Source organism: Rhizobium sp. BK650, from assembly GCF_014195325.1.
Classification (GTDB): Bacteria; Pseudomonadota; Alphaproteobacteria; order Rhizobiales; family Rhizobiaceae; genus Rhizobium.
Window position 1 is genome coordinate 1 of the sequence record NZ_JACIBK010000017.1, and the last position, 57,504, is coordinate 57,504.

Annotated in this window: 53 protein-coding genes and 1 pseudogene (1 of these 54 only partly in view); 32 read left to right on the top strand and 22 right to left on the bottom strand. The window is 59.9% G+C overall.

Annotation, left to right across the window (positions count from 1 at the left end):
* Positions 1-218: 218 nt before the first annotated feature.
* Positions 219-1,166 (bottom strand): dihydrodipicolinate synthase family protein, encoded by a 948-nt coding sequence (locus FHX15_RS28235; protein ID WP_184401659.1) that lies wholly within the window; start codon positions 1,164-1,166, stop codon positions 219-221.
* Positions 1,167-1,328: 162 nt separating this feature from the next.
* On the opposite strand from FHX15_RS28235, the gene FHX15_RS28240 reads away from it, so the two are divergent.
* Positions 1,329-2,360, top strand: coding sequence for a LacI family DNA-binding transcriptional regulator (locus FHX15_RS28240; protein ID WP_184401660.1), 1,032 nt, complete (start codon positions 1,329-1,331; stop codon positions 2,358-2,360).
* 18 nt (positions 2,361-2,378) lie between these two features.
* On the opposite strand, the gene FHX15_RS28245 is transcribed toward FHX15_RS28240, so the two are convergent.
* The gene (locus FHX15_RS28245) at positions 2,379-3,476 is read right to left on the bottom strand and encodes a LacI family DNA-binding transcriptional regulator (RefSeq protein WP_184401661.1); all 1,098 of its coding nucleotides are present in this window, start codon (positions 3,474-3,476) and stop codon (positions 2,379-2,381) included.
* Positions 3,477-3,697: 221 nt separating this feature from the next.
* On the opposite strand from FHX15_RS28245, the gene FHX15_RS28250 reads away from it, so the two are divergent.
* The 9 genes from FHX15_RS28250 (at position 3,698) to FHX15_RS28290 (ending at position 14,384) form a co-directional block, all read left to right on the top strand.
* Positions 3,698-4,648 carry a sugar phosphate isomerase/epimerase family protein gene (locus FHX15_RS28250; RefSeq protein ID WP_184401662.1) on the top strand — a complete coding sequence of 317 codons (951 nt, stop codon included), beginning with the start codon at positions 3,698-3,700 and terminating at the stop codon, positions 4,646-4,648.
* A 60-nt stretch (positions 4,649-4,708) separates the two neighbouring features.
* Positions 4,709-5,938: an ABC transporter substrate-binding protein gene (locus tag FHX15_RS28255; RefSeq protein WP_184401663.1), complete on the top strand. Its 1,230-nt coding sequence runs from the start codon at positions 4,709-4,711 to the stop codon at positions 5,936-5,938.
* Between the two features lie 104 nt (positions 5,939-6,042).
* Entirely contained in the window at positions 6,043-6,930 is an 888-nt protein-coding gene (locus FHX15_RS28260) for a carbohydrate ABC transporter permease (protein ID WP_184401664.1), read from the top strand.
* Positions 6,930-7,814 (top strand): carbohydrate ABC transporter permease, encoded by an 885-nt coding sequence (locus FHX15_RS28265; RefSeq protein ID WP_184401665.1) that lies wholly within the window; start codon positions 6,930-6,932, stop codon positions 7,812-7,814. The genes FHX15_RS28260 and FHX15_RS28265 overlap by 1 nt, the downstream gene beginning before the upstream one ends.
* Positions 7,815-7,821: 7 nt before the next feature.
* Positions 7,822-8,904 carry an ABC transporter ATP-binding protein gene (locus FHX15_RS28270; RefSeq protein ID WP_184401666.1) on the top strand — a complete coding sequence of 361 codons (1,083 nt, stop codon included), beginning with the start codon at positions 7,822-7,824 and terminating at the stop codon, positions 8,902-8,904.
* Between the two features lie 84 nt (positions 8,905-8,988).
* Complete coding sequence (locus tag FHX15_RS28275) at positions 8,989-10,641, top strand: GMC oxidoreductase (RefSeq protein WP_184401667.1); 1,653 nt, start codon at positions 8,989-8,991, stop codon at positions 10,639-10,641.
* 404 nt (positions 10,642-11,045) lie between these two features.
* Positions 11,046-12,473 (top strand): basic amino acid/polyamine antiporter, encoded by a 1,428-nt coding sequence (locus FHX15_RS28280; protein ID WP_184401668.1) that lies wholly within the window; start codon positions 11,046-11,048, stop codon positions 12,471-12,473.
* Between the two features lie 557 nt (positions 12,474-13,030).
* Entirely contained in the window at positions 13,031-13,525 is a 495-nt protein-coding gene (locus tag FHX15_RS28285; RefSeq protein WP_184401762.1) for a DUF1269 domain-containing protein, read from the top strand.
* Positions 13,526-13,745: 220 nt separating this feature from the next.
* Positions 13,746-14,384: an HdeD family acid-resistance protein gene (locus FHX15_RS28290; RefSeq protein WP_312861934.1), complete on the top strand. Its 639-nt coding sequence runs from the start codon at positions 13,746-13,748 to the stop codon at positions 14,382-14,384.
* A 753-nt stretch (positions 14,385-15,137) separates the two neighbouring features.
* On the opposite strand, the gene FHX15_RS28295 is transcribed toward FHX15_RS28290, so the two are convergent.
* On the bottom strand, positions 15,138-16,856 hold the full coding sequence (locus tag FHX15_RS28295; protein ID WP_184401669.1) for an alpha/beta hydrolase: 1,719 nt from the start codon (positions 16,854-16,856) through the stop codon (positions 15,138-15,140).
* A gap of 290 nt (positions 16,857-17,146) precedes the next feature.
* On the opposite strand from FHX15_RS28295, the gene FHX15_RS28300 reads away from it, so the two are divergent.
* Complete coding sequence (locus FHX15_RS28300; RefSeq protein WP_184401670.1) at positions 17,147-17,740, top strand: DUF3611 family protein; 594 nt, start codon at positions 17,147-17,149, stop codon at positions 17,738-17,740.
* A 305-nt stretch (positions 17,741-18,045) separates the two neighbouring features.
* Here the strand turns inward: FHX15_RS28300 and FHX15_RS28305 are convergent, their stop codons facing one another.
* The 3 genes from FHX15_RS28305 to FHX15_RS28315 all read right to left on the bottom strand — a co-directional run bounded on the left by FHX15_RS28305 (position 18,046) and on the right by FHX15_RS28315 (position 22,462).
* Complete coding sequence (locus FHX15_RS28305) at positions 18,046-19,458, bottom strand: Do family serine endopeptidase (RefSeq protein WP_184401671.1); 1,413 nt, start codon at positions 19,456-19,458, stop codon at positions 18,046-18,048.
* Between the two features lie 496 nt (positions 19,459-19,954).
* Positions 19,955-20,941, bottom strand: a complete 987-nt coding sequence (locus FHX15_RS28310) for a YihY/virulence factor BrkB family protein (RefSeq protein WP_184401672.1) — start codon at positions 20,939-20,941, stop codon at positions 19,955-19,957.
* Between the two features lie 720 nt (positions 20,942-21,661).
* Positions 21,662-22,462 (bottom strand): TetR/AcrR family transcriptional regulator, encoded by an 801-nt coding sequence (locus tag FHX15_RS28315; protein WP_312861936.1) that lies wholly within the window; start codon positions 22,460-22,462, stop codon positions 21,662-21,664.
* 41 nt (positions 22,463-22,503) lie between these two features.
* Here FHX15_RS28315 and FHX15_RS28320 point away from each other — a divergent pair, with 41 nt between their 5' ends.
* A complete protein-coding gene (locus FHX15_RS28320) occupies positions 22,504-23,727 on the top strand; it encodes a multidrug effflux MFS transporter (protein ID WP_184401673.1) in 1,224 nt (407 codons plus the stop codon).
* A gap of 236 nt (positions 23,728-23,963) precedes the next feature.
* Here FHX15_RS28320 and aroQ read toward each other — a convergent pair whose 3' ends face one another.
* The 5 genes from aroQ to FHX15_RS28345 are packed head-to-tail and all read right to left on the bottom strand — an operon-like array spanning position 23,964 to position 26,669.
* Positions 23,964-24,413, bottom strand: coding sequence for a type II 3-dehydroquinate dehydratase (gene aroQ / locus FHX15_RS28325; RefSeq protein ID WP_184401674.1), 450 nt, complete (start codon positions 24,411-24,413; stop codon positions 23,964-23,966).
* Between the two features lie 30 nt (positions 24,414-24,443).
* On the bottom strand, positions 24,444-24,812 hold the full coding sequence (locus FHX15_RS28330; protein WP_184401675.1) for a 5-carboxymethyl-2-hydroxymuconate isomerase: 369 nt from the start codon (positions 24,810-24,812) through the stop codon (positions 24,444-24,446).
* A gap of 15 nt (positions 24,813-24,827) precedes the next feature.
* Positions 24,828-25,061, bottom strand: coding sequence for a hypothetical protein (locus tag FHX15_RS31865; protein WP_184401676.1), 234 nt, complete (start codon positions 25,059-25,061; stop codon positions 24,828-24,830).
* 49 nt (positions 25,062-25,110) lie between these two features.
* Positions 25,111-25,926 carry a sugar phosphate isomerase/epimerase family protein gene (locus FHX15_RS28340; RefSeq protein WP_409527042.1) on the bottom strand — a complete coding sequence of 272 codons (816 nt, stop codon included), beginning with the start codon at positions 25,924-25,926 and terminating at the stop codon, positions 25,111-25,113.
* A 5-nt stretch (positions 25,927-25,931) separates the two neighbouring features.
* Positions 25,932-26,669, bottom strand: coding sequence for a GntR family transcriptional regulator (locus tag FHX15_RS28345; RefSeq protein WP_184401677.1), 738 nt, complete (start codon positions 26,667-26,669; stop codon positions 25,932-25,934).
* A gap of 254 nt (positions 26,670-26,923) precedes the next feature.
* On the opposite strand from FHX15_RS28345, the gene FHX15_RS28350 reads away from it, so the two are divergent.
* The 7 genes from FHX15_RS28350 (at position 26,924) to FHX15_RS28380 (ending at position 31,639) form a co-directional block, all read left to right on the top strand.
* On the top strand, positions 26,924-27,817 hold the full coding sequence (locus FHX15_RS28350; RefSeq protein ID WP_184401678.1) for a dioxygenase: 894 nt from the start codon (positions 26,924-26,926) through the stop codon (positions 27,815-27,817).
* Between the two features lie 20 nt (positions 27,818-27,837).
* Positions 27,838-28,620, top strand: coding sequence for a 2-oxo-hept-4-ene-1,7-dioate hydratase (gene hpaH, locus FHX15_RS28355; RefSeq protein WP_184401679.1), 783 nt, complete (start codon positions 27,838-27,840; stop codon positions 28,618-28,620).
* A 7-nt stretch (positions 28,621-28,627) separates the two neighbouring features.
* On the top strand, positions 28,628-29,392 hold the full coding sequence (gene hpaI / locus FHX15_RS28360) for a 4-hydroxy-2-oxoheptanedioate aldolase (RefSeq protein ID WP_184401680.1): 765 nt from the start codon (positions 28,628-28,630) through the stop codon (positions 29,390-29,392).
* An 11-nt stretch (positions 29,393-29,403) separates the two neighbouring features.
* Positions 29,404-30,114 (top strand): transporter substrate-binding domain-containing protein, encoded by a 711-nt coding sequence (locus tag FHX15_RS28365; protein WP_184401681.1) that lies wholly within the window; start codon positions 29,404-29,406, stop codon positions 30,112-30,114.
* Positions 30,115-30,314: 200 nt separating this feature from the next.
* Positions 30,315-30,545: a hypothetical protein gene (locus FHX15_RS28370; RefSeq protein ID WP_184401682.1), complete on the top strand. Its 231-nt coding sequence runs from the start codon at positions 30,315-30,317 to the stop codon at positions 30,543-30,545.
* A gap of 2 nt (positions 30,546-30,547) precedes the next feature.
* On the top strand, positions 30,548-30,853 hold the full coding sequence (locus FHX15_RS28375; protein ID WP_246779124.1) for an ArsR/SmtB family transcription factor: 306 nt from the start codon (positions 30,548-30,550) through the stop codon (positions 30,851-30,853).
* Positions 30,854-31,063: 210 nt separating this feature from the next.
* Positions 31,064-31,639 carry a hypothetical protein gene (locus FHX15_RS28380; RefSeq protein WP_184401684.1) on the top strand — a complete coding sequence of 192 codons (576 nt, stop codon included), beginning with the start codon at positions 31,064-31,066 and terminating at the stop codon, positions 31,637-31,639.
* A gap of 302 nt (positions 31,640-31,941) precedes the next feature.
* Here FHX15_RS28380 and FHX15_RS28385 read toward each other — a convergent pair whose 3' ends face one another.
* Complete coding sequence (locus FHX15_RS28385) at positions 31,942-33,903, bottom strand: elongation factor G (protein ID WP_184401685.1); 1,962 nt, start codon at positions 33,901-33,903, stop codon at positions 31,942-31,944.
* Between the two features lie 449 nt (positions 33,904-34,352).
* Between FHX15_RS28385 and FHX15_RS28390 the strand changes: the two genes are divergently transcribed.
* Both FHX15_RS28390 and FHX15_RS28395 read left to right on the top strand, forming a co-directional pair.
* Positions 34,353-36,692 (top strand): methyl-accepting chemotaxis protein, encoded by a 2,340-nt coding sequence (locus FHX15_RS28390; RefSeq protein ID WP_184401686.1) that lies wholly within the window; start codon positions 34,353-34,355, stop codon positions 36,690-36,692.
* Between the two features lie 580 nt (positions 36,693-37,272).
* Entirely contained in the window at positions 37,273-37,881 is a 609-nt protein-coding gene (locus tag FHX15_RS28395; protein WP_184401687.1) for a nucleoside 2-deoxyribosyltransferase, read from the top strand.
* Here the strand turns inward: FHX15_RS28395 and FHX15_RS31870 are convergent.
* The 7 genes and pseudogenes from FHX15_RS31870 to FHX15_RS28420 all read right to left on the bottom strand — a co-directional run.
* Positions 37,861-37,955 (bottom strand): annotated as a pseudogene (locus FHX15_RS31870) (LysR family transcriptional regulator); the annotation flags it as partial. The gene FHX15_RS28395 and the pseudogene FHX15_RS31870 overlap by 21 nt on opposite strands.
* A gap of 620 nt (positions 37,956-38,575) precedes the next feature.
* Positions 38,576-38,815, bottom strand: a complete 240-nt coding sequence (locus FHX15_RS31215; RefSeq protein ID WP_246779120.1) for a hypothetical protein — start codon at positions 38,813-38,815, stop codon at positions 38,576-38,578.
* 22 nt (positions 38,816-38,837) lie between these two features.
* Positions 38,838-39,146 (bottom strand): hypothetical protein, encoded by a 309-nt coding sequence (locus tag FHX15_RS28400; RefSeq protein ID WP_184401688.1) that lies wholly within the window; start codon positions 39,144-39,146, stop codon positions 38,838-38,840.
* Between the two features lie 662 nt (positions 39,147-39,808).
* Complete coding sequence (locus FHX15_RS28405) at positions 39,809-41,248, bottom strand: coniferyl aldehyde dehydrogenase (protein ID WP_184401689.1); 1,440 nt, start codon at positions 41,246-41,248, stop codon at positions 39,809-39,811.
* A 21-nt stretch (positions 41,249-41,269) separates the two neighbouring features.
* The gene (locus FHX15_RS28410; protein WP_184401690.1) at positions 41,270-42,376 is read right to left on the bottom strand and encodes an NAD(P)-dependent alcohol dehydrogenase; all 1,107 of its coding nucleotides are present in this window, start codon (positions 42,374-42,376) and stop codon (positions 41,270-41,272) included.
* A gap of 28 nt (positions 42,377-42,404) precedes the next feature.
* Positions 42,405-43,229 (bottom strand): p-hydroxycinnamoyl CoA hydratase/lyase, encoded by an 825-nt coding sequence (locus FHX15_RS28415; protein WP_184401691.1) that lies wholly within the window; start codon positions 43,227-43,229, stop codon positions 42,405-42,407.
* A gap of 44 nt (positions 43,230-43,273) precedes the next feature.
* Positions 43,274-44,857: an AMP-binding protein gene (locus FHX15_RS28420; protein ID WP_184401692.1), complete on the bottom strand. Its 1,584-nt coding sequence runs from the start codon at positions 44,855-44,857 to the stop codon at positions 43,274-43,276.
* Positions 44,858-45,045: 188 nt separating this feature from the next.
* Between FHX15_RS28420 and FHX15_RS28425 the strand changes: the two genes are divergently transcribed.
* The gene (locus FHX15_RS28425) at positions 45,046-45,531 is read left to right on the top strand and encodes a MarR family winged helix-turn-helix transcriptional regulator (protein WP_184401693.1); all 486 of its coding nucleotides are present in this window, start codon (positions 45,046-45,048) and stop codon (positions 45,529-45,531) included.
* A 46-nt stretch (positions 45,532-45,577) separates the two neighbouring features.
* Here the strand turns inward: FHX15_RS28425 and FHX15_RS28430 are convergent, their stop codons facing one another.
* On the bottom strand, positions 45,578-46,477 hold the full coding sequence (locus tag FHX15_RS28430) for an AraC family transcriptional regulator (RefSeq protein ID WP_184401694.1): 900 nt from the start codon (positions 46,475-46,477) through the stop codon (positions 45,578-45,580).
* Between the two features lie 222 nt (positions 46,478-46,699).
* Between FHX15_RS28430 and FHX15_RS28435 the strand changes: the two genes are divergently transcribed.
* From FHX15_RS28435 to FHX15_RS28475, 9 genes are all read left to right on the top strand, one after another.
* Positions 46,700-48,163 (top strand): aldehyde dehydrogenase, encoded by a 1,464-nt coding sequence (locus FHX15_RS28435; RefSeq protein WP_184401695.1) that lies wholly within the window; start codon positions 46,700-46,702, stop codon positions 48,161-48,163.
* Between the two features lie 68 nt (positions 48,164-48,231).
* Positions 48,232-49,536, top strand: a complete 1,305-nt coding sequence (locus FHX15_RS28440) for an ABC transporter substrate-binding protein (RefSeq protein ID WP_184401696.1) — start codon at positions 48,232-48,234, stop codon at positions 49,534-49,536.
* Positions 49,537-49,542: 6 nt separating this feature from the next.
* Positions 49,543-50,295: an ABC transporter ATP-binding protein gene (locus FHX15_RS28445; protein ID WP_184401697.1), complete on the top strand. Its 753-nt coding sequence runs from the start codon at positions 49,543-49,545 to the stop codon at positions 50,293-50,295.
* Positions 50,292-51,020, top strand: coding sequence for an ABC transporter ATP-binding protein (locus FHX15_RS28450; RefSeq protein ID WP_184401698.1), 729 nt, complete (start codon positions 50,292-50,294; stop codon positions 51,018-51,020). Before FHX15_RS28445 ends, FHX15_RS28450 begins: the two co-directional genes overlap by 4 nt.
* Positions 51,017-51,931, top strand: coding sequence for a branched-chain amino acid ABC transporter permease (locus FHX15_RS28455; RefSeq protein ID WP_184401699.1), 915 nt, complete (start codon positions 51,017-51,019; stop codon positions 51,929-51,931). Before FHX15_RS28450 ends, FHX15_RS28455 begins: the two co-directional genes overlap by 4 nt.
* Complete coding sequence (locus tag FHX15_RS28460) at positions 51,928-52,965, top strand: branched-chain amino acid ABC transporter permease (RefSeq protein WP_184401700.1); 1,038 nt, start codon at positions 51,928-51,930, stop codon at positions 52,963-52,965. Before FHX15_RS28455 ends, FHX15_RS28460 begins: the two co-directional genes overlap by 4 nt.
* Positions 52,966-53,004: 39 nt before the next feature.
* On the top strand, positions 53,005-53,790 hold the full coding sequence (locus tag FHX15_RS28465; protein ID WP_184401701.1) for a coniferyl-alcohol dehydrogenase: 786 nt from the start codon (positions 53,005-53,007) through the stop codon (positions 53,788-53,790).
* 21 nt (positions 53,791-53,811) lie between these two features.
* Entirely contained in the window at positions 53,812-55,257 is a 1,446-nt protein-coding gene (locus tag FHX15_RS28470) for an aldehyde dehydrogenase (RefSeq protein WP_184401702.1), read from the top strand.
* A 12-nt stretch (positions 55,258-55,269) separates the two neighbouring features.
* Complete coding sequence (locus FHX15_RS28475; RefSeq protein ID WP_184401703.1) at positions 55,270-55,674, top strand: hypothetical protein; 405 nt, start codon at positions 55,270-55,272, stop codon at positions 55,672-55,674.
* On the opposite strand, the gene FHX15_RS28480 is transcribed toward FHX15_RS28475, so the two are convergent.
* The gene (locus tag FHX15_RS28480; protein ID WP_184401704.1) at positions 55,671-56,315 is read right to left on the bottom strand and encodes a TenA family protein; all 645 of its coding nucleotides are present in this window, start codon (positions 56,313-56,315) and stop codon (positions 55,671-55,673) included. The genes FHX15_RS28475 and FHX15_RS28480 overlap by 4 nt on opposite strands.
* A gap of 5 nt (positions 56,316-56,320) precedes the next feature.
* Positions 56,321-57,163, bottom strand: a complete 843-nt coding sequence (locus tag FHX15_RS28485; protein ID WP_184401705.1) for a BtpA/SgcQ family protein — start codon at positions 57,161-57,163, stop codon at positions 56,321-56,323.
* A gap of 25 nt (positions 57,164-57,188) precedes the next feature.
* Between FHX15_RS28485 and FHX15_RS28490 the strand changes: the two genes are divergently transcribed.
* Positions 57,189-57,504, top strand: partial view of a PfkB family carbohydrate kinase gene (locus tag FHX15_RS28490; RefSeq protein WP_184401706.1) — the beginning only. It continues 587 nt past the right edge of the window; 316 of the gene's 903 nt are visible here — the first part of the coding sequence; its start codon is at positions 57,189-57,191; its stop codon lies beyond the right edge, outside the window.

Below are 57,504 nucleotides of genomic sequence, written 5' to 3' on the forward strand. Positions count from 1 at the left end.
GTGGCGTTCCCTCCGGGGAATTGGTGACATTGAACATCACCAGTCTGCCATGGCCGCCTTCTTTAGGAAATTTGCAGAACCTTCAGCACTCTACCCGGAGGTGGCGACACAGCCTACCACATCTGGCACTTTTGCAGAGCATCGCTCCCTGATGCATCCGCCATCTCTCCTCCCACCGAACACGCCTCCGCCGGCTGGCGGCGAAGGCGCTTTTTGTCTTATTCAGCAGCTAGAAGCTGCTCGACACGGCCGATGCCCGCGGCATCGAAAGCGGCGAAGATTTCCGCTTCAGCCTTTTCACCAAGGTTTTTCAGCGGCTCCCGGATCGTGGCGTGATCGAGAACGCCGCGATGGACGAGGCCGAGCTTGAGGGCGACTGTGCCTTCCATGTGGGAGCCGCGGTGATAAACGGCGCGGGTCACCGGCAGCAGGCGTTCGAAGATCTTGCGGGCTTCCGGATAATTCTGTGCCTTGCCGGCCTTGATGAGATCAATCAACAGTTCCGGTGCGATGTTTCCATAGCCGACAAGCAGACCGTCGACATCAAACATCGTCGGAAGCAGCCATTCATCATGGCAGCTGAGTATCTGAAGGTTGGCGTTCGCCTTCTTGAGCTCGGGAATTTCCACATACCAGCGCTTCATGTTGCGAACACCGTTCTTGGTGGCGACAACGCCGTCCTGTGTGGCGATGGCAAGCTGAGTGTCCAGATCGTAGGAGGCCTTGGTGGCATCCGGATACTGGAACAGAATGCATTGCAGGCCTGACTCCTGCCAGATGGCTTTGTAGCGGTCCTGCGGCGCGCCCTTCTGGAAACCGAAGCGCAGCCAGCCGTGGTTCGGATAGACCAACGCGCCGGTAGCGCCCGCTGCCTTGCACTTTTTGGCCTCTTCAGCGGCAACCTTCGTGCCTTCGCCGGTAATGCCTGCGATAACAGGAATTTCGCCGTTCACGGCTTCAACATAGGTGCGGATCAGCTTCAGACGCTCCTCTTCGGTCAAAAAGGTGCCCTCGCCGGCATGTCCGAGAATAACGAGGCTCTTTACGCCCTCCATCGAAGCCAGCCACTTTGCGATCCGTGCGTTTGCCGCGTAGTCGACTTCGCCGTCGCGGGTGAATGCGGTGACCGGTGCCGGGCTCAGGCCTCTGAGGTCCATCGGGCTCATGGTAATCTCCTCCTTATTGCCGCTGTCCGCCTTGCGATCAGCGTTGGGATCGTTAACGGGAACGTTCCCACTATCGTTTCCGATTTAGCTGGAGTCAACAATTTTTTTCAGGCATCATGAAACTCGAAAGCAGCCCCGAACCGGCTTGAGTGGAAATTCGCAATGGATTCAATATTGGAAGACAGCCCTCGACAGACGCGCGTCACCATCCTCGACGTTGCGGCAGCGGCCGGCGTCTCGAAGTCGACCGTGTCGCGTATTCTGGATGAACGGCTTCCTCGCTCAGACAGCGAAACCGCTAGGCGTGTCCGCAAGATCGCAGAGGACCTTGGCTATGTACGAGATGTCTCGGCTGCCAGTCTTCGACGCGGAAACACCATGACGATCGGAATTATCGTTCCCCGTCTCACCGACACTGTCATGGCAATGCTTTACGAATCTCTCGCAAAGGCCTGCAGCAGGACGGGGCGATTTGCCATCGTCGCCACCACAGACGACAAACCGAAAGCGGATCGGCTGGCGGCGGAGTCGCTTCTGAAGCGCGGCGTCGACGGTCTCATTCTGTCGACGGCACGCGAGGACGACGACTTCCCCGATGTATTGGCGGCAAGAGGCGTGCCGACGGTTCTGGCCCTTAGAACCGACGGCCACAGCCCTTCGTCGATCGGCGACGACCGGCTTGGCGGATATCTCGCCACACGGCATCTGCTTGATCTTGGCCATCGCCGGATCGGCGTCATCGCGGGACCTTCCTATGCCTCCAGCGCCCGCACCCGCGTGGAGGGCTACCGTCAGGCGATGACGGAAGCGGGGCTGGAAACCGATCCTACCCTCATCATACCATCGACTTTTGGCATTGACTCCGGCTCGGAAGCCGCTGAAACGATCATGGGCCTGCCGCAAGCCCCGACAGCGATCTTCGCGGTCAACGACAACACAGCCATCGGCGCGCTTTCCGGCTTGATGCGCATGGGCCTATCGGTGCCAGGCGACGTCTCACTGGTCGGCTATAACGACATCCCGATCGTTAGCCATCTCTCCACCCCCTTGACCACTTTGCGGGTGGCCTTTGAGCAGATCGCTGCAAATGCGCTCGATTTGTTGGGAAGCGACGCATTATCGCCGGACGATCGCATTCGGGTCTCGGCGCCGACGCTCATTCCGCGGAAGTCGACCCGGTCTGTTATTCCCTAGTCCAGCAACTCGAAGGCACTACGGGCGGCTAGCCTGCTTCGTCATCGGCTCTTTCGGCGGAGCCATGCTTTCCCTCAAAATGAGCCTGCTGCGGATGACAGTGCGTAACGCTGCTGCGCTTTGCTGTTGGCCGATGGCATCGAGCAGGAGATCCACCGCCGCCTGGCCCATCTCCTCCACCGGCTGTTCGATCGTCGAGAGCGGCGGCGAGGAAAATTCGCAGACGGGCGAACCGTCAAAGGAGACGACGGAGAGATCATCCGGAATGCGCAGGCCTGCGCGCTTAATGCTACTGAGAAAGGAGATGGCCATGTCATCGCTGGTGGCAATGACAGCAGTCGGTTTCTCGCCGAGCTTCATAAAATCGTCCGCGGCCTGAACGCCGATATCGAAGCCGTGCTGGTAATCGAGATGCCCTCCAGACCGGGAGACTGCTTTCTCGGGAAGCCTCGCCACCTCGAGCGCCTCGAGCACACCGCGGTAGCGCTCGACATCGTGATAATTGCCTTCGGGCCCTGCAATATAGAAGAACCGGCGATGGCCCAGCCGGATCAGCTTTGCCGTGACGTCTCGCACAGCCTCGCGGTCGTTGGTAACGACGCTCTGCAGGCCGGCATCGCTCATGTCGAGCAGCATCGAGACGATCGGCAGGCCAGAATTTGCAAGCGAACGTCCGTCGACCTCCGGCAGCTTTGACGACAGGATGATGGCGCCGCGCACGCTGCCGCCGAAGGCGAGATCGAGAATGTGCCGCTCGGACGCCTCGTCGCGGTCGAGGTTGGCAATCATCAGATTGTACCCGCGCTGGATCAGCGTCTTGTTGATGCTCTGCAGGACCTGCGGGATGACCTGAGAGACGCCGTAGTAGAGCGATCCCGGCAGGATGATCATGATGACATTGGATTTGCCGACCCTGAGGCCGCGCGCCATCGCATTCGGCGTATAGCCGAGTTGCTTGGCGGCGGCGTTGATCTTGGCGCGCGTCTTTTCATTCACCCGACCCGGGTTGGCAAGCGCCCGGCTGACCGTCGAAATCGCGACGCCGGCAAGCCGCGCGACGTCGGCCATCAAGGCAGATGATTGATCCTCTCCCGTGACATCCTTGTTTTTATTCACGTTTATGTCTTCTCCCGAATATTTCGATTTGCAACTTTAAGGCAGGTGCCGATTTATAGCAAACGTTTGCCAAAAATCGCTTGCTTAAAAGACCAGCTTGATTATCATCTAAGCATGGCAAACGATTGCCATTCCTTAATGCGTTGAAATCCATGACTTATTGGATGTGGAACTGTCGTTTCGCACGCGGGTAGGTCATGCCCTTAAGAAATGGATAGGTTATGGCTGGCGACAGGCTTCGTTTCGGCGTCGATCTCGTGACATTCTTTCATCCCGGCTTCTGGGGTGTCGACGGCCATGATGCGATCGTCGACCATGCACGGGCTCAGCCTCGCGCCTTTTGGGACAGGATACTCGACAGCGTCCAGGCTTCGGGCGTCTCCGGCGTTGAGCTGACTTTCTCGCCCTTCAACTGGCAGGATGCGATCAAGACCTATGGTTCGATCGACGCCTTCGCCGCCGAGTTGGCCAAGCGCGGTCTGAGGCTCTGCAGCGGTTTCTTTGCGGAACTGGAAGCGGCGGGCGACTTTGCCGACCCCGAAGCCCAGCGCGCCTTGATCAACAAGGCGGAACGCTACGCCGATTTCCTGAAAGCCTGCGGCAGCGACATCATGGTGATCGGTGCACCGCTCCGGCAGACGCTCGGCGCCCAGCCGGTGCAGTTTCACGATTTCGATCGCGCCAAGGTGGTCGCCGATTTCCTGAACCGGCTCGGCGCGACACTTTATGCCAGGGGCGTGCGGCTTGCGCTGCATACCGAAGCGCATTCGATCTTTGCCAGCGCACGCGACGTCGATCTGATGATGCTTCTTACCGACCCGGCCTATGTCCACATGTGCCCCGACACCGCCCATATCATCGTTGCCGGCTCCGATCCCGTACAGCTCGTCGACCGTCATCACGAGCGCATGATCATCGCCCACTGGAAGGATGCGATCGGCCCGATGCCGGCCGACACCCCGATCGACAAGCATATCCATGAACGCCACCAGCCTTATTTCTGCGGCTTCGGCCTCGGAAGGGTCGACTGGCCGGCCTGGATCCGGCTGCTGCGCGAGCGGGCCTATGAAGGCTGGGCGATCCTCGAACTCGATGCCGCGCCGGATCCCGTCCGCGACATCGCCAACGGGCTTACGCTCGTCCGGCAGGCGCTCCTGCCGATCTATCGCTGACAATCTCACTCCCGAGACGACAAACGCCCCGCAAAGAGGGCATTTTCAAGAGGTGGAACAATGAAGAACACGATGAAGCTTTTTCTTGCCTGCGTGGCATTCGCCGGCCTATTCGCAACGGCTCATGCCGAAGACAAGCCGACGATCGAGATGATGTCGTCCTGGACTTCGGGCGGTGAAGCCGCAGCCCTCAACGTCATCAAGACCGAGTTCGAAAAACGCGGCGGCGTCTGGAAGGATTCCTCGATTGCCGGTTTCGGTGCGGCCGACGCCGCTTTCCAGAACCGTCTCGTCGCCGGCGATCCACCGGGCGCCAAGCAGGGCGTCATCGGTCTTGCCGCCGCCGATTTCGTGAGCCAGGGTTTGTTCAATCCGATCGATGATGTGGCGACCGCCGGCAAATGGGCGGACGCGCTGCCGAAATCGATCCATGACCTCATCTCCTATGACGGCAAGGTTTATCTTGCGCCGACCGGCGCCCACGGCGAGAGCTGGGCCTTCTATTCCAAGGAGGCCTTCGCGAAAGCAGGCATTTCGCAGGAGCCCAAGACCTGGGATGAATTCTTTGCGGATCTCGACAAGCTGAAGGCGGCGGGCCTCGTTCCAATCGCCTGGGGCGGGCAGCCCTGGCAGCAGACGAAGGTCTTCAACATGATCCTGCTCTCGCAGGTCGGCATCGACGGCTTCCTGAAGATCTATGTCGACAAGGACAAGAGCGAGGCATCCGTCGAGGGCGTGAAGAAGACGCTCGCAATTCTCGGCAAGCTGCGCAGCTATGTCGATGCCGGTGCTGCCGGCCGCAACTGGAACGATGCGACCGCCATGGTGATTACCGGTAAGGCCGGCGTACAGTTCATGGGCGATTGGGCAAAGGGCGAATTCACCGTCGCCGGCAAAGAGGCAGGCAAGGACTATGGCTGCATGATCGTTCCGGAATCCAAGGGCATGGTCTATATCGCCGACGCCCTCTGGTTCCCAAAAACCAACAATGCCGGAACCGACAAGGCGCAAAAGCTTCTCGCCGAAGTCGTCATGGACCCGGCGATCCAGGTCGAGTTTGCCCTTAAGAAAGGCTCTATCCCGATGCGCACGGACGTCGACAAGTCGAAACTCGACGTCTGCGCGCAGAAAGGTGTCGAACTCATGAGCGCCGGCGCTATCGTGCCCGAGCAGGCGATCGTTCTCACCCCGCAGCAGGTCGGTTCACTCGACGATTTCGTCGACGAATATTGGAGCGGCTCGAACGATGCGGCGGCTGCGGCCGGGAAGTTCTTCGCCATCTTCGACTAGGATCGCGTCCGTGGGGCCGGATTGATCCCGACGCCATAACTCCTGCCGCTGCGCGCCTCACGCGGCGGCGCGTGTCCCGCTTCCGTCCGTCAAAGAGTTGGCCGATGTCCGTCAAACGCAAACGCAATCTTTCCGCCACCATCGCCCTCTTGCCGACGTGGTTTGCTGCCGTCGTGGTCTTCATCGGCACCATGGCCTGGTCGATCCGGCTCTCCTTCACCAATTCCACGCTCTTTCCGTCCTCGACCTATGTCGGCTTCGCGCAATATGCGAAGCTCTTTGCCTCCGCCAAATGGCTCGCCTCGCTGCAGAACCTATTGATCTTCGGCGTTCTCTATGTCGCCGGCTGTCTGGTGCTCGGCTTTTTGCTGGCAACTGCACTCGACCGCAAGATCCGTTTCGAAAGCGCCTTCAGGACGATCTTTCTCTATCCCTACGCCATGTCCTTCGTGGTGACGGGACTGATCTGGCAATGGGTGCTCAATCCGACACTCGGCATTCAGGCGAGCGTGCGTTCCCTCGGCTGGGAGAGCTTCACCCTCGACTGGGTGGTCAATCGCGATATGGCGATCTATGCGCTGGTGCTTGCCGGCGTATGGCAGGGCGCGGGGCTCGTTATGGTCATTGCGCTTGCAGGCATACGCAGCATCGAAGCCGAGCAATGGAAGGCGGCTCGCATCGACGGCATTCCCATCTGGCGCATCTATGCCTCGATCATTCTGCCCCAGCTCGGACCTGCATTGGCCGCTGCCGGCATGCTGCTCGCTATGGGCGTGATCAAGACCTATGACATCGTCGTCGCGATGACCAATGGCGGCCCAGGCAATGCAACCGAGGTGCCGGCGAAGTTCATCATGGACAATCTCTTCGGGCGTCAGAACCTTGGCCTGGCAACGGCGGGCGCAACGGTACTGGTCCTTGGCGTCGTCATCGCCGTCGCGCCGTTCCGCTATGCGATGCACATGCGTAACCGGCAGAAGGGAGCGGCGTGATGAAGCAGCCTCACCCGAACGGGCCGAAGCCGGCAAGGATCACGGCGGGACGCATCGGCCTCTATGCCTTCCTTGTCGTTGCAGCCCTCTTCTTCCTGCTTCCGCTCTATACCATGGTCGTCACCTCGCTGAAGTCCATGGATGAAATCCGGCTCGGAGACATCTTCGCGCTGCCGGCAAAGCTCGACTTCTCCGCCTGGGCGACCGCTTGGTCGGGCGCCTGCATGGGAACCGTCTGCGTCGGCATCCGCACCGGCTTCTGGAATTCGGTAGCGATCACCGTTCCCTCGGTCGCGCTCTCGGTCTTCATCGGCGCCGTCAACGGCTATGCGCTGTCGCTCTGGCGGCCGCGCGGGGCCAATCTACTCTTCGGCCTGCTGATGGCCGGCGGCCTCATCCCCTACCAGATCTTCCTCTATCCGATGGTCCGCACCATGGCCAACATCGGTCTCTACAATTCGCTCGCCGGCATCATTCTCGTCCATGTCATCTTCGGCCTGCCCTTAGTGACGCTGCTGTTCCGCAACTATTTCGTCAGCGTGCCAGAAGAGCTCTGCAAGGCTGCGCGCGTCGATGGGGCGGGCTTCTGGCGCATCTTCTTCGAGATCATGCTGCCGATCGCCGTGCCGATGGTCGTCGTGGTTTCAATGCTGCAGTTCACCGGCATATGGAACGACTTCCTGCTCGGCCTCGTCTTCGCCGGGCGCGACTACCTGCCGATGACCGTGCAGCTCAACAATATCGTCAACACGACGATGGGCGAGCGCACCTATAACGTGAACATGGCGGCGACCATCCTCACCGCCATCGTCCCTCTCGCCATCTACTTCCTGTCCGGCCGCTGGTTCGTGCGTGGCATTGCCGCCGGTGCAGTCAAGGGGTAACACTTCCATGCAATCTGCCGTCTCCGTCAAAGACCTCAAGATCGCCTACGGCGACCATACCGTCATCGAGAAGTTGTCGATCGACATCGCGCCCCGCGAGTTCCTGGTTCTGCTCGGCCCTTCCGGCTGCGGCAAGTCCACGCTCCTGAACGCGATCGCCGGCCTGCAGGACATCACGGCAGGCGAGATCTGGATTTCAGGCAAGAATGTCAGCTGGGAGGAGCCGAAAGATCGCGGCATCGGCATGGTCTTCCAGTCCTACGCGCTCTATCCCCGCATGTCGGTGCGCAAGAACCTTTCTTTCGGGCTGCGCGTCGCCGGCCTGCCGAAGGCCGAAATCGAGGCACGCGTCACCCGCACCGCCGCCCTTCTCCATCTCGACAAGCTGCTCGACCGGCGCCCTGCCGAACTCTCAGGCGGCCAGCGTCAGCGTGTCGCCATCGGCCGGGCGCTGGTGCGCGAAGTCGATGTCTTCCTCTTCGACGAGCCGCTGTCGAACCTCGACGCCAAGCTGCGCAACGAGTTGCGAGTCGAAATCAAGAAGCTGCATCAGAACCTCGGCAACACGATGATCTACGTGACCCACGACCAGGTCGAGGCGCTCACGCTCGCCGACCGCATCGCCATCATGCGCGACGGCGTGATTCAACAGCTCGCCTCGCCGGCGGAGATCTACCGCCGCCCAGCCAATCTCTTCGTCGCCGGCTTCATCGGCGCTCCGGCCATGAATTTCATCGAAGGGCGGATCGAGCATGGCGGCGGAGCGCCCGTCTTTCGAAGCAACGGTCTCGCCGTCGATCTCTCCCGCTATGCCTTCCGGACGGCTGCCGCGGAAGGACCTGTTACGCTCGGCTTCCGTCCCGAGCATCTTTTGGTCGACGGGCCTGCAAGCGGCCTGCCCACGATCTCAGGCGTAGTTTCCGTCGTCGAGCCCATGGGTTCGGATGCGGTCGTCTGGTTCGACTGGGGGGACCAAAGTCTCTCCCTTCGGCTGATGGGCGACACGGCTCTCGAGCCCGGTTGCACCCTCGCAGCCGGGCTCGATGTCGCCAAAGCCTCCTTCTTCGGTGCTGACGGATCGCGGCTGTGAAGCGCCATCCTTTCGTTTCCCTCAATTCCTTGTGCGCTTCTTGCCGTTTTTAAGGAATTCTTCCAGGACAGGATTTGAAAAGACATGCCTGAAATCGTCTATGATGCGCTGGTAATCGGCTCCGGCGCGGCGGGTTCCTTCGCGGTCAAAGAGCTGACGGCCCAAGGACTGTCGGTGCTGCTGCTTGAGGCCGGCCCTGAAGTGGGGCCCGGGGATTTCGATCCCGCCCGCAAGAAAGAGCCTGCCAGCAGCATCAATATCTGGGAGCGGGCTCGGGCGACGATCAAGGGGCAGCCGATCCAGGCTCGGGCGGCGTTTTTCACCGAGCGCTTCAGCCATTTCTTCGTCAATGACCGCAAGAACCCGTATACGACGCCGAAGGGGGAACCTTTCCTCTGGATCCGTGGCCGGCAAGGCGGCGGACGGCTACACAGTTTCGGCCGGGTGCTGCTACGCTGGACCGACGACGATTTCAAGATCCGCTCGCGCATCGGAAAGGGCGTCGACTGGCCCATCTCCTATGAGGAGCTTGCGCCCTTCTACGACGAGGTGGAAGCCTATCTCGGGCTCTACGGCAATAGGGACAATGCGCCGACCTTGCCGGACGGCATCTATGCGAAACCGGCAAGCCTGACGCCGGCAGAACAGACCTTCAAGCAGGCCGTCGAAGACCGCTGGCCGCAAAGGCGCGTGGTCTCTTGGCGCTACATCGCGCCGGATGCCGACCGCATGCCGCGGCCGCTACGGGAGGCAAAGGCGAGCGGCAGGCTGACAATCCGCTACGATGCTGTTGTTCGCCGCATCACCACGGATGACAACACTGGCCGAGCCACAGGCGCCGAATTCATCGATCGCAGCACCGGCAAGCGATCGACGGCCCGTGCTGCGACGGTGGTGCTTGCGGCCTCGCCGATCGAGAGCGTGCGGCTGCTCCTGAATTCGGCATCGACAAAACACCCCGAGGGGCTCGGAAACAGCTCAGGCGCCCTCGGGCGCTATTTCATGGACCAGCTTCCATGCCTTGCCTTCGGCTCCTTTTCAAAGGCGAAGGGTTGGGCGTCCGACCACTCCGCCCCGGTCGACCCGTTCTATAATCCGTCGGGCGGGATCTTCATTCCCCGCTTTGGCGAAGGCGATGCCGCCCGTGGTGATTTCGACTATCAGGGTAGCGTCGGTCGGGCACCGGTCTCCGCAGAGGCGGACGCCCGCCTCGCCTTCTTCGGCTTCGGCCGCATGCTGCCCTATGAAGACAACCGCATCACCCTCGATGCCAGCCGCAAGGACGCGTGGGGCATTCCCGTTCCACACATCCGCTGCGTCATGCAGGAAGAGGAGCAGCGGCTGCTTCGCCTTCAGGAGCAGACGCTGATCGCCATGGTCAAGGAGGTCGGCGGCGACCTTGAGTTCATCGGTTCACCCACGGGCCTCAAGGAGATGGGCAAGGGCGCATTCCCCGAAGCCGACGCGTTCAGCCGCTTCATGTTCCGCACATGGTTCCGGAAGACCATGTGCATGGGTGCGGCGATCCATGAAACGGGGGGCGCACGCATGGGCGAAAGGCCGGAGAGCTCGGTGCTCAATCCTTACAACCAGCTCTGGGATGCGCCAAATGTTCTGGTCACCGATGCAAGCGCGTTCCCGGGCAGCGGGATCGCCGGTACGACGCTCACCGTCATGGCGCTGACGATGCGCGCTTGTCGGAACCTCGTCGCCGAGTGCCGGATAGCACAAGGGTAAACAGCCCATGTCGCGTTTTACGTCGCCTTAACTCGGGCTCTCGACACCACTTATGGTCCCGGCTGCTCGGTCGCACGCGCAATCGTGCGAAATCGATGATATCGTCACGCGCGGCGGTCGGATCCTTCCCTGTCCAGATGCCATCGAGCCGGAGCTTGAGAAGCTGCTCCCTTCACCTTCTTCAGTCTAACGCCGCGGTCCGACGCTCCTGCTTCCGTTCCGGCACTGAGCCCCCTTATTGACGTCCAGGAGAAATTTTACAGCTTGAAGTTTTGAAACTAAGGGCTCAACGTTTCGCCTTGCCACATTCGGCGCCCGGCGTCCAAAAGACGCGCAATGAACGCTGTGGCTCAACAGTGGGTGCATTTCTCTAATCAGGCAACCGTGACGCAGTCGGAGGCCACATGCCGAGCACTGTTCAGAAACTTTCGCTTTCTTCCTTAACCGCGATGGTGGTCGGATCGATGGTCGGCGCCGGGATCTTTTCCCTACCGCGCACCTTCGGCGACGCGACCGGCCCGTTCGGCGCGATCGTGGCCTGGTGCATCGCAGGGGCGGGAATGTTTACTCTTGCTCACGTGTTCCGGGTGCTTGCGGAGCGCAAGCCGGATCTCGACGCGGGAGTTTACGCTTACGCACGGGCTGGTTTCGGTGATTATGCCGGCTTTCTTTCAGCGCTCGGCTATTGGCTCGTTGGCTGCATTGCGGATGTATCGTACTGGGTGTTGATCAAGGCGACGCTCGGCGCCTTCTTTCCGGTCTTTGGCGACGGCAACACGGTTGCCGCGGTGCTTGTCTCTTCGCTAGGCCTATGGGGCTTCCACTTCATGATCCTGCGAGGCATCAAGGAAGCCGCATTCATCAATACCGTGGTCACGATAGCAAAAATTGTTCCCATTGTGATCTTCATAGTCATCCTGCTCGCCGCGTTCGATACCGAACTCTTTCGCGCCAATTTTTGGGGCGGCGCGGGGATGCCTGAGGCGAGCTTGTTCGAGCAAGTCCGTGCCACCATGCCGATCACAGTTTTTGTGTTCATCGGCGTAGAGGGCGCAAGCGTCTATTCGCGCTACGCTCGCAGTCGTAGCGAAGTAGGCGTGGCCACTTCGCTTGGCTTCGCAGGCGTTCTGGGTTTGATGGTGCTGGTAACGCTGCTGCCCTACGCCACGCTTGAACGACCGGAAATTGCGGGCATGCGGCAACCCTCCATGGCTTCTGTGCTGGAATCCCTCGTCGGCCCATGGGGCTCCGTCTTCGTCAGTGTGGGTTTGATCGTTTCCGTGCTCGGAGCGTATCTGGCGTGGTCGCTGATTTGCGTCGAGGTGATCTTCTGCGCAGCCAAGAATGGAGACATGCCACGCGTTCTCGCCCAAGAAAACAGCAACGAGGTTCCTGCTGCCGCCCTCTGGTTGAGCAATGGCGTGATCCAGCTCTTCCTTATCAGCACGCTGTTCTCTAATGACGCATTTCGCTTGATGGTAGAGCTGACGAGCGCGATGGTGCTAGTCCCATACCTGCTTGTTGCGTCCTATGGTCTCCTCCTCGCCCGACGTGGGGAGACCTATGAGCTCAGGCCGGAAGAGCGGCGTCGCGATCTGATACTCGCGGGTGCCGCCACCGTTTACACTGCATTCATGATCTACGCGGGTGGGCTGAAGTTGCTGCTTCTGTCTACCATCCTCTACGCGATTGGAACGGTTCTACATCTCTACACAAGGCGCGAACAGAAAAAGCCTCTGTTCAAACCCCGAGAATGGCTCGTCTTCATGGTTGCGGCGGCCGGATGCATTTTTGGCATCTACGGTCTCGTGACGGGCTACATCACCCTATGAAAATTAAGAGATTCCGGCAGTCATAGCTCCACCGCTGATCCAACCCGCGCACTGCGGTGCGCGTGACTTCACGCTGGCGCTACAACGGGCGAATTAGTTCCCTCTGGAAATTTCGCAAACTGCACGCTAATATTGCGATCGATGAATTATGCGTTATAGAAGTAGCGCCCCTGGAAACCCGCTTCAAACCATAAGTGAGCTCCAGAGTTCATCCGGCATCACCAAAGGCTACACCAAATCGGCGTCCACACCTGTGCGGATGCCGATACAGGTGAATCCGGGGAGTTTGTTTCATGACGGTCAAGGCTGAGCAGAAGCAATCCCTATGTGCTTCCATCGCAAATCGTTGTCGGGTCCGCCGTCAGTGCCAGCATGGTCTTGCGTGCAACATCATAAGGCGACGTCCAGGCGATCGCCGCCTGGTGCATGGTGGGCGGCGGCCCTCGTTTCAGGAGGTATTGTTACCCGCAACGGGATCCTCTTACGGCCCATACGCCCAAGCCGGCCGGCGCCCACGCATCGAGAACTTCGCAACTCAAGGAGAAGGAAGGTTACTCATGTCTAGCCTAATTTCCATTATCTATCCGAGCGAAGATAAAGCCGAAGAAGTCCGCAAGCGCTTGATCGAACTGCAGAGAGAATATTTGCTGACGTTGGGTGACGCCGTCATCGCAACGAAGACGGACAGCGGCAAGGTCAAGTTGAACCAACTGATCAACTTGACCGCCTCTGGTGCCGCGTCAGGTAGCTTCTGGGGATTGCTTGTCGGCGTGCTGTTCCTCAATCCGCTGATCGGGGTGGCCGTCGGCGCAGCATCCGGTGCAATAAGCGGCGCGCTGAGCGACGTCGGCATCAATGACAACTTCATGAAGGAACTTGCCCGCGGCCTTCAGCCAGGCAATGCGGCGCTGTTCATTTTGGCGAAGGAAATGACTGAAGATAAGGTGCTGAAGGAGCTATCTCCGTTTGGCGGAACCGTTCTGAGGACCTCTCTCGATGAGAGTAAGGAACAGCTCCTAAGGGACGCCTTACAGCAAGCGAGCGTTGCGTAGTCCCTCTCGTGCTGCCGGCATACTGAACCGATCCGGCAGACATGGTTGAGAGGACCGAGACCGCGATTTCCTGGGATCGGAGGCGACCTGGGGAGGAGACACATGCGTGTTCAGAGTGCCACAGCAACCTTCGTTTGTCCGAAACCACGCGGGACGCGCGTACACTCTTTGAGCGTATCTATACCTTTCTATCCAGCACTCACCCGGTCGGAGAAGAGTCGTGGTAAAAGGAAACGGAATTAACGCGGTATCCAGCGCGTCCCACGACACCCCTCCGGCATCAGTTCGCGCCGTGCTGGGCGGCGTTATGCTTCTGGCCGGGTTGGTCGTGCTGACGGATGTGGCGTTTGCATCGGTCGTTACTGCGGGCTTTATCGGAACCGCTGCAATATTTATCGGTACATTCGAAATTGCCTACGCCTGGTGGGCGAGAAGGTGGGGTGCGCTGTTATGGCAAACGTTGCTAGGATTACTATACATCGCCCTTGGATTGATGCTCACCAATATCGTCGGCTCGCGGGCGATGGAGATTCTGACAAACGTCGCAGCCCGGTCCCTACGCACACAAGAATTATTGCAAAGCTACACGATAGGTCTGCTGTTTATCTTCTCAGGCATCGTCCGAATCCTGATTAGCATACGCCATTGGCGAGAGGCAGGGTGGACCATGATGTTGGCGGGCGTCTTTGGCGCCGGCGCAGGGCTTCTCATCCTGGCCGACTTTCCATGGATGGGGCTTTGGATCCTCGCCGTCTTGCTTGGTATGGATTTTTTCGTCCACGGGGTTGCCTGGCTGAGGTTTTCTTATTTTCCTCGGCCTGACTCGGCTCCAAACGATCCAGCATCACCATCCGCGTAATCGGCTCCACCTCCAAGCCGAGCACTCCGAAAGCCGCCTGCTGTATAGATGCTAAAGGTGCTTACTTCACGTCCATACGAATTACACGTCCGGAAGCGGTAACCGTGCATTTGAGAATGTAGTGCCGGGTGGCCATCGTCAGCAGCCAGGTAGGACCAGTTCGCTTTGCTGCTTTGACAACGCTCGCACCACCTCGAGCGCTCCGGTATCGATCGGCCCGTCGGCTGCACGCACTTAGAGCGCGAGGCGGGACCTTGCTCAGATCCGGCGGCGACGCAAGCGAAGTTTGGCCGCATGCAGACGGCTTCAACCGATCGATACGTGCGTACCGCCCGTTCTCAACATGCACCCCAACGCAAGTGCCGGTCTCGTCATTCCACCACGTGCTCCCGACGTGTTCGTAGCCACGCTCCTGCATCTCGGATTCGGAGCCCTTCGCACGCGAACCGACGAGATCGGCGATGTCGTTCGGTGCGGCAGCGAAGGCCGAGATAGAAAATGACCAAAAGATTGTCGCAAAGCCCAATATGCTTCTCATGGAGTTCTCCTTGCTAACCTCTTCTGACTGGAAGTGTTGCGGTCCGCGGTTACCACAGTGAACGATAAACTGCCTTCAGCCCCTCGCCTGATGCATAAAAAGTTAACTTAAGATGGCCGATCCCCACCCTTGGCGGATCACGGTGTTTCACCATTGACCAAAGGGCGCCGAGCCGCGCTTTTGGGCCGGCCGCTTCGGCCGATTGCTTCACGCCCTCATCCGCCTCGGTTTGCGCCCGGCGTCTCTTCGCCCGCTTCCGCTACGTCGGCCGCGATCTTTTGCGCCAGATGCCGCTTCACCTGGGCAATTTGGCCGGCCGACCATCCTTGCACGTCGCTGACCGCAATCCAGGCGTCGACATAGTGCTCCGGTGCATATACGTGGCCGTAGCCGATCGGCGTCGTCGTCGCCATCGCCATGTCGACAGCCAACTGCAACATGCTCACGACGGGATACCAGCGCAACTCCGGTGATACATCTGGCCCCCGCGCCCCCACCATCCAGTCGGGCATCCGGTAAAAATCGCGAAAGTCGAAGAAGGTGACAGGGTCGCTGGCATACTGCAGATAGACGATGCGCATTATTCCCCAGGGCGCGTCTGGCGGCAGCTTGGATCCCTCCTGGTTCATGAATCGCACAAAGGAGCCGTCGCGATACTGCGGCAGCCACGCAGGCGAATCGGCGACCCTGTTTTCGGTGACCGAGCGCCACAATTTGTTCTCGAACGGCGGACCGCTCCACAAGGCTCCGTTGATCGGATCGCCGAGCATTTCCAAAAGTTCCACGGACTTTTCGGAGTTAAGCGAGCCGAGGCTGAGGCCGTGAACATAAAGCTTTGGCCTGTGCTCTCTGGGAAGAGTGGTCCAATAGTTGTAAATTTGGACAAAAAGAGCGCGAGCAGCGTTCGCACCGTACTCCGGCTCGATGATCAACGACAGCGGACTGGAAAGATAGGAATATTGGAGCGCGACGCTGGCAACATCGCCATCGTGCAAGTACTCGACGCTGTCAATTGCTGCCGGGTCGATCCACCCCGTACCGGTCGGGGTTATGACGACAAGAATGGACCGGTCGAAGCCATGGGCACGTTTCAGTTCCTCCAATGCGAGTTTTGCCCGTTGCTCTGTGGTTTCGGCGGCTCGCAAACCGACGTAAACGCGAATAGGCTCACGTGCGCTTCGGCCGGTAATGACGCTTATGTCGGACCCCGACGGTCCTGAACCGACGAATTCCCGGCCTGCGCGTCCAAGTTCGTTCCATTTGAGAAATGAAGCCTTGCTGCCGGTCTTGAATGGTTCGGTGGGTTGGAGGCGTTCCGGCTCGATGAAGGCATCATATTCCTCGAAGGACGCATCGAGCATGTGGAAAACATAACGGACGAGCAGCCCGTTCGCGACGGCCCAGAACAGGACGACCGCAGCGGCGAAGCCGATGACTTGCGAGACCCTCCGTGGGAAGAAACGGCGCAACGTTCTAGAAATAAAGCCAAACACGAACCGGAACAGTTGCGCTAAGGCCACGACCGATAGAAAGGTAGCCGCTGCGACCGTGCTGACCTGAAGCGGCTCGGCGCTCGCGACAGGCTCGAGCTCCATGAACTTGCGAATGGAATTCTGCCACTCAGCCGTCCGCCACAGGACAGTGGCCGCGACAAGAGCACACAAGACTGCGACGGCAAGCCCGAGCTTATGTTGGAAGCTCGCGCGCGGCTCCGGCAGTTCCATATATCGCCACAGTGTCCGGCAAAGGACGCCAATGCCGTAACCGGCGGCAAAACAAATTCCTGAAAGTACGCCCTGAGTCAAAAAGGTGCGCGGAATGAGTGTTGGGGTAAGCGACGCCACGAAGAACAGCGTGCCCAGAAACAGCCCGCAGCTCGAATGGGTCCAAAATTCAGAAAGGTTCCAACGCTTAGGCTGATCTATTTTCCTCATGCGCCATCTTTCCTCATTTACAGGCACATCAGCATGACCCCCGGACTATGCCCGATCCAATCTGCCGCATAGGCTGGCGGATGATTCCAGGAAGATCCGCGACGCCGTGAACGTCGTCTCTGCAAAGCAGCCGCGACAGGCGGTATATATCCTCCCCGCTATTTCCAAACCGGGCGCGTGGACACGCATACCGATTTTTTGCAATAGACGCGCGGATTTGTTGTATAGTGTAGCAGGAGCCGGTCTCGGTTGCACGACCCCGGCACGCAAGTTCAGCCAGAGGCATGAACATGTCGAAATCGATTGCAGGCAGTGGCCTTGCCGGAGCATTTTCGAGGACAGGTTGGATTGGCTTTTGGATGCAGATTGCCATCTGCCTGATATCTTCTGCGCTGACGGTCTATATTTTCGTGCTCGATCGAGATCCTAGTCTGGCAACACGTGGGGGGTTGACCCTGGTCAAGTACCTGACTGTTGCAAGCTTGCTGGTCCTGACATTTACAACGATCTGGTCCTACAGATACACCGTTCTCGCAGGCCGTATTTCTGACCCCGGTCGCCGTCCCTCGGCATCCTCGGTTCGGCGAACGGCTGGGGTGGGTGTCGCCGCGAGCATGATTGGCGTTGTTCTTTCGATGCTGATCATGTCGTTTGAGGTGATCCAGCTCTTTCTACATTTTCTCCGTGCGCCCAAAGCCGGTGTTCCTGTCGTCCAGACTACCGGTGGCCCGGCCACCTGGGTGTCGGCAGGCGATATTCTTAACTTGGCGGTCATCATTCTTATTACGTTTGTTGAGATCATCGTGCTTTCGTTCAGTCTTTGGCTGCTATTCCGCGCGTCGATCACTTCAGCAGAATATCCTTGTCCTCAAACTTCGGAGTGACCCGCCATCGCGCGGTAGGGGGGCATCCTGCCCGTGCCGCATTGCTGCCTCCAGTATCGACACAGCCCGCAGGAACTCGACATAGCGGCACCGCGACGCGGGCGTGTGATGAGGCAGGCTCGGCAGCGGGAAGCTATCATAGTGCTTTCCCGGGCGTCGTTGCAGTGATAGCGGCACAATACTATCAGAAGCAGTTCGGCAACCTTGGGCGGAGGCTGCGTCAATCGCGGTCGTCGCATTCAACATTTCACTCACATAGTTCAGGCTTGCCGCGAGTGACGATCGTCGCAACCGCGGGCACAAGCTCAGCTCAAGTTCAATGCAACGATGCGAGTCTGCCCGTTCGCCGCGAGCACGAGGATCACCAGAGAACTGCGCCCTTCTGCCTTCAGCGCCTCCACACGCCGAACGAGATCGCCCGGAGAGTCCACGGCCTCGTTCTGCACTTCCGTGATCACTGTCCCGGGTCGAATGCCCAGCCGACCCGCCTGGGAGTCGGGGTTCACCGCTGCGACCACCACTCCTCTTGCATCGACGCGCAGGCGAAGTTCGTTTCGCAACTCTGGTGTAATGCCGGAAACCTGCATGCCGAGGGCGGATACGATAGTAGTTCCCGGAACTGGTGCCTCCCTGCGTGTCAATGTGACGGTCAATTCAGTGCTGCGACCCTCGCGCACCACTGTCACCGGCACAGCCGTGCCGACGGGTATTTCAGCGACAATGCGCTGCAATTGCCGCGGGTCGCGGACTTCGAGATTGTTGAGATTAACGATCACGTCGCCTGCGCGTATGCCTGCGGGGGCAGCCGGCCCACGCGGATCGACACCCGAAATCAGGACGCCGCGGGCAGGATCAATTCTCAAGGCCTCAGCAATTTCCTTGGTCATTTCCTGCAAATACACACCGAGCCAGCCGCGCCGTGTTTCTCCGAACTCACGAAGCTGGGCAATAATCGGCTGCGCCGTGTTGGCTGGCACCGCGAAATTAAGACCGATACTACCGCCCGATGGGGTAAGGCCCAACGTATTGATACCAATCACATCGCCGGCCATGTTGAACAATGGACCGCCCGAATTGCCCCGATTGATCGCAGCGTCTGTCTGAATGAAGTTATCAAAAGGACTTGTTCTGATGTCGCGGTTCTTGGCCGACACTATTCCGGCGGTCACGGTGCCACCCAGACCCGAAGGATTGCCAATCGCCATGACCGCCTCACCGACGCGAATTTGATCTGAATCGGCAAACTTCACCACCGGCAACGGCGTACTGGGCTGGACGCGCAATACTGCAACGTCGATGTAGGCGTCTTCCCCGAGCAGTTCAGCGCGCAAGCGCGTTCCATTGTTGAGGATGACATCGATCTCCACCGCGCCCCTGATCACGTGTTCGTTGGTAACGATGATGCCCGAGGCGTCTATCACAAAGCCCGAACCAAGAGACCCTCGCGGACGCGGCGGATCGCCTGTTTCGGGCTCTCCAGCCGGCTGGCTCTGAGCGTCGGAATTCGGATCCCCATCAGCTCGTCTGATCGTCGAGATATTGACCACCGCATCGATAACGCGCCCCGCGAGGTCTGGAAGATCGGTCGCTTGCGCTTCTGCGCAGGATGCAACCGCCAGAAAGGCAGCGAAGCATACGGCGAGAATACGTGCGAAAGCAGTTTTGATTGCGCGGTATGCGGCCCTGAAAGCCGCTGATCCAGCATGACGGATGTCCATTGGCTGTCTCCGTGTTTCACAAACTCCAGCATAGCGTTGGTAGGCACTTGAAGATTGCTTCCGGCTGATCAGCATTCACCGTTGTCGGCGCTACAATTATAGCGCGCTTTTCTGCGTGCGCCCAGTCCCCGATGCAACTCACCGGCGGCATGAGTAATCCGGGGCTGGCTCCACTGCAGAACGAACGACAAAGCCCTCCGCAAGCTCCGTCTAGGTGGAGCAATTCCGCTGCCCTGTCCGAGTCCGATGTTTTGAGGGCATCGTGATATGGGCAGCGGCTCGCCGGAGTGCCGACCGCTCCAACGCGTGTGCGCTCCTTTAGCACATAGCCACATCCCATCGTGCCGAGCGTTCAGAACGCTGTTCTTTGCCGCCCGTTTCAGAGTTGCCGGACCCGTCATCATTCGTCGAAAAGCCGATGTCAGGTGGCTGGCAGGCCTTTCGGCATCGACGGGTCCGACTTTCTAAAATTGGCATCGTAGCAACAAATCAGCCACTAGGCTTCCCGCCCGCCTATGCCATTAAACTCTGCGCCAATCAAAATACTGATTGACGAGAGCCACATCCAAACCAGCAGGATGTCAACAGCAGCAAGTGTACCGAACGTCCTGTTATAGTCCTCAAATCTCGCCAAGAAAGTTGAAAAGAGAATCGATCCGACCAGCCAAACTAAACTGGCGAGCAGCGCGCCTGGGCTAATCCAGGTCGATTGATGCCTAGTCCGACTCGGACCGTATCGATAAAGAAGCTCTAGACTGATTACTAATATTATGAATATGACGGGCCAGCGGCCAATCCACAATAACAGAAAAATTTTAGCGTCAGGGCTTCTGAAGTCAGAAATAAACGGAATAGTCGCGACACAATATATGGCAACTATCAGAAAGAATAATAGTCCAATCGTAAAAGCCATAGAAATAATATTCAGTTGAAGGAACTTTCGCTTCTCAATCTCACCGTACGCAACGTTCAAACCTTCAAACAGCGCCTTCATACCCCTATTTGCGCTCCAAAGGGCCAACGCAACGGATACGAAAAGCGCGAAGCTGAGGGTTGCTTCCTGGTTGCTGCCGATGCGTTCAATCCGACGACGCAGGAATTCAACACCAGCAGTCGGCAAGGCCCCGCCGACGGCCGTTAACAGCTCAGTCAAATGCTGGGAGTCCGCAATTAATCCGTAGAGTGACAGAACTCCGGCGATGGTCGGAAATAGTGCCAATAATCCATAGAAGGTCACTCCAGCGGCGACCGATAAGATCCGGTCGTTCCGAATGGATAAAAATGTTTGTGCCAATAGTAATAGCCAACTCGTGACTGATTTTTCTTTTGAGTCACGCGTTTCGGCCGGTCGGAGTTGTGGCGTCCCATCATTGTCTGCGCCTCTGGGGGGCACATTTTTATCAAAACGACTCGCTGTGAGATAAGTGGCAATTCCTACAGTCACCGCGAAAGACAAGTTATCAAGGATCGATCGAGGACGCATGTTGTCACCCCCGGCAATTGCCGAACAATCCAGGACTCGCGATCGCCCAGCGGGTGTCATCGCGTCGACATTCTCGGATCTTCGTCAGATAGGTTAAGTATGTGGACCTCGTGCAATTGCAACAGTCGGCTGAATCGGGATCGACGTGACAACCATCTCCTTTTAGCCCTGCCGACAAAACGCGCCGGCCGATTAGCGAAGTAGCCGACTATCGCATTTCCGATACGTATTTCTATGAGGCAGTCCACCCGCTGACCAAGCTGCATGAGCCAAAACTCTTCGCATCAAACGCCGAGAGACTATGGGAGCGGAAGGAATTATCAGGGCTCTCACCATTAAGGCCGCCGAGGCTAGACTCACCTGTCCTATACCGGGTCCGGGCTGGTGAGGACATTCTCATTGCCCGCGGCAATGATCCCATCGCCCACCTCGTCGCCATCGAGGAGCGCCATCCTTTGGCAGCCATCCAAGCCGTGCGAGCCTGCGGGCACAGGCCAAGCCGGTCAGACGGCGCAGAATTCAGGCACCTTTGCCGTCGAGGCCTCGGTAGCCTGCGCCATGCAGTTGCCGGACGAGGACAATACGCTCGCCGAAAAGGCAATGGCGCATGGCCGGTGAGGACGCCGTGGCGCAGGACCTGACCCACGAGATCCGCAGCATTCCGCTCGAAGCCGAGAGCGGCGGCAGGATTCCGGTGTTGCAATTGCGGCGACGATGCCGTTAGCGCTTACCGAATGCGCGCAGAAAGGTCTTCGTTGCCTCTCCTGCCATGCGGTCGACCTCATCCTCCGGAGTTGGACGGCCAATCCGTTGGTTGATCCGCAAGTCGGTTGCGAGCAGCGCCATGTACTGGCGCGCGGCAAGTGCCGGATCCTCGATGTCAAGATGGCCTGCCAGCGCGAGCTGCGCCAGGCGAGCCGCGATGGCGGGATATTTTTTTCCCGGTCCGTATTCCTTCCAGGTCTCAAACAGCTCGGGAAATCTGCCGCCCTCGGTCTCCACCAGCTTGCGGAGCCAGCGGCCGTTCGCGTCGCAGACCGCCTTGCGCAGGAGAAGAGCTGAAAATTCGGTCAGTTCCTTTTCGAGATCGATAGGCGCCACGGGAAATGTGTCCAACACCCGAAAGAAGTCGGCGCTTGACTTCTCGGTGATCTCCGCAACCACAACCTTGAACAGATTATCCTTGTCGCCGAGTTGATTGTACACGGTCTGACGTGACACGCCGGCTCTTGCTGCGATGGCATCGATGCTCGCCGCCGCAAACCCGTCCTCGGCAAAAACGTCTGCGGCCGCGTTCAGGATTGCCTGACGCTTGCTGGTGGTGGGCGGGCTCTGTGTCTCGGAAGAAGCCGCTACGGGCGAAGTTTTCATGACACTACCATATAGGACTTGACCGATTGGACAATACTGTCCAGAATATTTTACAGGAATGACGGCAGCGCGTTGGAGCCATCTCCGTCTTTTCGCTGTTCCATCTATAATCGTCCACTCAACCCCCGTCACATGCTTTTTGTATGACACTCGACGTTCGGGGAATGGTGTGCGGGAAAGGCTTTTTTTTCATGCAGAGCAAGAATTCCGTTTCCTCCCGCGGGGCCAGCGGCTCCCACCATGCCATCATCCTTGGCGTTCTTTCAGCCGTCGGTCTCTTTGCCCTCGACATGTATCTACCCGCGTTGCCGACGATCAGTCTGGATCTTCGCGCCAACAGCCATGCAGTCCAGGCAAGCCTGATCTCCTTCTTCGCCGCCATGGCTGTGTCGCAGATTGTTTATGGCCCACTGTCAGACATGTTCGGCCGCAAGCGGCCTCTGTATGTCGGTCTGGTGCTCTACATCATCGGCGCGATCGGCTGCGCGCTCTCCACCGACATCAGCTGGCTCGTCGCCTTCCGTTTCATTCAGGGCACCGGTGCCTGTGCCGGCGTCGTGATTGCCCGCGCCATCGTGCGCGACCTACATACCGGGGCCGCCGCCGCGCACCTGATGTCGCGGCTTATGTTGGTCTTCAGTATCTCACCCATCCTGGCGCCGCTCGCGGGCAGCATCGTGACATTGTTCGGGAACTGGCGACTGATCTTCTGGGTCATGGTCTTGGCCGGCGTTGTTGGCTTCGTGGCGGGCCGCTTTTTCCTTGAGGAGACCCGTCCGGCTGCGGCGCGCAGTGAAAGCAGCCTCGGCGGGGCATTGAAAGGGTATGGAACGCTCCTTAAGGACCCCTACTACCTCGGTCTGGTGCTGATGGCCTCATTCGGTATGTCGAGCTACATGATCTATGTCGCCAACTCTTCCTTCGTCCTAATCGGCCATTTCGGGCTCTCTCCGACCTTTTACAGCGTGGTCTTTTCGGCGAATGCCGTTGGCTTCATCGGGATGTCGCAGATGAACGGCTGGCTCGCCCGCCGGATCGGTTTGCGCAAGGTGATCCGCGGTGCGGTTTCCGGTTACGCGCTGACGATGGTGGCGCTGGCTATGGTCATGGCCGGTGGAGCAGACCGCCTCGACATCATGGCGGCCTTCCTATTTGCGGGCTACGCTTTCCTTGGAATGATCGTGCCCAATGCGGCGGTATTGGCACTTGAACACCATGGTCGCATCGCTGGCACGGCCTCAGCGATGATGGGGACGGTCCAGTTCATGACATCGGCGCTGGTGGTCGGCATCAGCGGTATGTTTATGGACGGTACGGCGAGACCCATGGTTGTCGTCATCGCGATCTGCTCGGCTATCGTGTTCCTCCTTTCGATCGCGGTGCTGAAAAGCAGGCAGGCGGTGGCGGCTGAATAGATCTTGCTGCCTGCGATTGCTGCGGCTTGCGCAGGCCGTTACGGCTGCCCGCGGACCATCCTCGCGCATCGCCTCAGATTGCCCGCATCAGAGCAGAAGACGGCGCGGCTGGCAGGCTGATGGGATCCAGAACTTCCGTCAGGTCTGCGGCCGGCCGTTCCATCACCTGCTTGATGTGAGCTTCCCGACCGGCCGCGCCCCAAGGACCGCTAGCTTGACGCGGTCCGCCGTTGCTATCAGTCCTTCCTCTCCGTCTTGAGCATGGTCGCAACTCTGCGAATGCCCAGTTGATAGCCTTCGGTGCCGAGACCAGCGATGACGCCGTCGGCCCGGTGGGACACGAAGGAGTGGTGGCGAAAACTCTCGCGCTTGTGCACGTTGGATATATGGATCTCGATCACGGGTCCTTCAAAGGTATTCAGTGCGTCGAGGATAGCGAGCGAAGTGTGAGTGAACGCAGCCGGGTTGATGACGATTCCAGCGCCGTCCTCGCGCGCTTCGTGGATCCAGTCGATGATCTCGTATTCGCGGTTGCTTTGATGAAAGCGGATCTCGTGCCCCAGTTTTGATGCCAACTTTCGACAGTCCGTCTCAACGTCAACCAATGTCTCGTGGCCATAGATATGCGGCTGGCGCTTGCCGAGAAGATTTAGGTTCGGTCCGTTGAGAACATAGATGAGGCTCATTTCATTTGTCCTTGTTAGGTGTTGCCAGGATCAGGCGAACGCTATTTCCTGAAACGCGAAATCTGGGTCGGATTCGTAAAGATCGGCGCGCAGCCCGAGCCGGCCGGCTGCAAGTGCGCAAGCCGCGACGTCACGCGCAGCTTCGAGCACTGACCTTAAGAGCTCTCGCTTGACCTCCGGAGGACGGCGTGGGGCCATGCATACAATGATCTGCACAAAGTAGTTATCGGGATGCTCGTCTCCAACGCAGGAGACGGAGGCCTCTGTCGCGAATGTGCGAACTACGGTTGGGTTGACCAGCCCTCCGTCGCGGACTCGCCGATGGACCTCGCAGGTCAACGTGTCGATGGCGACGCGTTCAGCGGCGCCTCGGCTATAGTTGTCGATAATATGCGGCATGGCGTAGTCCTCCGATCAGGCTGCCACTCGGCACAGATCATCGAAATGGCGCAACGTTCGTTCCGTGTCGGCCGACAGGCCGGTGAAAAGCTCGAAGGCTACAGCTGCTTGGAACACGGTCATTCCTCCGCCTGGGAGCGTCCGGCAGCCGTTCTCTTTGCCAACGCAAGGAGCTCGGTCACCAAAATATAGAGGATCCCCCACCCAGCGATGATGCTCTATGCAATCGGGATCGATCGAGGATCCCATGTGTTGGCTTCCTCCACTCGGCGCGGCTCTCTCCTCGCCGGCGTCGGGATCACTGATCCGGCTTGAATATCTGTAACGCGCCGTCGAACAGGCGTTTCAAATGCTCCTCCGCGTCTGCCGAGCCTGAAAGCGGTACTTCGACCGAGATCGATGCGGACCCGTCGGCTATGGCGATCAGTTCGCTCAAGGGTAATTCGCCCGCGCCGGGGACAAGACGTTTGCCTCGGGCCTCCGCGATCATGGCCTCGGTCGTGCCCGGGGCGGGTCCGGCGACGTCGTACAACTGGACGTGCTTGACCCTGTCGATCTCGGCGAGCAGCGACGTCAACGTTCCACCGTTCCTGAAGAAATGCACTCCGTCGACAAGTGCGCCGGCATTCGACGCGCCGCTCGATTTCAGGAGATTGACGCTGTCAGCGAACGTTCTGACCGTCCGCCAACCCATGTTCTCGATATCGACTGCCAATCCGTAGCCGCTTGCAAGGGCGCAGAATTCGGCGAAGTTCGACAGCAGCCTGCTCTGTTCCGGATCGTCACCGCACACGCTTAGTCGCTTGGCCCCGATGTTGGCGGCCGCAGCCACTATGGGTTCCAGAGACGAGGCGTTGAACGAGGGATCGATGACAAAGAACTCGATGTCGAAGACCTCGAGCGCTTCGCCGCGCAGTACGGCTTTCAATTCGTCCGCTGCGTAGCCGCCCACGGGCAGCTCGTAGTACGGCGCTCCAGGAAAGGCCGGATTGAGCCTCAGTCCAATTCTGGAAAAGCCAGCCCCCGCTGCGGCCTTCGCAAAAACGCACGGCGGCAGGGAGATGGCGGAAAAGTGCGCTACGCCAATCTGTTGCTCTGATTTTGATCCAGGCACCACCGTCACACGATCCCTTTCGTCGCGAGATGATTTCGAAGGTTAGTCCCAGTGCGGTGGATGTGCTGTCGCAGTTTCTCGCTGGCGTATTCGATATCGCGCGCGACCGCTCCTTGCGCAATCTCGCTGTGCTCCTGCCCGACATTCCGGTCGCCGGAAGTCCTGATGAGGAAGACACGGCGGTATCGGTCATTGAGGTTCAGCAAGAGGCCGCAGAAATGCAAAAGAAGCGGTTTGCCGCAACCGGAAATGAGCGTGAGATGGAACTCCCGGTGAAGAGCCTCCCATTGCTCGAGCGTCTCAGGCCGTGAGGCATCCCGATCCGTGCGGTTCAGGCGGTGGAGCGAGCGCATTATATTGCTCTCCCACTCGACGTCGCCGATACGCATGGATTCCCGCAGCGCGAAGACTTCGAGCTCTTCGCGGAGCGTCGTGATTTCTTCCAGATTCGCCAGCGAGATCGGAGCGACGCGATAGCCACGGTTGTCTTGAAACTCCACCAGGCCGTCAGAGATGAGGCGGGCGAGTCCCTCCCTAAGAGGGCTTAAACTGACATTGAACGTACGGCGCGCCTTGTCGAGATTGATCTTGCTGCCGGCCTCCAGCTCACCAGAGATGATCGCCTCGCGCAGCCGCGACGCCAACTGGCTGGCGATGGTATTCTTCCCATCATCGGAAAAACCCGCGGACGTTGTCTCCTCGTCTGCCGTTGGCGCAGGGGCGCTATTGCCGGTCAAGCTCATCCCCACCTCCCTGGCGATTTGATCAACTGTCGATGATCGCTATAAGAAACGATTATTTTTGTCAACGGAAAACACAGATAACCCCGTTTTGTTACCGATGACCTCGTTGTTTCCATAGATTTAAGATAATAACATCCGTATGTTAGCATTCTATGAAGCCCCATTCCCTTGCCACTTTGGGAAAACTCCACCGTAACATTCGTTGACATATAATCGATTATTTTTAATAGTCAGCGCCATTGGGAGGTAACGTTGTGATCATAAAAACTGAAAGCGAGTTGACGCCCGCCGTCCTCGCGGCGATGAACAAAACCGAGGATCCGCGTCTGCGAGAAATCGTCGTCGCAATGGTGAAGCATCTCCATGCATTCGTGCGGGAGGTGAAATTGTCCGAAGTGGAGTTCCGCGAAGCTACGGCGATACTAAACGAGATCGGACAACTACAGACGGACAGCCACAACGAGTTTGTTCTCATGGCCGGATCTCTCGGCGTATCCTCGCTGGTTTGCCTTTTAAACAACGGCGACGGCGGCCAGACAGAGACGTCGCAGTCTCTTCTCGGCCCGTTCTGGCGCCTGAACTCCCCCCGCGTCGAAAACGGCGGTACAATCATCCGCTCCGACACGCCAGGCACGCCACTCTATGTCCAGGCCAAGGTGGTAGACCGGGACGGCAGACCGATCGCGGGTGCCGAGGTCGACGTTTGGCATGCCTCTCCTGTTGGGCTCTATGAAAACCAGGATCCCGATCAGGCTGAGATGAACCTCCGGGGCAAGTTCACCACGGATGCCGACGGCCGCTTCTGGTTCAGTACCGTGAAGATGGTCGGATACCCGATCCCGGTCGAGGGCGTGGTCGGCCGACTGCTCAAGGTGCAGGGACGTCACCCGTATCGACCTGCGCACCTTCACGCCCTGATCTTCAAGCAGGGATACAAGACGCTGATTTCCCAGGTCTTCGATCCAAGCGACCCGAATATCGATTCCGACGTTCAGTTTGGAGTGACTGCGGCCCTAACCGGCAACTTCGTCCGCCATGACGAACCGCATCCGTCCGAGCCCGGCGTCGACGGCCCCTGGTTCTCGCTCGACTACACCTACGTCATGGAGCCCGGCGAAGCCGTGCTGCCGCGTCCACCAATCAAATAACCAACGACAGAGCCGAACCCATGATCACAGAACAGGAACGCCGCGAGGCGGCCAACGCCCTTCTGAAGGCAGAAACCGACCGCAAGCTAATCGTTCAGCCGAGCAGGACCTACCCCGGTCTGGAGCTTGAAGACGCCTACAAAATTCAAGCGCTCTGGGCGGAGGCTCGGACAGCTAGGGGTACTCGGGTCGTAGGCCATAAGATCGGCCTTACGTCGCGCGCGATGCAGATGGCATCGAAGATGACCGAACCCGACTATGGTGTCATCCTTGACGACGCCCTTTACAACGACGGAGCGCAGATCAAGGCCGACCTCTTTATCAAGCCCCGCCTCGAAGTCGAGCTCGCCTTTGTGATGGGCGAGGATCTCGAAGGACCCGGTACGCGAATCTACGACGTGATGAGGGCGACCGAATTCGTCGTTCCGGCTCTGGAGATCATCGACTATCGCACCGAGGTCCCGAGGGCGATTACCGACACGATCGCTGACAATGCCGCTTTCGGGGCGATCGTCGTAGGGGGCCGCATCATTCGTCCAATGGACATCGATATCCGATGGGTGGGCGCCACTCTCTCGAAAAACGGCATTATCGAGGAATCCGGTGTTTCTGCTGCGATCATGGGCCATCCGGCAGCCGGGATCGCTTGGTTGGTAAACAAACTCCATGCGGTGGGCGGCAGTCTGAAAAAGGGCCAGATCGTGCTGGCTGGCTCTTTCACCCGCCCCGTCGACATCGCCCGGGGCGACGTGATCCAAGCCGACTACGGCCCCGTCGGCTCAATCGGCGTCTCATTCGTGTGAGGATCTAATGGAACTCCCCGTCAACAGGTTCAAGCGGAAACTCCGGGCCGGTCAAAGTCAGATCGGGTTGTGGTGCGGCCTTCCGGGCAGCTATGCAGCAGAAATCGTCGCGCCGTCCGGTTTCGACTGGCTGCTTTTCGATACCGAGCATTCTCCGAGCGACGTCCTCACCGTGCTTCCACAGTTGCAGGCGGTCGCGCCGTATGACGTCGCCCCCGTGGTACGCCCGGCCTCCAACGATCCTGTATTGATCAAGCGTTTTCTGGATATCGGCGTCCAGACGCTTCTCATTCCATATGTGCAGAATGAACAGGAGGCGAAGGCGGCCGTGGCTGCCACCCGTTACGCGCCGCGAGGTATCCGCGGCGTATCCGCCCTCACCCGCGCCACCCGTTTCGGACGCGTGCCGAACTACGCGCAGACCGCCGAACAAGAAATCTGCCTCTTGCTGCAGATCGAAACACGAGAGGCGCTCGATCACCTTGAAGCCATTGCGGCGGTCGACGGAGTCGACGGGATCTTCATCGGTCCGGCGGACCTCGCAGCCAGCCTCGGTTATCCCGGCCAACCAGGACATCCCGAGGTAGTCTCGGCAATCGAGGATGCGATCGAGCGCTTGAAAGCCGTCGACAAGCCTTCGGGCATCTTGACGGCTGACGAGACGTTTGCGGCTCGCTGCATTGCGCAGGGAACGCTGTTTACGGCAGTTGGCGTCGACATTGCCCTCCTTGCCAGGGGATCGGAAGCACTCGCGTCCGGGCTTTCGCGCTAGGGAGACATGGCATGTTTAATTTGGAGCAAGTCCGCTCGGAGATAGCGCCGACCGGAACTATTAGGGCCGCGTTCAACATGTCAAACGCGGCGTTAGTTCGCTGGGACGAAAGCGCTGGCGCCTTGGTCGGCCCGAGCGCGGAAATTGCGGATAGGATCGCCGATGAACTTGATCGGGGGCTTTCACCGTTACGATACGGATCGGCCGCGGATATTCTCTCGGCCGCGAACGGCGATGAGTGGGACATCGCCTTCATCGCGTCTGACGCATCAAGAACCGATCGCTTCTGCTTCTCCCCTCCCTACATCTGCGTCGAGGCCACCTACCTCGTTCGAGTGGCTTCACCCTACCAGAGGGCGGACGAGGTGGATTGCGAGGGAATCCGCATCGCTTCCGCGCGTAGCGCCGCCTATACCAAGCAGCTTGAACGAACCCTCAAGCAAGCGACGGTGCTCCATGTCGACAGCCCCGCTGCCGCCCTCGACGTTCTCGCCGAACGGAAATGCGACGCGGCGGCTGGACTGACCGAATTCCTCTTCAACGCGTCGGAGCGTATGGAAGGCCTGCGGATGGTAGATGGAGCGTTTTCGCGAATACCCCAGGCGATCGCGGTGCGCAAACTGGCGACTAATGCCTCGCTCTTCTTCGCGGACTTCGTGCGGCGGCTGCGTGGCGTGGATACCGGGGGAGAAAAAGGTAGCGTGGACGCAGGATATCGCTGAAGCCTGCCGTCCGAAGCGGCCATCGCGGTGCATAACGGCAATCTCGTCAATATCCTAGGGGATACGGCAGTTGTGTCGGGCCATCTCCGCTGGCCGTAGACCGGTGTATAATGCTTCCATCGTACAACCATCTAGGACTTTAGTCCGGGGCGCTCAGACGCCGGAACGCGTACTTGTTGCAAAGGCAGGGGACGCGAATCGTGATCGATCAATCCGAACTTGAAACTGACCGCTACTACCAGGCGGTCTCGCTCCACCGTAACCGGGCCGAGATTGGCCGCCTGCCTGCTGTATTCGGAAACGGACGGGAATATTGGACCGGTGAGACGATCGGCTCCGACATCTACACGATGCCGGAGGATTTCCTCTTCCTCTGCGAGGTCAACCAGCCTTCCCACGTGCAAGGCTTACCAGCATTGGCCGTCCAATGAATATGGAACATATCGCCAGATCCGCAACGCTCTGCGGAGCGCTTGCAAATCCCATCCGGCTCAAATTGATCTGGAGTGTGCTCGATGGAGAGGTGAAGGTCGCCGATCTGGCAGCCATTGTCGAGCTCAGCCCGACGGCGACGTCCCATCATCTCGGCGTGTTGCGAAAAGCAGGTCTCGTCAACATGCGGCGTGATGCGCAGAAGATCTACTATCACTGCAGCTCCTTGGAAGCTCGCCAGCTCCTCGCCACGCTGCGTGAAGTCCTGCCAGCAGCAGCGACCAGCGCGCCTCCCATGCGTCCATAAGGAACTGACGTAATGGCAATTCGTTCGATTGTGTCGAGACACAGGGGTGTCGTAACGGCGCTGAGGAACTAGACGGGTCCTCCCCCGTTTATCGGCATAAAACGGCGCGTGCTGCGGTTGCCGGATGTGAAATGCATCGAGACGGAGCAGCAGATCTAAGCGCTTCGGCCGGGCACTCCTGGTCAGAAGCGTCGCCATTATGGCGAGGCGTTGGCCGAATATTATGGCAAGCGAACCCGCATCGCGCTTGCAGAAAACGATGTTGGCTTGCCCCACTGCGCGCAGGCGGCGACGCGATTTCAGGAGACCCGCCGAACGTATCGGTTCGCGGCGCCAGCACCAATCATTCACAGTCGGGAAACGGATGAGCGCCAGGTCGGCGTCAGCAATTCCCTTACCGCTTTGCGAATTCTTGGACGTCCCATGGTCCCAGTCTCCCATCAGATGGAAGACGGCCTTGCCGTCACCAAACATACCGGACGCCTGGCTAAAGGGCGTGTCCATGAATTCCTTTTGGAAGGAGTCGAGCTCGACAAGCCGCTTGAATTCCTGGCCGGCTTTAACGAAAGGCGGAGCGGCAAAGCCGTCTCCGTCTCCGGCGATGGTATCGGCGAAGCCTTTTTGGCCGGCTTCGCGAACGGCCAGATAGCCGTAGTAGTAGTAGTAGTAGTAGTAGTAGTAGTAGTAGAGATGCAGCGGCTTGTCCTTGCCGCGGGCTACGATGGGCGTGACGCCCGCCGATTTGGCTTTCTGCACGGCAGTCAGGAAATCGTCTCCAGGTCTTGATCGCCGAGGGATCAATGCCAGCCTTAGCAGCCACGCCAGGGTCCATATCCGGTTCAGAACACTCATCCGTCAGATACTGAACACGATCATTTTCCTGCTGATCGGGCTTGAGCTCTCGGCCTACGATCCGACCTGAACTTTCCGCCAGCCTCACGCAGGCTATGACACCCTCAAGCGCGCAACGCATGGTCGGGCAGATCCCGAACTGCTGAAGGCTCGAATGCTGCTATCGCCCCAAAGTGAGGAAGGACGGTTAATTGCCAAACGACATGAGCCCCCGAGCATGAAGCGGTGCGAATGTTTCAGTGTGCAGCACCTGATTCCGCGTGTGCCCTTACGATGGCGTCCGCTTCCTTGCCGTATAGCTCCTCGAAGTGATCGAAGGTCTTGGAAAAGTAACCAATCCCCTGCGTCGCCGAGCGCAGCGCCCGCGCCAGATCGTCAAGCGCGCCGCCCGGAACAAGTGCCCGGAAAATGTCCCATCCCTTGGCGGTTTCATCCCGGTCGAAGCCGAGAACCTGACCCTTGAGAGCCGAGACGATCTGGACGAGGCTGCCGGAATAGATCGACGGAATGTGAATTTCGCTCCGGAAGACCGGCTGCATTAAAACAGCCGACCCTTCTGAGAGCGCCTGTCGCACTCCCATCTTCGACGCAGTCCTGAAAGCGTGTTCCGAACTGTCGACGGCGTGGTGCTGACCGTCGAACAGCGTTACGCCGACATCGATGACCTGGAAGCCGAGCGGCCCTTTGTCCATCGCTTCGCGCGCGCCCGCTTCGACGGCAGGGATGTAGTTGCGCGGAACGACGCCACCCTTGATGCTTTCGCTGAAGGTGAAGCCCCGGCCCCGCTCGTTGGGGCGAATGCTCAGCTTCACATCCGCGAATTGCCCGGCACCGCCGGTCTGTTTGCGATGGCGGTAATGAACCTCGGACGGCTTGGCGATTGTCTCGCGGTAGATCGGGCTCGGCGTTCGATCCGTTACGTCGATGTGAAAGACTTCGGACAGGGTCCGGCAGAGATCGCGCAGATGTACCGGGCCCTGGGTGCGCGCAAGCTGAGCGCCAGTGCCTTCTTCCTGCAAAATGACAAGACCGCGATCCGTCTCGGAGAGTTTTGCCAGCGTTTCGGAGAGCTTGTTTTCATCGCGTTCGCTGCTCGGGACTAGGATCCTTTCAAGCATCGGCGTAGGTGGCTCGGTCCATTCGGGCGGGGCCACGGTCCCGTCCGATGTCAACAGCGACGGGACAGGCAAGTGGTCGGACTTGACCGTTGCGAAGACATCCCCCGGCGCAGGCACGATCGCCGAGCTGGCCCGTCCGTTTGCCGGATCCTGGACGGCACCGAGGCTGGACCCGCCGAGTAATGCGCCTTGCCGCAGTCCCCCGCCCAGCGCACGCACCAGCACCGTCTTTCCAATATTTTGACGATAATAGGCATGGAAACCCACGGCGGCCAGCTTGTTTTCATCGACATTGCCCGCACGAGCTAGACGCTGTCGAAGAACCCCTACCGGCGGCGCCTCGTGGCGCAACGCCTTCATCAGCCTCACTATTCCGTTGCCGTGACTTGCGGCACCGATCAGGACTGGAATGATCCTGTTTTCCCTGAGAACCCTCGATGAAATGGCATAGAGGGCGTCGCTGGGCGGCTCGCGATCTTCGACCAGCTCCTCGAGAAGCCAATCATCGAATTCGGACAGGTGTTCGAGGAGCTCGCTGCGCGCTTCGTGCTCGCGCTCGGCGGCGCTTTCGGGGATTGCGATCAGCGCCGAAGTCTGGCCTTCTCGGTAACGCCACGCCCGTTCTGAAATCAGATCGCAACTGCCCACGATCCTGTCACCCTCGCGGATCGGGATCTGGCGAAGCAACAGCGTGTGGTTAGCGTAATCTTGCAGCGCGGCGATCACATCCCTTAACCGCCCCTTCGGTTCATCCACCCGATTGACGAACAGAATGCAAGGCGTCCCTGACGCCTCGATGATGCGCAGATAGGGCGCGGCGAGCACGGCCTCCTCGGGAGCTGGCGAAACGCACAGAACGCAGGCGTCGCAGGCAAGAAGCGCGTTCTGAACGTGCACTAACGCTTCGTTGAGTCCTGGCGCATCCAGCGCACACCACGCCTCGTTTCCAAAGGTGAATTCTGTGAGGTTCAAGCCATAAGGGGATCTCGATTTTCTCGGCGCTCCCTCCAGCGAGCCGAGCTTTTCCACGACTGTTGATTTTCCGGTCTGCGAAGGTCCAAGCACGGTAAAGCAGCGCATCGGCATTCCTCCAACTGCCATAAACACAATTTTCAGCCACCATAGGATGCCCTGAACCGCTGCAAGGCGCCAGAGGCGTCGCGCACGCCGATCAGCTGCAGCCACCCTCATGCGTGGGAGACGAATTTTCCTCTAGCGTTGCCGGACGTCCCGACGACCGCCTCGAAGCCCCGCTTTGCGCTCGAGCAACGAACAGATGCGACGGGACGTCGATCAGAACAGGGCTGATCGATAAAACCCATATGTTTTTAGGGGAAACCATTAATCCTGTTTCAACAAAGTTGGGCTAAGTTTTCTTCCGATTGGGCAGGGCATGATGCGCCTGTGATCGGGCGGCGGCTCGATGGCTCACGGACTGCTTTTCTTCCAGAATTTCGACCACAAGAGCTCCAGAGATGTTTCGGCGAAGCGGGTTAGCGTTACGGCGCCCCAAACGTAGGTGAGCAATTATGGTTTTTTCACTTCGCAATGTTCTGGTTGGAATTTTCCTTCTTCTCAGCGTCGCCCTATGTGTTCTGACGGGATCTTCGACGCTTGATGCGTATCGCGCTGCAGGCACCTATGCCGAGGTTTCGAAGTTCACCATGCTCGACCGCGCGCTCTTCCAAACACTCGCGAACTTTCGAAACGAGCGAGGTGACGGCTCGTCGCTCGCCAAACTTGAACTTGGCGCGCAAGATGCAACGCTTGCATTGTTGAAAACGGACAGAGGCATTGTCGACAAATACATGGGCGACGCAAAATCGGTCTTTGCAAACATCGACGACCAGACGCTCAAAGCGCCGATTGCCGACGTTATGAGCGCCTATGATCGGGTAGTTGCATTCCGCTCAAAGCTCGACAGCGAAGTTGCCAAGAAGCTCGCTGATCGCGACCCGACACTGCAGGCCACGACGCTGGACCTCGGGCAGCAGCTCTTAACGGCGTTGGAGACGGGTTCGACAGCCATTGAAAGCCGGATTCGCACCAGTGATCCCTCGATGACGGCGCTCATTCAGATCCGTGCACTGACATGGTACACCCGCGCAACGGCTGGCGCTGCAAACCTGTTGTTCGTCAACACGCTCGCCTCCGGAGAGGCGATGAAGCCCGAGGACGTCAGCAAGATCCAACAATTCGATTACACTGCAAATTTTACCTGGGGACAGGTCGGCACGCTGGTCAATCATCCGTCGACACCACAGGTCGTCAAAGACGCCTATAAAGTCAGCAGCGCGACCTATTTCAACGGTGACTTCGCTGCGAAACACAGCGCGTTGCTTGCCAGATTCGCGGCCGGTGAGAAGAAGGCCATGCCCCTCGACGACTGGCGTCCGCTTGGGAACGCCGCCCTTCTGACCATCACGAACACCGCAGCGGCAGCCGCAGATGGCATGGTGGCGAATGCATCCGCCAGCCAGCATGATGCATTCGTCAGCTTGATTGCCTACGGGCTCATCTTCCTTGCTGCCGCGGTTCTGAGCATCACGGGCATCTGCGTCATCGTCTTTCGCGTCACCAGGCCCGTCGGGACGCTAACTCATTCCATGACCGCGCTCGCCGAAGGTGACCTTTCGGTCTTGATCGGTGGCGTCGAACGGCGTGATGAGATTGGCGCCATGGCACGTTCTGTGCAGTTTTTCCAGCGGGCAGCCCTGCGCAACAAGGCGCTCGAAGCTGAAGCCGCCGAGGCACGCGCTACATCGGAGAACGAACGCGTCGAAGTCCAGCGCCGCGCCGAGGCAGAGGCTGAACAGAGGCTGGTGCAAGCAACAGGTTCGCTTGCGACAGGGCTCCGTCATTTGGCATCCGGCGACCTGCGTTGCGAGATCGAAACGCCCCTAGCTGCGCAGTTCGAGGCTTTGCGTCACGACTTCAATTCATCGGTCAGCCAGCTGCGTGCTGCGATGTCCCAGGTTGGTCAGGCCGCGTCACTCGTAAATAGCGGCAGTCGCGAGATTTCGCAGGCTTCCGATAATCTTTCCAAACGCACCGAGCAGCAAGCCGCCTCGCTGGAGGAGACAGCAGCCGCGCTCGAAGAGGTGACGGCCAATGTTAAGTCGACCTCCAAGCGAGCTGGCGATGCACGTGACTTGGTACGTGGTGCCCGATCGCGGGCAGAAAACTCCAGCCAGGTCGTCAGCAATGCCGTCAGCGCCATGGGCAAAATTGAGCATTCGTCCAAGCAGATCAGCCAGATCATCAGCGTGATCGACGAGATCGCCTTCCAGACAAACCTGCTTGCGCTTAACGCCGGCGTCGAGGCGGCGCGGGCGGGCGAAGCCGGCAAAGGCTTTGCCGTTGTCGCCCAGGAAGTCCGCGAGCTGGCCCAGCGTTCGGCCAATGCCGCCAAGGAGATCAAGGCCCTGATCGGCAATTCTGAAGTCGCCGTCAGCGAGGGTGTGAAGCTCGTCAATGACACCGGCGAGGGCCTCGCAGCTATTGCCGACCTGGTCCTGCAGATCAATCAGCACATGGATGCGATTGCCACTGCCGCCCAGGAGCAGTCCATGGGCCTGTCGGAGATCAATAGCGCCGTCAATCATATGGACCAGGCGACACAGCAGAATGCCGCCATGGTCGAAGAGATGAATGCGGCTGGCGCTGGTTTGGCCGAAGAAAGCAAGCGTCTCGGCGAACTCCTGAGCGCATTCCACACAGGCGAAGCGGAGCGCGTGGAACGACAGGCGAAGCGTGCGGCCCGGCCTGCCTCAGCCGCAACGACGGGCCGCCTTGCTGCACGCCCCGCTCCCGTCACGCAGGGCAATGCTGCGCTTAAACATCTCCAGCAGGAGTGGTCGGAGTTCTGATAGGTCTGGTCTAGAGATCAGCTACCGCAGTTCTACCGCGGTTTGAGAAGCGAACATGCCCCGGACATCTTGTGCGGGGCATTTTCGTTTGGCCAATTCAGCTTCACGGGGATGGGGGATTTGACCTCACAACAGATCTGCGGATCAACAAACAGATCTTCCGCCCACCTTCAGATGAAGAGGTCGACCGCGTGGCAAGAGAGGCAACGAAGACATTTCTGCGTGCATTCGCCAAGCGCTAGCGGCATCGCGGCGGCAATTGTAACGAAGTATGACGCGCTCGCAGGTAAAATTCTCGCTCCTACCCGCTAGAGCATCGATGGACCAACGGTCGCTTGAGAAATCGACCAAACTGCTAGGGATGCCACCGTTAGACGCTTCCACTATAAAAATCACGGTCAAATCGCCAACACTTCGCCGCCTACAACTTCGGCCGCAGGCCCAAGACCCCTCAAGGGCCTCACACCCTAACCCGGCCGGTCTCGTCGGCCGGTTTTCGCCCACTGGATTATGATCCTTCTTAGCTGTACAGCGAGGAAAGTATTTTGGTTGTCGAGCCCATCCCTTTTAGGTGCAATTTATGACAAGAAAAGTTTATCTGGCCGGTCCCGAGGTCTTCCTTCCCAACGCCCGTGAAATCCTTGACCTGAAAGCAGCACTTGCCCGTGAGGCGGGACTTCTCCCGCTCTCGCCCGGCGACCTGGAAATCCCGCACACGAACTCAAAGCGCGAGCGGGCCGCAGCGATAAACGCGGTGGACGAGCAGATGATGGTCGAGGCTGATGCGATCATCGCCAATCTGACGCCCTTTCGCGGCATTGCGGCCGATACAGGCACGGCCTTCGAACTCGGCTTTATGTGCGCAAGCGGTAAGCCTGTATTCGCCTACACGAATGTGGCCCGCGACCACAGCGGACGAGTGAGCGATCTTTATGGTGGGGCCGTCGCCTATGATACTGAAGGTCGCCTGCGAGACCCGAACGGAATTGCGGTCGAGGATTTCGGCCTAGCCGACAATCTCATGCTGCACGCCGGGATTGAGCGGCGCGGTGGCGTCCTCATCATCGGAGACGCACCGCGGGACGCGCTCTATACGGACCTTGCCGCGTTCAAGACGTGTCTTGCCGTCGCCGTTGAGACGCTGCGATCGGCAGGAGCCGCGCCGTCGCCTCCCCGGCCGCGCCAGTGACCGCGCGATATCGGCAATGTTATCGGTGGAGGCGGTCGGTTTTCCGTGTCCCAGGCAACGCCGAGCCCGATCCTGGAAATCGATGCCACCGCAACGCTTCTACGTCGATCCAGGTTTCTGACGGTGCGAGACACTCCTCGCAGATCCCGCAACCATCATCGTCCACGAACGAGCGAGGACGCCCGCAACAGAGACAGGTACCCGCGCCATGACCCACGCACTCGTCGCGTTCAGGAGGAAGGATTTCAATTTCGCGGCTGGCACTGAGTTTTGTCGTCAGATCGTCGTCCATCTTAAGGCTCCAATCGAGGCTATATTTGAGATAGTGAGCCTCCTGCGCCGGACAAGAAGGGCGGTCCAAGTATGAGCTTGAAATGTCGGCGAGATGTAGACATCGGCTGGCATGCGATGGCCTTTGGCCACCCTGTCCGTCATTCCGCGAGCTCAACCGACGTTGGATTGAAGTGCCGCTCGAAACAACGCAGTGCAGCTGGCCACCTTTCCATGCGTCAAGCAGACGCCTTTTCAAGCCGCTGGATTGGTAAGTTTTCCCTAACCTTAAGGCTATAGCCGTGGCGCGGCGGCAGCTCCCCTGCCATGACGAAGCCCGGTCCGGCCTGGGACGCGAGGGCCCGACTTGAAGTGGACCGATGAGATGCGGCCCGAAACTCGGGGATTAACCTGACGCGGTATCTCAATCTTGCGTCAAATCACCAACCTCACCGAAGGCAGCAAGCAGCCTCGGCGAGCTCATATCACCCGTTTCGCAGTCGACCATCACGGAGTAGGCTCCTACACCGAGGGATCTGGCCGACATTGCCGACGCGATCTTTTCCGCAGATGTCCCATTCGAAGCCTGTCGCATCTCTCCCGGGACCAAGCCAGCCCGGTTGCGCTTGAATGGAACCACGATGAATTTCTCGGCCAACGACATTTTCGATCCCTTATTGCCTTAACTATTCCAACGCGCTGAGTTCTTCGATTTGATCGTCCAGTTCGCGCACACGGTCCAAATAACGTGGTCGAAGCGGATGATCCTCTGCCAGACTTTCCAGTTTTGACAGCGCAAGCCGACGCTCGTCTCTCAGGAGTTTCAACCGACTCATGTGGGCCTCATTTGTTATTGCCCAGCCATAGCCCAAGTCCAGCAGGAACACCATCGTTGTTCTTCGTATGTTCCAGAGCACGCGCAGAAACGAACCGCCGACGGTCAGGTGGAGATTGAAGAAAATAATATGAGCTCTATCGGCTGGAAACCGCAACACATACTACCCCTATTCCCACAATTCCATGCGACGTCAGGACAATGGAGCGTGTCGGCGCTGTCAGCACAGCGACGGAACAAAAGGAGCGGAGACCGGGAACTCTCGGACGCGAGGAAAAAGCGGCCGCAATGGCGTCAGCGTGAGCGCAAGCGGGACCGGCAGCCATCCTCAGTGTTCCGCTTTGGACTTGGGCTCGCCAACTGTCGCTATCATCACAACCAAGGGCCAGCCCCTGCCCTCACCTGCCAGTCCGTGCTTGCGACCTTGCAGTATCGGTGATTTCATACAAAAGGCAGTCGGGTCTTCCGTGTCCCTGCCTAAGGCCTACCTCCGCGGCGACGGGCTTTCGTGCCCTTCTGGAAATCAGCGCGTTTCATCACGCCGTCACCTGAGTAGAATGCGCTACTCTGTCATTCGCCTTGTAGCTGCAGCTGAATGGGACAAGACAGCGCCACGCCGACGGATCTATTGCCATCAATGACTTAAACGCCCGTTGGTCATGACAGCGATCTGTGATCGAGAAGGCGCGGAGCCGAGCGCTCGGCGTCGGCGCAAACGGCAAACGTCTTCCGCGGCGGTTGCCGGAGAAGACGAAAGCCTGCAGCAAGCCGGGAACGGCCGTTTACGTCCGCAAGTAGATGACCAGATTCATGAGCAACGCTTTACTTGCAGATCGCTTCGGCCAGAAAGCCACGCATCGCCTCACCAAAGGGCGGCCGCATCATATATTCTGCTTCCACCATCTTGCTCTGGTGATAGATGGCACGCGAATGCGAGAAGGCGAGGAAACCGAACTTGCCGTGATAGGCGCCCATTCCGGAATGGCCGACGCCGCCGAAGGGAAGGCCCTCCGCCGTGACGTGGCTCATGCAGTCATTGACGGTCACGCCGCCGGAGGTCGTATTGCCAAGAACCCGACGCTCCTCTTTGCCATCCTGGCTGAAGTAGTAAAGGGCGAGCGGGCGCGGCCGGGCGTTGATGCGATCGATGACGTCGGTGACATCGCGATAGGGAAGAACCGGTAGAACCGGCCCGAAGATTTCCTCCTGCAGCGCCCGCATATCGTCGGTGGGGTCGAGGATCAGGGTCGGTGGTATGCGGTGGGCCGGTTGCTGCGAGAAATTTTCTTCGGCCGGATTTATTTCGACGATGCGGGCGCCCTTGGCTCTGGCGTCGTCGACAAGGCCCTGCACGCGGGCATGATGGCGAGCATTGACGATTGAAGTGTAGTCAGGATTGTCCTTCAGCGTCGGGTACATTGCACGGACCGCCGCGACGGCGTGTTCGGCAAAGGCTTCAACGCTTTCCTCGGGCACATAGGCGTGGTCCGGCGCCAGACAGATCTGGCCGGCGTTCAGCGTTTTGACAGTCATGACGCGCCGCGCCGCGTCTGCGAGATCGGCCGAACGACCGATGATGACAGGCGACTTGCCGCCGAGTTCGAGCGTCAGCGGCGTCAGGTTTTCCGCCGCCGCCCGCATGACATGATGGGCAACCGCAGTACCACCGGTGAAGATCAGATGGTCGAAGGCAAGCGAGGTGAAGGCGGTCCCTGTCGCCGGCCCGCCCTGAACAACGGCGATTTCAGTGGCGTCGAAGGCGCCTGCGATGAGCTGCGCCATCAAGGCCGATGAAGTAGGCGTCACCTCCGAGGGTTTGATCATGGCGCGGTTGCCGGCGGCAAGAATGCCGGCAAGCGGCGCAAGGGCGAGCTGGTAGGGGAAATTCCAGGGACTGAGGATTCCGACAACGCCTTTCGGCTGATAGACCACTTTGGCGACCGCATCTGGAAACAGTGCCTCGTGTTCTTCCGGCTTCAGCCATTCGGCCAGATGGGCCTTGGCATATTTGAGCGAGCCGACGCAGGTGAAGACGTCGAGAAGCAGGCTTGCTTCGACACTACGGCTGCCGAAATCCTCCGAAAGAGCCGCGGCAATCGCATCCTTATGATCGACCAGAAGAGCAATGACGCGGTCAATGCGATCGATGCGGGTCTCGATATCAGGCGGTCCTTCGTTCAGGAAGGACGACCTTTGTCTGGCAAGCAGCGCCTTCATGGTATCGGGGCTGGTATCGGTGGCGATTGGGGTGACGGTGTTCATTGGTTCCTCCCTTGAACGGTGTCAGGCGGCCGGCTGGCGTACGATCGGTTTCAGCGCGATGCCTTTTTTCGAGTCCTCCACCGCCCGGTTGATGTCGGCGAAATCGTAGAAGCGGACGAGCCTGTCGAACGGGAAGCGCCCCTGGCGATGGAGGTCGATCAATAGCGGGATCAGCACGTCCGGATTTGAATCTCCCTCGACGATGCCGCGCACCCGGCGCCCGCCGGACAGGATATGGGTAAGGTCGAGCGTCAGCGTCGCGCCGTGCGGCGAGGCGCCGACAATGCCACACGTGCCGCGCGGCGCCAGCACCCGCACGCACTGGTCTATGACGGCGGGCACGCCGGAGGCATCGATAGAATAGTCGACGCCGGCACCGGTCAGCGCCATGATCGCGGCAACCGCGTCGCTCTCCTTGGCGTTGAAGATGTCAGTCGCTCCGAGTTCCGCTGCCAGGGCCAACCGCGTCTCGTTGACATCGACGGCGATGATCCGTGAGGCGCCGACGACCCGCGCGGCCATCACCGCCGCCAGGCCGACAGAGCCCATGCCGAACACTGCGAGTATTTTTCCAGGCTCAACGTGGAGCGCATTCATCACCGCGCCGGCGCCGGTCTGAATGCCGCAGGCGAGTGGGCCAAGCAGCGCGAGATCCACATCTTTCGGCACTTTCACGATATTGCGCTCATGGCAGAGCGCGTGGCTTGCAAAGGAGGATTGTCCAAAAATGTTGCCGTTAATCCGCTCTCCCTCGCATGAGAGCCCGCTAGAACCGTCGGCGCGCGCGCCGAAGAAGTTGCGCGGAAAGAATTCGTGGCAATAGGTCTCCTCGTGATCCTTGCAGCTCGGGCAATGGCCGCAGGAATTGAATGTCATGACCACATGATCGCCCGGCGCCACCTTGGCAACGCCCGGCCCCACATGTTCGACGATGCCGGCCCCCTCGTGACCGAGCACGACCGGCTGCGGCACGGGCAGGCGCTTATCGCGCATGACGATGTCGGTATGGCAAACTCCCGTCGCCACGACCCGAACCAGGATCTCCCCTTCGCGTGGCTCCTCCAGATCGAGCCTTTCCAGTGAAAACGGCATATGGGGCGCCCGCGCCACCGCAGCGTGGATCTTCATGGCTTTCCTTCCTCCGATGATCGGCTTCTCAGCGGCCGCGCTTGTAGGCGCCGAGCCCCGGCTGATAGGTCTTGTCGTCCAGGAACTGCTTCAGACCCTCGTCACGCCCCTTTGTCTTGTCGAGAAACAGCATCTGCTCCAGCTTGGCGTAGATGTAGTCGTCGGCGAGATCCCAGGGCAGGTTGCGCACACGCTTGTAGGTGTCCTTGGCGGCCTTTAGCGTCACGGGGTTCTTTTCGAGCAGGCTCGCGCAGATCTTGCGCACGCGGGCTTCGAGTTCGGCGAGCGGCACGGCCTCGTTGACCAGGCCCATTTCAGCGGCCTTGCGCCCGCCAAACAGTTCACCGGTCATGATGTAGTAGAGGGCATCGCGATGGCGCATCACCTCAGCGACGGCGCGAGTGACGTTGCCGCCAGGCAAAATGCCCCAGTTGATTTCGGAAAGCCCGAAATTCGCCTCTTCGGCGGCGATGGCGAGGTCGCAGGAAACGAGCGGCGTGAAGGCGCCGCCAAAGCACCAGCCATTGACCATGGCGATAGTCGGCTTTTCGAAATACATCAGCCGGCCCCACCAGCCGCCGGATTGGCGCCGCGCCTTCAGTGTGGCATCGCGCGGCTTGTCGTCATTGTCGCGAAAATATTCCTTAAGATCCATGCCGGCCGACCAGGACTCGCCTGCGCCGCGCAGGACGAGCACGCCGCAGCGCTCATCACCCTCGAGCTCATCGAGCACCTCGAGCATCCGGGCATTGAGTGCCGGATTCATCGCATTGCGCTTCTCAGGACGGTTGAGGGTCACGAACGCGATGCCATTGTCGAATTCGACCAGAACCGGCGATTGGTTTTTAGTCATCAGATCACTCCATTGGTTTTGGCATGAAAGCCGGGGCCGCTTAATCAGGCCTGTCGTTGAAGGGTTTCGTCGGAATACAGCTGGCGCAGAACATGTTTCTGCACCTTGCCGGAAGCGGTGCGGGGAATGGTGTCAACGACGAGGATGTGCGCCGGACGCTTGAAGGCGGCGAGCTTTGCGGCGCAATGGTCAGCGATCTCCTCGCCCGCTGTCGCAGTACCCGGCCGCAGCACGACATAGGCGACGCCGCATTCGCCCCACCTGATGTCGGGAATGCCGACGACAGCGGCATCGACAATATCGGGATGGCCTGCAAGGACAGCTTCGACTTCAGCCGGGTACACATTCTCGCCGCCGCTGATATACATATCCTTCAGCCGATCGACGATGCGATAGAAGCCGTTTGCTTCAAGGCGGCCGAGGTCGCCGGTGCGGAACCAACCGTCGGTGAAGGCAGCTGCTGTTTCGGCAGGCTTGTTCCAGTAGCCTGGTGAAACCGCCGGTCCACGCAGCCAGAGTTCACCGATCTCGCCGCGGCCGACATCGCGGCCTGCCTCGCCGACAATGCGGATGTCGAGCAGTGGCGCGGGCAGACCGACACTGCCGGGGTTGTCCTGCACAGCGCGCCGATCGATCGGCACATGCAGCACCGTTCCAGCTTCGCTCATGCCGTAACCATTGACCAGCGCAACCCCATCGTCGAGATAACTTTCGATTAGCGCCTGGGTCAGTGGCGCGCCGCCCACAAAGAGCGCATGCAGGCCAGACAGAGCCGCCGCGCTGTAGGCAGGGTCATTGCGCAAGGCGAGTGCGATCTGCGGCACTGCGAAATAGTGGGTGACGGCACGTTCCCGGTCGGCAAGCGCGGCCAGGGTACGGGCCGGGGTGAAGCGATCGGAGATGACGAGCGTACCACCCAGCATCAATGTGGTGCGGGCCACGGCGATCAGACCGATCGTGTGGAAGAATGGCAGATCGCACAAAGAGACGGTGGCTGGGCCGATCTCCCCGACGAAGGAAAAGTTGACGGCGGCAAAGAAGGCATTGCGGCAGGTGATGACGACGCCTTTCGGCTGTCCTGTCGTGCCCGAGGTGTAGAGAAGGACGCACGCGCGATCGGCATCGCAAGACACGGGCTCTGCCAGGGAGCTTGCCTCGACGCGGGCGGCAAGCCCGACTGGGCCGTCTGACGTCGGGATCACCGCCATTTGCGGATCCACGTCAGCGAGGCTCGACACGACGGCCGAAAACTCTCCGTCATGGACGAGGAGCGCCGGCGCGCTATCGGTAAGGATCGGCCGCAGTTCGGCGGCGCTGAGACGCCAGTTCAGCGGCACACAAACGGCACCCACGCGCTGGCAGGCAAAAGCGAGTACGATCGAATCGATCGAGTTGCGCGCCAGCATGGCGATGCGTGCGCCTTCCGGCCGCGTTCCCAGCATGGATTTCAAGAAACCGCCGCAGCGAGCGACCCTCATATTGAGTTCGGCGTAGCTGAGCTGTCGGCCGGTGGCGATCTCGAACACGGCCTGGCGATCTGGCGCGACGCGGGCGCGGTAGAGGATCGGATCCTCCGCCACCAGTCCGCAATCGACCGACGAAAACCTTCCCGAAAAGGAATGCGCCATTTTTCCTCCCATGTCTGCCGCCCCTCCGCGGCTGACCAAAATTGTATGTAACACATACTAATATTTTTCCGGTAGGATGCAAGAGACTGTGTCCGGCGGCCCCTCCGGCTGCGGGAAATCGTCGCGTAGATATTGACTAACCTGCTGATTTTGATGGTTATGGCACCTGGGCGAGGTGAGAGTGATTGATGGCCGCAAAACCACCGCAGGATGATTTCGACAGCGACGATATCCCGGTGACGCCGTCACTCGACGTCGGCCGGCTTGGCGATCTTCTGGGCTTTCATCTGCGCATGGCGCATGTCGCGATCTATCGCGACTTCGCCGAAACCATGCAGGAACTGGCGCTGACGCAGAAACAGCTCGCGGTGATGGAGCTTCTTGCAGTCAATGCGGGCGCATCGCAAATCGACTTGGCCAATGCGCTTGGCACCGACCGCGCGACGATGATGGCGCTCGTCAACCGGCTGGCAGCTCGCGACTTCATCGAACGCCATCCTTCCGCGGCGGACCGTCGCCGCCAGGAACTGCATCTGACGATGGCGGGACGCACCATGCTTGCCAAAGCGCGCAAGCTGATCGACGCACACGAACGGCGTTTCACCGACCTTTTCTCGCGCGACGAAATGGATGCTCTGCTAGCTGCGCTGAAGCGAATATATAAGCGCGACTGAAACCTGCTTCCGCCCTTTTGCCGGCGTGCCAGTGCAGCGACCAGACCTAAGGCCAATCCGCATAACCGGAGGAGAGCATGCTGTTTTCCGAGCCGGCGGAAGCGCGGGCGATCTCTCTGTAACCCGCAGGGCAAAGGCCGGTCTTGCGCTTGAAGAAATGGCTGAAATAGGTTGGATCGCGAAAGCCGAGGCTGTCGGAGATTTCCTGGATATTTCGGGCCGACCGTTCCAATCTCAGCTTTGCCTCCTGCACCACGCGCTCATGCAGAAGCTGGATCGGTGAGCGGCCAAGCGTCCTTTGACAGATGGAATGCAGCCGATCGGCGGTGACGCCCAATTCCGCTGCATAGTCGCTAATCGAACGGTGCTGGCGAAATCCGGCCTCGACCAGCTGGCGATAACGCTGCAGGATCGACCCGGTTTCGCCCTGTCCGCGCTGTTCGCGTCTCTCGCCATCGGCACCACGCCAAAGCGTCATCAGGATCAGCCGCATATAGGCCGATGCCACCATCCAGGAAGCGCGGGCGGGATCATCTAGTTCACGCACGAAGCCGGAAATCAGCGGACCGATTTCTGCCACCAGAACAGGATCTGACGACGCGACCAGTTTGCGTTGCTCGGTGAAGATACGCAGTGAATAGGATTCCACCTTGTCGCCGACGGCATCGACCATGATTTGTGGCGAAGCGCCCACCAGATGCGCCGCGGCTCCGGCAGCGATCGACAGATCGCAGCGTGCCTGCGGCGGCACGAAGGCAAGCAGCGGCCCACTTAGCGGAAGATCTTCGCCACCATCGAAGTGCAGCTCGGCCCGCCCCTCCCCGAGCAGAATAAAATGGTGAAAGTCGGCGTAGAGCCCCTTTTGGAGACGGATGCGCCGATGCGAAAGCGACGACCCGTGCCACTCGCCCCTGGCATAGTGATGAATGCCACCGTCTGTTGCCAACGCCTACCCTCTCGCTTCCATTGATACTGCATCGTTGCCGGATAATTACAATATTAACCCAATAAATCGCATTCCATCCGCAAATGATAGGCGTAACCTCATCACCATCAGCCTTTGGGAGGAGGCATTCCGACAACTGCAGGAACGGTCAGGCGGCCCCGGCTGCCGCGCCCGCTCGTCTGTCTCTCCCATGGCAACAATACAGGCGCCGTTTCGGGACGAGTGGGTGGAACCGTGTTTTCAGCAAAGCTGATGATCAACAACGAGGAGATGGACGCTTCCGCAGGAGCTACCTTCGAACGCGTCGACCCGCTCAGCGGCGATGTCGCGACGATTGCCTCGGCAGGATCCGTTGCCGATATGACGAGGGCGGCGAACGCGGCGGCGGCTGCCTTCCCCGACTGGTCGCAGGCCAGCCCGGGCGAGAGACGGAGGCTATTGAATGCCGCCGCCGATCTTCTTGAGGCCCGCACGCCCGAGCTTATCGCCGCCATGACCGGCGAAACCGGCGCCACGACCCAATGGGCGGGGATCAATTGCGGGCTCGGCGCCGATATCTTTCGCGAGGCGGCCGCTATGACCACGCAAATCTCAGGCGAGCTCATCCCATCCGGCGTCCGTGGAAGCTTCGCCATGGCAGTACGCCAGCCGGCCGGCGTCTGCGTCGGGATCGCCCCCTGGAACGCGCCGATCATTCTCGGTAGCCGTGCTGTAGCCATGCCGCTTGCCTGCGGCAATACGGTCGTCCTCAAAGCCTCAGAACTTTGCCCGAAGACCCACGGTCTGATCGGTGACATCTTGCGAGATGCCGGTTTTCCGCGCGGAGTCGTTAATGTCGTTTCCAATGCGCCGAGCGATGCCGCGGCTGTCGTCGACGCCTTGATCGCCCATCCCGCCGTCCGCCGCATCAATTTCACCGGCTCCACCCGTGTCGGTAGGATCATCGCCGAATCCGCGGCAAGACACCTTAAGCGCTGCTTGCTCGAGCTCGGCGGCAAAGCGCCATTCATCATCTTGGCCGATGCCGACATAGACGAGGCAGTAAGTGCGGCCGCCTTCGGCGCCTTCATGAACCAGGGCCAGATCTGCATGTCCACCGAGCGGATCATCCTGATGGACGAGATCGCCGACAATTTCGTCGGCAAGTTTCGGACAAAGGCCGAAACTCTCATTGCTGGCCATCCCGGGGACGGCAATACGCCGCTCGGCACATTGATCAACGCCGAGGCGGCGCGGCGCGTGAAGTCGCTCGTCGACGACGCACTGCAGAAGGGGGCGGTTCTCGTCTGCGGCGGCCAGCCCAATGGCACGCTGATGGATGCGACGGTCATCGATCACGTGACGCCTGCCATGCGCATCTACCGTGAAGAGAGCTTCGGACCGGTGGCGGCGATCGTCCGCGTCGGCAGCATCGACGAGGCCGTGACCGTTGCCAACGACAATGAATACGGGCTTTCGGCGGCGGTTTTCAGCGCTGACGTCAATGCGGCGCTTGCCGTCGCGATGCGGCTTGAATCCGGCATCTGCCACATCAACGAGGCAACCGTTTCCGACGAACCGCAAATGCCGTTCGGTGGCGTCAAATCGAGCGGCTATGGCCGCTTCGGCGGCAAGGCCGCGATCGACGAGTTCACCGAGCTCAGATGGATCACCATGGCATCGGAAAAACGGCACTACCCGATCTGAATCCGGATCGGTCGGGATGACCAATGGAACGCGGGCGGGAGCTCGCAAAGACAGGGAGGAATGATTTCATGAATGCCAAATTCAACGCGGCATCGCTCACCCGCCGCTCTTTCATGGCAACGACCATGGCGGGCGGAACGGCGCTTGCGCTTTCCGGCCGCAGGGCCTTGGCTGAGAGCAGCGATACGCTGAAGGTCGGCTTCATCAGCCCGCGCACCGGCCCTCTCGGCGGCTTCGGCGAGACGGATGGTTATGTGCTGGATCTTGCGCGCAAGGCGCTGGCGGGCGGCCTGCAGGCAGGCGGCAAGACCTGGAAGGTGGAGATCCTCGATCAGGACACCCAGTCTGATCCCTCGCGTGCTGGCCAGTTGGCGAAAGACCTGATCAACAACCAGGCGATCGACCTGATGCTCGCCGTCTCGACGCCCGAGACGATCAATCCTGTGGCTGACGCCTGTGAGGCATCGGGCATTCCATGTCTTTCGACCGTCATGCCCTGGGAAGCCTGGTACTTCGGCCGCGGCGCCAAGCCCGGTGCGCCCTCGCCGTTCAAGTGGACCTATCATTTCGGCTTCGGAGTCGAAGAATTCCACAAGGCCTATGTTTCGCAGTGGAACCTGATCGAGACCAACAAGAAAGTCGGCGTCATGTACCCCAACGATGCCGACGGCAATGCGATCCGCGCCCATCTGGCGCCGGCGCTCGCCAAGGCCGGCTTCAGCATCGTCGATCCCGGCGCCTATGAAACCGGCACCACGGACTTTTCGGCGCAGATCGCTCTCTTCCGTCAGGAGGGCGTGGAGATCTTCAACTCCTTCCCGATTCCGCCCGACTTCGCCGCCTTCTGGCGTCAGGCCGCACAGCAGGGCCTGACCCAGCAGATCAAGATCTGCCAGGTCGCCAAGACCGGCCTCTTTCCGTCGGACATCGAAGCGCTCGGCGACCTCGGCATGAACATCGCCAGCGCCGCCTACTGGCACAAGGCTTTCCCCTACAAATCGACGCTGACCGGCATCTCCGGAACCGAGCTCGCCGACGGCTATGAAACAGCAAGCGGCAAGCAGTGGACGCAGCAACTCGGCGCCAGCCTTGCACTGCTCGACGCCGGCTTCGATGCGCTGAAGGCAAGCACCGACGTCAAGAGCAAGGAGGCAGTGGCCAAGGCGATAGCGACGCTGAAGACCACCACGATTGCCGGCAAGGTCGACTTCACCAGCGGTCCGGTCGCCAACGTCTCTCCCGGTCCGATCATCGGAACGCAATGGGTGAAAGCGTCGGGAGGCTCGAAGTTCGCGCTCGACTACGTCGTTACCGAAAACGCCACCGACCCCAATGTCCCAGTCGGCGCCAAGCTCATCGCTTACAACGGATAATCTAAAGTGCGGCAGGAAGCTCAAAGACGGCCGGGGGGAGCCTCTCTCTCGGCCAGGGGAATAGGCAAGCGGTTCGGCGCCCTGGTCGTGCTGGAGAATCTCAATTTCTCCATGGCCGGTGGCGAGGCGGTTGGCATCGTGGGGCCAAACGGCGCAGGCAAGACGACGCTGCTCAGCGTGCTCGCCGGCGCTTTCCCTCCAAGTCAGGGCACCATCACCTTCGATGGTGCTGACGTCACCAACCGCACGGCGGCGGAGCGCTGCCATTCCGGCCTCGTGCGGACGCATCAGATTCCGAAACCCTTCAGCGGCATGACCACCTTCGAAAACGTCTTCGTCGCCGCATCGCACGGCAATGCGACGAGCCGCAACGAAGCCTATGACAGGGTGGTGGATTCACTCTCGCTCTGCGGCATGCTGGGGGTATCCAACCGCCCGGCCGACACGCTCGGTCTCCTCGATCGCAAACGTCTGGAGCTTGCTCGTGCGCTTGCAACGCAGCCGAGACTGCTGCTGCTCGATGAGATCGGCGGCGGCCTGACCGATGGTGAGGCGAGCGAGCTCGTCGAAACCATTCTGGAATTGCGCCGCCGCGGCATCGGTATCGTATGGATCGAGCATATCGTGCATATTCTCTTACAGGTTGCGGAACGGCTGATCTGCATGGATGCCGGCAGGATCATCGCCGATGGAGAGCCGAGAACGGTCATGAGCAATACGGAGGTGGTCAAGGCCTATCTCGGAGGGACACCCGCATGAGCCTCCTTTCCATCCAGAACCTCGACGTCCGTCACGGCCTACTGCAGGCAGTGCGCGGGGTCAGTTTCGATATCGCGAGAGGCGAGGTGCTGGCGCTGGTCGGTGCGAACGGCGCGGGCAAGACGACGCTGCTCAGATCGATCGCCGGCGCCCACCCCCCATCTTCCGGCCGCGTCCTTCTTGGCGATGAAGATTTGGCTGCGGTCCCCTCACACAAGCGGATCGCCAAGGGCATCGCCCTGGTGCCGGAAGGCCGGCGGTTGTTTTCGCAGATGACGGTCGAAGAGAACCTGCTTCTCGGAAAGAGCTGCGGGCGCAAGGGCGAATGGAGCATCGATCGCGTTCTCGAAGCCTTCCCCAACCTGAAACCCCGCCGACATGCCAAGACGGGGCACCTGTCGGGCGGGGAACAGCAGGCGACCGCGATCGGTCGGGCGCTGATGAGCAATCCCGACATTCTTCTTTTGGACGAGGTCTCGCTTGGGCTTTCGCCTCTGGTTGTCGATCGCGTCTACGCCCAGCTGCGGGCGTTGCTGACGTCTGGAACGACCATTGTGCTGGTCGAGCAGGACCTCGCCCGCGCCATGAGCGTGGCAAGCCGTGTCATCTGCATGCTGGAAGGACGTGTCGTCCTCGACAGCCCAGCAGCGAGCGTCACCCGCGACGAAGTCACCAAAGCCTATTTCGGATTGCACCGGGCAACCAGCGAAAGGAGCGCATCGTGATCAACACGCTGATCCAGGGCATCCTGCTCGGCGGTTATTATGCCGTCATCGCCTGCGGGTTGTCATTCATGTTCTCCGTCATGCGGATTATCAATCTCGCCCATGGCAGCCTTGCGGTTGCCGCCGCTTACGGGCTCTGGCTGCTCGCCGCCAAAGCCGGCATTCCGCTTTTTGCCGGCCTGCTGATCGTGCTGCCTGTGATGGCGGTGGTTGGCTGGCTGCTGCAGCGCCTCGTCTTAGAACGCAGCGCCCGCGGCGGCATGCTGCTGCCGATCCTGACGACCTTCGGCCTGTCGATCGTCATCGACAACCTGCTGTTCGAGCAGTTCGGCGCCGACACTCGCTCGCTCGCGCCCTTCATCGGCAACCTCTCCTATGCATCTTGGCAGCTGCCGGGCCACATCTTCGTCGGCAAGCTTGCCGTCCTGATGATGGCGACGGCGATCGTCATTCTCGGCGCGCTGCAAGTCTTCCTTGGCCGCTTTGCGCTTGGCCGCGCCATCCGCGCCACTGCGGAAGATCCTGATACAGCAGGACTGGTCGGCATCGATGCACGTAGGGTGAATGCTGTCGCTACCGCCATCACGATGGTCACGGTCGGGATCGCCGGTGCCTTTCTGGGGATGCGGGCGACCTTCGGCCCCTATGCGGGCGGCCCGCAGCTTCTGTTTGCCTTCGAGACCGCGGTCATCGGCGGAGCGGGGTCGCTCTGGGGCACGCTTGCCGGCGGAATCGTTCTCGGCCTTGCCCAGTCGCTGGGTGCGCAATTGCATCCGCAGGGCTTCCTGATCGGCGGCCATGCAGTGTTCCTGCTGGTTCTCTTCGTCAGGCTGTCCGGATTGGGCATGCCGGTTCTCGACAAACTTGGCGCATCTCTCAAATTCCGCGCCCGTCTCCGGAGCCCGACATGACCTCCAACACGACCATTGCCTCCAACGGAATATCGATCGAACGCTGGACAAAATCGTCGCGAGCGGCGCTTGCCTGCATAGCGGCGGTGCTTGCCCTACTGATCTTTGCGCCCGCGGTGCTCGGCGCCGGGGCGATCGACAGGCTGACGGCCCTGTTCATCTATGTGATCCTTGCCGCCATGTGGAATGCGCTCGCCGGTTTCGGCGGGCTGGTCTCAGTCGGTCAGCAGGTATTCTTCGGGCTCGGCGCCTATTTCACCATACGCCTGGCGGATGCGGGACTCGATCCCTTCGTCTCGGTCTTTGCGGCCGCGATCTTAACTGGCGCCCTGTCGATCCCGCTTTCGCTGTTCATGCTGCGCCTGAAAGGCGGCGAGTTCGCGATCGGCATGTGGGTTATCGCCGAACTTGCCCATCTGCTCGTCAACCTCGACCGGCTGATCCAAGGGGAAACGGGAACATCGCTGATTTCGCTCAATGTCTATGACAGCGGCACGCGGCGGGCGACGATTTACTGGCTCGCATTGACGTCGATGGCGACCCTGCTCGGCGCTCTCTTCATGCTGATGCGCAGCCGCGCGGGTGCGGCGATGCAGGCAATCCGCGACAATGAGGAAGCGGCAAGCTCGCTCGGCGTGCGCGTGATCGCGACGAAGAGGCTGCTCTTCGTGCTCGCCGCTTTCGGCATTGCCGTCGCCGGCGGCCTGTGGCTGGCAACCGCTACGACCTTTCAGCCGAAGACCTATTTCAGCGTCCAGTGGACGGCCTACATGATCTTCATGGTGCTGGTCGGCGGGATCGGAAAGTTCGAAGGTGCGATTCTCGGCGCCATCCTGTTCTTCGTGATCGAGACTTTCTTCGGCTCGGCCGGGGTCTGGTATCTGATCGGACTTGGCGCAACCGCGCTGATTTTCTCGCTCTACCTGCCACGCGGCCTATGGGGTGAAATCGAGCGCCGCTACGACTTTCAGCTTCTGCCCGTCGGTTACCGGCTGAAATTGCCCGGTTCGACAGAAGTCAAATGGAAAGAATGAAAAGCCTCGCCTCCTGGTTTCTTGCGAAGGATGAAATCAATGCTTTTTGGTAAGACGATCCTGGTGACCGGCGTGGCCTCCGGTATAGGCGCACGCACGGCGGAACTGGCCGGCCAGATGGGCGCCGAAGTCATCGGCGTCGACGTGCGCGAACCGGCCAATGGAAGTACCGGCTTCATCAAAGGCGATCTATCCACGCCATCAGGCGTTGCCGAGATCGTTGCGCAGCTTCCAATGCGCCTCGACGCGCTCGCAAATGTCGCCGGCCTTTCCGGCAGCACCGGTGTCGTTTCGACGCTCGCCGTCAATTTCTACGGCCTGCGAGCCCTGTCGGAAGCCGCGGCGCCGCGCTTGCGCGAAGGCGGGGCCATCGTCAATGTCGCCTCGATCGCCGGCTACGGCTGGCGCGGCAATCTCGAACGAGCCAAGTCGCTGACGTCGATCGAAGGTTTTCCTGATGTGACGGCTGTTGCCGCAGAACACGGTCTCAAGGCCGAGCAAGGCTACCCGCTCTCCAAGGAACTGCTGCTGCTCTGGACCATGCGCGCGGCCCATCAGCCACTGTTCAAGAATCGCGGCATCCGCGTCAATGCAGTGAGCCCCGGGCCGGTGGAAACACCGATCCTCAACCAGTTTCGCGCCGTCCTCGGCGATGCCAAGGTCGACAGTGACATCACCCGTGTCGGCCGTGCCGGTACCGCCGCCGACATCGCGCCCGCCGTCCTCTTTCTCTGCTCTGACGGCGCACGCTGGATCAACGGCGCCAATCTCGCAGCCGACGGCGGACTTGAAGCCTCCATCAACGCCGAAGTGCTCGGCTTCTAGTTCTTTATCAGGAGACCCACGATGAATATTTCCCTCCTCATCAACGGCGCGGATCGCGCGGCTTCAGGCGGCCGGACCTATGATCGCCTCGATCCATTCACCGAAAAGCTCGCGAGTCGCGCCGCCGCGGCGAGCTTGGATGACGTTGCTGCGGCCGTCGATGCTGCCTCTGCCGCATTCCGCACATGGTCGAAGACCGGTCCTAGCCAGCGTCGCGCCATCCTCATGAAGGCTGCCGATATCATGGATTCCAAGGCAGGCGAGTTCACTCGGCTGATGATCGAGGAAACGGGCGCGACTGCGCCCTGGGCCGGCTTCAATGTCATGCTTGCCGCCAATATTCTGCGCGAGGCCGGCGCTATGACGACGCAGATATCGGGTGAAATCATTCCTTCCGACAAGCCGGGCACGCTCGCCATGGGCGTGCGCCAGCCGGCCGGCGTATGCCTCGCCATCGCCCCCTGGAATGCCCCAGTCATCCTCGCGACCCGCGCCATCGCCATGCCGATCGCCTGCGGCAATAGCGTCATTCTCAAGGCATCCGAACAATGCCCGGGCACGCACCGGCTGATCGCCACGGCTCTCACCGAAGCGGGCCTGCCCGCCGGCGTCATCAATGTCATCACCAACGCGCCCGAGGATGCGGCTGAGATCGTCGCCGCGCTGATTGCCCACCCAGCCGTCAAGCGCGTCAACTTTACCGGCTCGACCAAGGTCGGCAGGATCATCGCCGAGACCTGCGGCAAATATCTGAAACCGGCCCTTCTCGAACTCGGCGGCAAGGCGCCGCTCGTCATTCTCGACGACGCCGATATCGACGGTGCCGTCGATGCGGCCATTTTCGGCGCCTTCATGCATCAGGGCCAGATCTGCATGTCGACGGAACGGATCATCGTCGACGCGACGATTGCCGATGAATTCGTCGTCAAACTGGCCGCCCGCGCCGCCGGCCTGCCGGCAGGCGATCCACGCGGCCAAGTCGTGCTGGGCTCATTAATAAGCCTCGACGCGGCGAAGAAAATGGAGGAGCTGATCGCCGATGCGACGGCCAAGGGCGCCACAGTCGTGGCCGGCGGCAAGCGCTCCGGCACAGTTGTCGAGGCGACCCTGCTTGATCACGTAACACCTGGGATGCGCGTCTATTCGGAAGAATCTTTCGGTCCGGTGAAGCCAATCATCCGCGTCGCCGGCGAGGAGGAAGCAATCCACGTCGCCAACGACACCGAATACGGCCTGTCGTCGGCCGTCTTCAGCCGCGACGTCAAACGCGCCATGGCGGTTGCGGCGCGGATCGAATCCGGCATCTGCCACATCAACGGACCTACATTGCACGACGAGGCGCAAATGCCTTTCGGCGGCGTCAAAGGCAGCGGCTACGGCCGCTTCGGCGGCAAGGCAGCGATTGCCGAATTCACCGACCTGCGCTGGATCACAGTGGAGGATTCCGCTCAGCACTATCCGTTCTAAGGAGCCTTGGCAGTGTCGGTGGTCGTTCATCGAAGCCGCTTTTGCCTCATCGACCGCGGTTTGAGAGATTCCGGGGCGGTTAATGTTGCCGCCAGTCTTATCGCCATCGGCGCCTGCAATTCTCATGGCGCAGTGAGATCGGGCAGAAAGAACGTTCGATTGCATCGTCGCCATGGAGAGGACGAAAACCGGCGGGCGCTGTGGCCGCTTCGTCAGCGGATCGACATCATCGTCTTAAACGAAATCGCTCCCAACGCGCTGACATGGCGCGGCGATAGCCGCACTGAGCAGCCACCAGCGGTCCATGGTGGCTGCGAAGTCCGCTCCCGTGAAGGCAGCGAGAAAGCGTTCGCCTTCACGATGCGTGCAGTCGCGCGATCGATGTCGGTATCGGCGGTCATCGCATCAGCTACTTAAGAGTAAGCCGCCTCGTGAAAGTCGATTTCAAGACGTTGCACCTGACCAAATATGGCGCTCAACCGCTTCCGCTCGGCAGGATCCGTCGTCTCGCCAGCCTCGTCCAGCACCGCCTTCAACCAGCGCGCCTGCGCTTCGAACTCCGGTTCGGCATGAAGCTTGACCCATTCCTTGAGAAGCGGATCGCTGATATCAGTCCGCTCGGCCTCGGTCGACCAGGTCCAGTACATCCATTCGGCGGCAAACATCGCGGCAATCGTGTCGAGAAAGCCACCGTCACGGGCAATTGCCAGCATTCCCTCGCGGAAGGAAGCGACATCGGCCCGGCCGGTATCATAGTGGGCGGGATCGATGGCGCGGGCTGCGAAGGTCTTCTCGAAATAGGCGATCTGCTGGTTTGCAAGCGCATCAAGGACGCCGATCAGCCAACGTTTCTCTTCGATGGTCCCGGCCTTTGCCGTGGCGTAGGAGAAGATCGCAATCGCCGTTTCAACGAAGGCACCCTCGAAGACAAGATATCGTTCGAAGGCCTCCTTCGGGAGGCGGTCAGCCTTGATGTCTTCGACGAAGCGGTGATGCACCATGGCTTCGAAGACGTCGCGGTTTTCGTCGAGCATCTGTTGTGAGAGGGTGGCGCCCATAGTCGTCACGCCTCCAAGCCGGGTTTTGCGGCTTCGACGAAGGCTGCGACGCGAGCCGGCTCGACAGGGTTCCACCAGACGCCGCCTTCCTTGAGCGACGAGGCGACGATGACGCCGTTCGTGCGCTTGAGAATTTCGACGATATTATCCTTGGTCACGCCCGAGCCGACGAGCAATGGAAGATGGGTCGCAGCACCGATTTCCTCGATCTCATCCATTGTCGCGCTGTTGCCCGTTCGCTGGCCGGTGGCGATCACCGCATCGGCATCGAAAAAGGCCAGATCGCGGGTCAATTCGTCGATCGACCGGTCGGCGGTGATGGCGTGCGCCCCATGCTTGACATGGCTGTCGGCGAACACCTTGATGTGTTCGGCGCGCAGAGCCGAGCGATAGCGCATGGCCTCGGCTGCACGGCCTTCCATGAAGCCTTCATTGGCGACATAGGCGTTGGCCCATTGGTTGACACGGATAAAGCGCGCACCACCGGCTGCCGCGATCGCGAAAGCGGGGATCGGCGCATTGGCAAGCACATTGATGCCGAGCGGTACGCCGACGGCACGAGAGATGCGGTCCGTAACAACCGACATGAAGGCTGCGGTCTCGTGGCCAATATCCTCCGGCTTGGAAAAGGGGATGTCGCCATGATTTTCGACGATCAAACCGTGGATGCCGCCTTTGACAAGCGCCTCCGCGTCGCGCATGCAGGTGTCATAGATCGCATCCATTGCCGCGCTGCGGTAGCGTGGAGCACCCGGGAAAGGCGGGCAATGGATCATGCCGATCAGCGCCTTGTCAGTGCCGAATATTTCCCGTATGGCGCTTGTGGCCTTATCCGATATTTGCTGCATTTTCTTTCCTCTCTGAAAGCCAGCCATGCGTGCCTATGTCATCGGTAACGTCGCAGTCGACGAAACCATTTCCGTAATGTCCATGCCCGAAGCCGGCGCCTCGATCCTCGGTCGGGAGGAAACCCGTGACCTTGGCGGCAAGGGTGCCAATCAGGCCGTCGTGATGGGCCGCACAGGCCTTCCCACGACGCTTGTCACGGCCGTCGGCGAGGATTTTCGCGCCCAGACGATCCGCGACCAGCTCGCTGGTGAAGCGCTGGACGCCCGGTTGCTGGGCAGTCCTCATCGCTCGAGCGATTTCTCCATCATCTTCACGACGCCCGACGGCGAAAACGCCATCG

Bases quoted from the DNA above. Each gene is read 5' to 3' on its own strand.
- FHX15_RS28235 (WP_184401659.1), bottom strand. From the start codon at position 1,166: ATGAGCCCGATGGACCTCAGAGGCCTGAGCCCGGCACCGGTCACCGCA.
- FHX15_RS28240 (WP_184401660.1), top strand. From the start codon at position 1,329: ATGGATTCAATATTGGAAGACAGCCCTCGACAGACGCGCGTCACCATC.
- FHX15_RS28250 (WP_184401662.1), top strand. From the start codon at position 3,698: ATGGCTGGCGACAGGCTTCGTTTCGGCGTCGATCTCGTGACATTCTTT.
- FHX15_RS28255 (WP_184401663.1), top strand. From the start codon at position 4,709: ATGAAGAACACGATGAAGCTTTTTCTTGCCTGCGTGGCATTCGCCGGC.
- FHX15_RS28260 (WP_184401664.1), top strand. From the start codon at position 6,043: ATGTCCGTCAAACGCAAACGCAATCTTTCCGCCACCATCGCCCTCTTG.
- FHX15_RS28265 (WP_184401665.1), top strand. From the start codon at position 6,930: ATGAAGCAGCCTCACCCGAACGGGCCGAAGCCGGCAAGGATCACGGCG.
- FHX15_RS28270 (WP_184401666.1), top strand. From the start codon at position 7,822: ATGCAATCTGCCGTCTCCGTCAAAGACCTCAAGATCGCCTACGGCGAC.
- FHX15_RS28275 (WP_184401667.1), top strand. From the start codon at position 8,989: ATGCCTGAAATCGTCTATGATGCGCTGGTAATCGGCTCCGGCGCGGCG.
- FHX15_RS28280 (WP_184401668.1), top strand. From the start codon at position 11,046: ATGCCGAGCACTGTTCAGAAACTTTCGCTTTCTTCCTTAACCGCGATG.
- FHX15_RS28285 (WP_184401762.1), top strand. From the start codon at position 13,031: ATGTCTAGCCTAATTTCCATTATCTATCCGAGCGAAGATAAAGCCGAA.
- FHX15_RS28295 (WP_184401669.1), bottom strand. From the start codon at position 16,856: ATGAGGAAAATAGATCAGCCTAAGCGTTGGAACCTTTCTGAATTTTGG.
- FHX15_RS28300 (WP_184401670.1), top strand. From the start codon at position 17,147: ATGTCGAAATCGATTGCAGGCAGTGGCCTTGCCGGAGCATTTTCGAGG.
- FHX15_RS28305 (WP_184401671.1), bottom strand. From the start codon at position 19,458: ATGGACATCCGTCATGCTGGATCAGCGGCTTTCAGGGCCGCATACCGC.
- FHX15_RS28310 (WP_184401672.1), bottom strand. From the start codon at position 20,941: ATGCGTCCTCGATCGATCCTTGATAACTTGTCTTTCGCGGTGACTGTA.
- FHX15_RS28320 (WP_184401673.1), top strand. From the start codon at position 22,504: ATGCAGAGCAAGAATTCCGTTTCCTCCCGCGGGGCCAGCGGCTCCCAC.
- aroQ (WP_184401674.1), bottom strand. From the start codon at position 24,413: ATGAGCCTCATCTATGTTCTCAACGGACCGAACCTAAATCTTCTCGGC.
- FHX15_RS28330 (WP_184401675.1), bottom strand. From the start codon at position 24,812: ATGCCGCATATTATCGACAACTATAGCCGAGGCGCCGCTGAACGCGTC.
- FHX15_RS31865 (WP_184401676.1), bottom strand. From the start codon at position 25,061: ATGGGATCCTCGATCGATCCCGATTGCATAGAGCATCATCGCTGGGTG.
- FHX15_RS28345 (WP_184401677.1), bottom strand. From the start codon at position 26,669: ATGAGCTTGACCGGCAATAGCGCCCCTGCGCCAACGGCAGACGAGGAG.
- hpaH (WP_184401679.1), top strand. From the start codon at position 27,838: ATGATCACAGAACAGGAACGCCGCGAGGCGGCCAACGCCCTTCTGAAG.
- hpaI (WP_184401680.1), top strand. From the start codon at position 28,628: ATGGAACTCCCCGTCAACAGGTTCAAGCGGAAACTCCGGGCCGGTCAA.
- FHX15_RS28365 (WP_184401681.1), top strand. From the start codon at position 29,404: ATGTTTAATTTGGAGCAAGTCCGCTCGGAGATAGCGCCGACCGGAACT.
- FHX15_RS28375 (WP_246779124.1), top strand. From the start codon at position 30,548: ATGGAACATATCGCCAGATCCGCAACGCTCTGCGGAGCGCTTGCAAAT.
- FHX15_RS28385 (WP_184401685.1), bottom strand. From the start codon at position 33,903: ATGCGCTGCTTTACCGTGCTTGGACCTTCGCAGACCGGAAAATCAACA.
- FHX15_RS28390 (WP_184401686.1), top strand. From the start codon at position 34,353: ATGGTTTTTTCACTTCGCAATGTTCTGGTTGGAATTTTCCTTCTTCTC.
- FHX15_RS28395 (WP_184401687.1), top strand. From the start codon at position 37,273: ATGACAAGAAAAGTTTATCTGGCCGGTCCCGAGGTCTTCCTTCCCAAC.
- FHX15_RS31215 (WP_246779120.1), bottom strand. From the start codon at position 38,815: ATGTCGTTGGCCGAGAAATTCATCGTGGTTCCATTCAAGCGCAACCGG.
- FHX15_RS28405 (WP_184401689.1), bottom strand. From the start codon at position 41,248: ATGAACACCGTCACCCCAATCGCCACCGATACCAGCCCCGATACCATG.
- FHX15_RS28410 (WP_184401690.1), bottom strand. From the start codon at position 42,376: ATGAAGATCCACGCTGCGGTGGCGCGGGCGCCCCATATGCCGTTTTCA.
- FHX15_RS28415 (WP_184401691.1), bottom strand. From the start codon at position 43,229: ATGACTAAAAACCAATCGCCGGTTCTGGTCGAATTCGACAATGGCATC.
- FHX15_RS28420 (WP_184401692.1), bottom strand. From the start codon at position 44,857: ATGGCGCATTCCTTTTCGGGAAGGTTTTCGTCGGTCGATTGCGGACTG.
- FHX15_RS28425 (WP_184401693.1), top strand. From the start codon at position 45,046: ATGGCCGCAAAACCACCGCAGGATGATTTCGACAGCGACGATATCCCG.
- FHX15_RS28440 (WP_184401696.1), top strand. From the start codon at position 48,232: ATGAATGCCAAATTCAACGCGGCATCGCTCACCCGCCGCTCTTTCATG.
- FHX15_RS28450 (WP_184401698.1), top strand. From the start codon at position 50,292: ATGAGCCTCCTTTCCATCCAGAACCTCGACGTCCGTCACGGCCTACTG.
- FHX15_RS28460 (WP_184401700.1), top strand. From the start codon at position 51,928: ATGACCTCCAACACGACCATTGCCTCCAACGGAATATCGATCGAACGC.
- FHX15_RS28465 (WP_184401701.1), top strand. From the start codon at position 53,005: ATGCTTTTTGGTAAGACGATCCTGGTGACCGGCGTGGCCTCCGGTATA.
- FHX15_RS28470 (WP_184401702.1), top strand. From the start codon at position 53,812: ATGAATATTTCCCTCCTCATCAACGGCGCGGATCGCGCGGCTTCAGGC.
- FHX15_RS28480 (WP_184401704.1), bottom strand. From the start codon at position 56,315: ATGGGCGCCACCCTCTCACAACAGATGCTCGACGAAAACCGCGACGTC.
- FHX15_RS28485 (WP_184401705.1), bottom strand. From the start codon at position 57,163: ATGCAGCAAATATCGGATAAGGCCACAAGCGCCATACGGGAAATATTC.